This is a genomic window from Aliivibrio sp. S4MY1 (genome assembly GCF_028765545.1).
GTDB lineage: Bacteria > Pseudomonadota > Gammaproteobacteria > Enterobacterales > Vibrionaceae > Aliivibrio.
Window position 1 is genome coordinate 1 of sequence record NZ_JARACP010000010.1, and the last position, 57,671, is coordinate 57,671.

General features: G+C 38.9%; 53 protein-coding genes and 1 pseudogene (1 of these 54 running past the window's edge). 29 read left to right on the forward strand and 25 right to left on the reverse strand.

Annotated features, from left to right (window positions below):
- Nucleotides 1-205: 205 nt before the first annotated feature.
- Nucleotides 206-1,360, reverse strand: a complete 1,155-nt coding sequence (locus tag PVK71_RS12280) for a 2-octaprenyl-3-methyl-6-methoxy-1,4-benzoquinol hydroxylase (protein WP_274419281.1) — start codon at nucleotides 1,358-1,360, stop codon at nucleotides 206-208.
- A 252-nt stretch (nucleotides 1,361-1,612) separates the two neighbouring features.
- Here PVK71_RS12280 and miaB point away from each other — a divergent pair, with 252 nt between their 5' ends.
- From miaB to lnt, 5 genes are all read left to right on the forward strand, one after another.
- A complete protein-coding gene (gene miaB, locus PVK71_RS12285; RefSeq protein ID WP_130048787.1) occupies nucleotides 1,613-3,037 on the forward strand; it encodes a tRNA (N6-isopentenyl adenosine(37)-C2)-methylthiotransferase MiaB in 1,425 nt (474 codons plus the stop codon).
- Between the two features lie 144 nt (nucleotides 3,038-3,181).
- Nucleotides 3,182-4,255, forward strand: coding sequence for a PhoH family protein (locus PVK71_RS12290; protein ID WP_274419274.1), 1,074 nt, complete (start codon nucleotides 3,182-3,184; stop codon nucleotides 4,253-4,255).
- A gap of 16 nt (nucleotides 4,256-4,271) precedes the next feature.
- Nucleotides 4,272-4,733, forward strand: a complete 462-nt coding sequence (gene ybeY, locus PVK71_RS12295) for an rRNA maturation RNase YbeY (protein ID WP_130044782.1) — start codon at nucleotides 4,272-4,274, stop codon at nucleotides 4,731-4,733.
- Nucleotides 4,734-4,800: 67 nt separating this feature from the next.
- Nucleotides 4,801-5,679: a CNNM family magnesium/cobalt transport protein CorC gene (corC, locus tag PVK71_RS12300; RefSeq protein WP_274419273.1), complete on the forward strand. Its 879-nt coding sequence runs from the start codon at nucleotides 4,801-4,803 to the stop codon at nucleotides 5,677-5,679.
- Between the two features lie 95 nt (nucleotides 5,680-5,774).
- Nucleotides 5,775-7,280, forward strand: coding sequence for an apolipoprotein N-acyltransferase (gene lnt, locus PVK71_RS12305; protein ID WP_274419272.1), 1,506 nt, complete (start codon nucleotides 5,775-5,777; stop codon nucleotides 7,278-7,280).
- A gap of 67 nt (nucleotides 7,281-7,347) precedes the next feature.
- On the opposite strand, the gene PVK71_RS12310 is transcribed toward lnt, so the two are convergent.
- Nucleotides 7,348-7,830: a zinc ribbon-containing protein gene (locus PVK71_RS12310; RefSeq protein WP_130044779.1), complete on the reverse strand. Its 483-nt coding sequence runs from the start codon at nucleotides 7,828-7,830 to the stop codon at nucleotides 7,348-7,350.
- Between the two features lie 166 nt (nucleotides 7,831-7,996).
- Here PVK71_RS12310 and leuS point away from each other — a divergent pair, with 166 nt between their 5' ends.
- The 12 genes from leuS to lipA all read left to right on the forward strand — a co-directional run bounded on the left by leuS (nucleotide 7,997) and on the right by lipA (nucleotide 20,672).
- Nucleotides 7,997-10,573 (forward strand): leucine--tRNA ligase, encoded by a 2,577-nt coding sequence (gene leuS / locus PVK71_RS12315; protein ID WP_274419271.1) that lies wholly within the window; start codon nucleotides 7,997-7,999, stop codon nucleotides 10,571-10,573.
- A gap of 239 nt (nucleotides 10,574-10,812) precedes the next feature.
- Nucleotides 10,813-11,373: an LPS-assembly lipoprotein LptE gene (locus tag PVK71_RS12320; RefSeq protein WP_274419280.1), complete on the forward strand. Its 561-nt coding sequence runs from the start codon at nucleotides 10,813-10,815 to the stop codon at nucleotides 11,371-11,373.
- Between the two features lie 2 nt (nucleotides 11,374-11,375).
- Nucleotides 11,376-12,410 (forward strand): DNA polymerase III subunit delta, encoded by a 1,035-nt coding sequence (gene holA, locus PVK71_RS12325; RefSeq protein ID WP_274419270.1) that lies wholly within the window; start codon nucleotides 11,376-11,378, stop codon nucleotides 12,408-12,410.
- 56 nt (nucleotides 12,411-12,466) lie between these two features.
- On the forward strand, nucleotides 12,467-12,784 hold the full coding sequence (gene rsfS / locus PVK71_RS12330; RefSeq protein ID WP_165366864.1) for a ribosome silencing factor: 318 nt from the start codon (nucleotides 12,467-12,469) through the stop codon (nucleotides 12,782-12,784).
- Between the two features lie 4 nt (nucleotides 12,785-12,788).
- Nucleotides 12,789-13,259 (forward strand): 23S rRNA (pseudouridine(1915)-N(3))-methyltransferase RlmH, encoded by a 471-nt coding sequence (gene rlmH, locus PVK71_RS12335; RefSeq protein ID WP_060993527.1) that lies wholly within the window; start codon nucleotides 12,789-12,791, stop codon nucleotides 13,257-13,259.
- Between the two features lie 3 nt (nucleotides 13,260-13,262).
- Nucleotides 13,263-15,143 (forward strand): penicillin-binding protein 2, encoded by a 1,881-nt coding sequence (mrdA, locus tag PVK71_RS12340; RefSeq protein ID WP_443111719.1) that lies wholly within the window; start codon nucleotides 13,263-13,265, stop codon nucleotides 15,141-15,143.
- Nucleotides 15,143-16,264, forward strand: a complete 1,122-nt coding sequence (gene rodA / locus PVK71_RS12345) for a rod shape-determining protein RodA (protein WP_274419269.1) — start codon at nucleotides 15,143-15,145, stop codon at nucleotides 16,262-16,264. The genes mrdA and rodA overlap by 1 nt, the downstream gene beginning before the upstream one ends.
- Complete coding sequence (locus PVK71_RS12350) at nucleotides 16,264-17,070, forward strand: septal ring lytic transglycosylase RlpA family protein (protein ID WP_274419268.1); 807 nt, start codon at nucleotides 16,264-16,266, stop codon at nucleotides 17,068-17,070. The genes rodA and PVK71_RS12350 overlap by 1 nt, the downstream gene beginning before the upstream one ends.
- 261 nt (nucleotides 17,071-17,331) lie before the next feature.
- Nucleotides 17,332-18,507: a serine hydrolase gene (locus PVK71_RS12355; RefSeq protein WP_130044772.1), complete on the forward strand. Its 1,176-nt coding sequence runs from the start codon at nucleotides 17,332-17,334 to the stop codon at nucleotides 18,505-18,507.
- A 122-nt stretch (nucleotides 18,508-18,629) separates the two neighbouring features.
- Nucleotides 18,630-18,899, forward strand: a complete 270-nt coding sequence (gene ybeD / locus PVK71_RS12360; protein ID WP_130048771.1) for a DUF493 family protein YbeD — start codon at nucleotides 18,630-18,632, stop codon at nucleotides 18,897-18,899.
- Nucleotides 18,900-19,027: 128 nt separating this feature from the next.
- Nucleotides 19,028-19,714, forward strand: coding sequence for a lipoyl(octanoyl) transferase LipB (lipB, locus tag PVK71_RS12365; protein ID WP_207215693.1), 687 nt, complete (start codon nucleotides 19,028-19,030; stop codon nucleotides 19,712-19,714).
- Nucleotides 19,707-20,672, forward strand: a complete 966-nt coding sequence (gene lipA, locus PVK71_RS12370) for a lipoyl synthase (RefSeq protein WP_274419267.1) — start codon at nucleotides 19,707-19,709, stop codon at nucleotides 20,670-20,672. Before lipB ends, lipA begins: the two co-directional genes overlap by 8 nt.
- A gap of 145 nt (nucleotides 20,673-20,817) precedes the next feature.
- Here lipA and PVK71_RS12375 read toward each other — a convergent pair whose 3' ends face one another.
- From PVK71_RS12375 to PVK71_RS12395, 5 genes are all read right to left on the reverse strand, one after another.
- Nucleotides 20,818-22,074 (reverse strand): glutamate-5-semialdehyde dehydrogenase, encoded by a 1,257-nt coding sequence (locus tag PVK71_RS12375; protein ID WP_274419266.1) that lies wholly within the window; start codon nucleotides 22,072-22,074, stop codon nucleotides 20,818-20,820.
- A gap of 14 nt (nucleotides 22,075-22,088) precedes the next feature.
- Complete coding sequence (proB, locus tag PVK71_RS12380; RefSeq protein ID WP_274419265.1) at nucleotides 22,089-23,198, reverse strand: glutamate 5-kinase; 1,110 nt, start codon at nucleotides 23,196-23,198, stop codon at nucleotides 22,089-22,091.
- Nucleotides 23,199-23,365: 167 nt separating this feature from the next.
- On the reverse strand, nucleotides 23,366-24,610 hold the full coding sequence (frsA, locus tag PVK71_RS12385) for an esterase FrsA (RefSeq protein ID WP_274419264.1): 1,245 nt from the start codon (nucleotides 24,608-24,610) through the stop codon (nucleotides 23,366-23,368).
- 142 nt (nucleotides 24,611-24,752) lie between these two features.
- Complete coding sequence (gene gpt, locus PVK71_RS12390) at nucleotides 24,753-25,211, reverse strand: xanthine phosphoribosyltransferase (protein ID WP_274419263.1); 459 nt, start codon at nucleotides 25,209-25,211, stop codon at nucleotides 24,753-24,755.
- Between the two features lie 35 nt (nucleotides 25,212-25,246).
- Entirely contained in the window at nucleotides 25,247-26,539 is a 1,293-nt protein-coding gene (locus PVK71_RS12395) for an NCS2 family permease (RefSeq protein WP_274419262.1), read from the reverse strand.
- An 827-nt stretch (nucleotides 26,540-27,366) separates the two neighbouring features.
- Here PVK71_RS12395 and PVK71_RS12400 point away from each other — a divergent pair.
- Complete coding sequence (locus PVK71_RS12400) at nucleotides 27,367-28,821, forward strand: aminoacyl-histidine dipeptidase (RefSeq protein WP_274419261.1); 1,455 nt, start codon at nucleotides 27,367-27,369, stop codon at nucleotides 28,819-28,821.
- Nucleotides 28,822-28,892: 71 nt separating this feature from the next.
- On the opposite strand, the gene alr is transcribed toward PVK71_RS12400, so the two are convergent.
- The 11 genes from alr to bolA form a co-directional block, all read right to left on the reverse strand.
- Nucleotides 28,893-30,104, reverse strand: a complete 1,212-nt coding sequence (gene alr, locus PVK71_RS12405; RefSeq protein ID WP_274419260.1) for an alanine racemase — start codon at nucleotides 30,102-30,104, stop codon at nucleotides 28,893-28,895.
- 201 nt (nucleotides 30,105-30,305) lie between these two features.
- On the reverse strand, nucleotides 30,306-31,391 hold the full coding sequence (gene dinB, locus PVK71_RS12410) for a DNA polymerase IV (protein WP_274419259.1): 1,086 nt from the start codon (nucleotides 31,389-31,391) through the stop codon (nucleotides 30,306-30,308).
- Nucleotides 31,392-31,557: 166 nt separating this feature from the next.
- The gene (gene nqrM, locus PVK71_RS12415; RefSeq protein ID WP_130044761.1) at nucleotides 31,558-31,791 is read right to left on the reverse strand and encodes a (Na+)-NQR maturation NqrM; all 234 of its coding nucleotides are present in this window, start codon (nucleotides 31,789-31,791) and stop codon (nucleotides 31,558-31,560) included.
- Between the two features lie 11 nt (nucleotides 31,792-31,802).
- Nucleotides 31,803-32,792 (reverse strand): FAD:protein FMN transferase, encoded by a 990-nt coding sequence (locus PVK71_RS12420; protein WP_443111722.1) that lies wholly within the window; start codon nucleotides 32,790-32,792, stop codon nucleotides 31,803-31,805.
- A gap of 202 nt (nucleotides 32,793-32,994) precedes the next feature.
- A complete protein-coding gene (gene nqrF, locus PVK71_RS12425; protein WP_130048762.1) occupies nucleotides 32,995-34,221 on the reverse strand; it encodes an NADH:ubiquinone reductase (Na(+)-transporting) subunit F in 1,227 nt (408 codons plus the stop codon).
- 29 nt (nucleotides 34,222-34,250) lie between these two features.
- A complete protein-coding gene (gene nqrE, locus PVK71_RS12430; protein ID WP_061030474.1) occupies nucleotides 34,251-34,847 on the reverse strand; it encodes an NADH:ubiquinone reductase (Na(+)-transporting) subunit E in 597 nt (198 codons plus the stop codon).
- A gap of 7 nt (nucleotides 34,848-34,854) precedes the next feature.
- Complete coding sequence (locus PVK71_RS12435; RefSeq protein ID WP_130044758.1) at nucleotides 34,855-35,487, reverse strand: NADH:ubiquinone reductase (Na(+)-transporting) subunit D; 633 nt, start codon at nucleotides 35,485-35,487, stop codon at nucleotides 34,855-34,857.
- Nucleotides 35,487-36,254 carry a Na(+)-translocating NADH-quinone reductase subunit C gene (locus PVK71_RS12440; RefSeq protein WP_274419257.1) on the reverse strand — a complete coding sequence of 256 codons (768 nt, stop codon included), beginning with the start codon at nucleotides 36,252-36,254 and terminating at the stop codon, nucleotides 35,487-35,489. The genes PVK71_RS12435 and PVK71_RS12440 overlap by 1 nt, the downstream gene beginning before the upstream one ends.
- Nucleotides 36,244-37,488 (reverse strand): NADH:ubiquinone reductase (Na(+)-transporting) subunit B, encoded by a 1,245-nt coding sequence (locus tag PVK71_RS12445; RefSeq protein WP_130044756.1) that lies wholly within the window; start codon nucleotides 37,486-37,488, stop codon nucleotides 36,244-36,246. The genes PVK71_RS12440 and PVK71_RS12445 overlap by 11 nt, the downstream gene beginning before the upstream one ends.
- Nucleotides 37,489-37,491: 3 nt before the next feature.
- A complete protein-coding gene (locus tag PVK71_RS12450) occupies nucleotides 37,492-38,832 on the reverse strand; it encodes a Na(+)-translocating NADH-quinone reductase subunit A (protein ID WP_130048760.1) in 1,341 nt (446 codons plus the stop codon).
- Nucleotides 38,833-39,224: 392 nt separating this feature from the next.
- Nucleotides 39,225-39,539, reverse strand: coding sequence for a transcriptional regulator BolA (gene bolA, locus PVK71_RS12455; protein WP_274419256.1), 315 nt, complete (start codon nucleotides 39,537-39,539; stop codon nucleotides 39,225-39,227).
- Nucleotides 39,540-39,634: 95 nt separating this feature from the next.
- On the opposite strand from bolA, the gene PVK71_RS12460 reads away from it, so the two are divergent.
- From PVK71_RS12460 to PVK71_RS12490, 7 genes are all read left to right on the forward strand, one after another.
- On the forward strand, nucleotides 39,635-40,783 hold the full coding sequence (locus tag PVK71_RS12460) for a methyltransferase (protein ID WP_274419255.1): 1,149 nt from the start codon (nucleotides 39,635-39,637) through the stop codon (nucleotides 40,781-40,783).
- 15 nt (nucleotides 40,784-40,798) lie between these two features.
- Nucleotides 40,799-41,368 carry a YajG family lipoprotein gene (locus PVK71_RS12465; RefSeq protein ID WP_274419254.1) on the forward strand — a complete coding sequence of 190 codons (570 nt, stop codon included), beginning with the start codon at nucleotides 40,799-40,801 and terminating at the stop codon, nucleotides 41,366-41,368.
- Nucleotides 41,368-41,928 (forward strand): peptidylprolyl isomerase, encoded by a 561-nt coding sequence (locus PVK71_RS12470; protein WP_130044751.1) that lies wholly within the window; start codon nucleotides 41,368-41,370, stop codon nucleotides 41,926-41,928. The genes PVK71_RS12465 and PVK71_RS12470 overlap by 1 nt, the downstream gene beginning before the upstream one ends.
- Nucleotides 41,929-42,018: 90 nt before the next feature.
- Entirely contained in the window at nucleotides 42,019-43,362 is a 1,344-nt protein-coding gene (locus tag PVK71_RS12475; RefSeq protein ID WP_130044750.1) for an AmpG family muropeptide MFS transporter, read from the forward strand.
- A 284-nt stretch (nucleotides 43,363-43,646) separates the two neighbouring features.
- Nucleotides 43,647-44,471, forward strand: coding sequence for a nucleoside-specific channel-forming Tsx family protein (locus PVK71_RS12480; RefSeq protein ID WP_274419253.1), 825 nt, complete (start codon nucleotides 43,647-43,649; stop codon nucleotides 44,469-44,471).
- 107 nt (nucleotides 44,472-44,578) lie between these two features.
- Nucleotides 44,579-45,472, forward strand: a complete 894-nt coding sequence (panE, locus tag PVK71_RS12485) for a 2-dehydropantoate 2-reductase (RefSeq protein ID WP_274419252.1) — start codon at nucleotides 44,579-44,581, stop codon at nucleotides 45,470-45,472.
- Nucleotides 45,469-46,059, forward strand: a complete 591-nt coding sequence (locus PVK71_RS12490; protein WP_130044748.1) for a DJ-1 family glyoxalase III — start codon at nucleotides 45,469-45,471, stop codon at nucleotides 46,057-46,059. The genes panE and PVK71_RS12490 overlap by 4 nt, the downstream gene beginning before the upstream one ends.
- 62 nt (nucleotides 46,060-46,121) lie before the next feature.
- On the opposite strand, the gene thiI is transcribed toward PVK71_RS12490, so the two are convergent.
- The 3 genes from thiI to pomA form a co-directional block, all read right to left on the reverse strand.
- Complete coding sequence (gene thiI / locus PVK71_RS12495; protein ID WP_274419251.1) at nucleotides 46,122-47,570, reverse strand: tRNA uracil 4-sulfurtransferase ThiI; 1,449 nt, start codon at nucleotides 47,568-47,570, stop codon at nucleotides 46,122-46,124.
- A gap of 142 nt (nucleotides 47,571-47,712) precedes the next feature.
- Nucleotides 47,713-48,642 carry a flagellar motor protein MotB gene (locus PVK71_RS12500; RefSeq protein WP_274419250.1) on the reverse strand — a complete coding sequence of 310 codons (930 nt, stop codon included), beginning with the start codon at nucleotides 48,640-48,642 and terminating at the stop codon, nucleotides 47,713-47,715.
- A 15-nt stretch (nucleotides 48,643-48,657) separates the two neighbouring features.
- Nucleotides 48,658-49,422: a flagellar motor protein PomA gene (pomA, locus tag PVK71_RS12505; protein ID WP_130048749.1), complete on the reverse strand. Its 765-nt coding sequence runs from the start codon at nucleotides 49,420-49,422 to the stop codon at nucleotides 48,658-48,660.
- A 278-nt stretch (nucleotides 49,423-49,700) separates the two neighbouring features.
- On the opposite strand from pomA, the gene xseB reads away from it, so the two are divergent.
- From xseB to PVK71_RS12525, 4 genes are all read left to right on the forward strand, one after another.
- On the forward strand, nucleotides 49,701-49,943 hold the full coding sequence (xseB, locus tag PVK71_RS12510) for an exodeoxyribonuclease VII small subunit (RefSeq protein WP_130044743.1): 243 nt from the start codon (nucleotides 49,701-49,703) through the stop codon (nucleotides 49,941-49,943).
- Entirely contained in the window at nucleotides 49,936-50,832 is an 897-nt protein-coding gene (gene ispA / locus PVK71_RS12515; protein WP_274419278.1) for a (2E,6E)-farnesyl diphosphate synthase, read from the forward strand. Before xseB ends, ispA begins: the two co-directional genes overlap by 8 nt.
- 20 nt (nucleotides 50,833-50,852) lie before the next feature.
- Nucleotides 50,853-52,736, forward strand: a complete 1,884-nt coding sequence (gene dxs, locus PVK71_RS12520; RefSeq protein ID WP_274419249.1) for a 1-deoxy-D-xylulose-5-phosphate synthase — start codon at nucleotides 50,853-50,855, stop codon at nucleotides 52,734-52,736.
- Between the two features lie 216 nt (nucleotides 52,737-52,952).
- Entirely contained in the window at nucleotides 52,953-53,228 is a 276-nt protein-coding gene (locus tag PVK71_RS12525; RefSeq protein WP_274419248.1) for a hypothetical protein, read from the forward strand.
- Here PVK71_RS12525 and PVK71_RS12530 read toward each other — a convergent pair.
- From PVK71_RS12530 to thiL, 4 genes and pseudogenes are all read right to left on the reverse strand, one after another.
- Nucleotides 53,225-55,453: a LuxQ periplasmic sensor domain-containing protein gene (locus tag PVK71_RS12530; RefSeq protein WP_274419247.1), complete on the reverse strand. Its 2,229-nt coding sequence runs from the start codon at nucleotides 55,451-55,453 to the stop codon at nucleotides 53,225-53,227. The genes PVK71_RS12525 and PVK71_RS12530 overlap by 4 nt on opposite strands.
- Nucleotides 55,446-56,542: pseudogene (locus tag PVK71_RS12535) on the reverse strand (substrate-binding domain-containing protein). Before PVK71_RS12535 ends, PVK71_RS12530 begins: the two are co-directional and overlap by 8 nt.
- 30 nt (nucleotides 56,543-56,572) lie before the next feature.
- Nucleotides 56,573-57,076 carry a phosphatidylglycerophosphatase A gene (gene pgpA / locus PVK71_RS12540; protein WP_274419246.1) on the reverse strand — a complete coding sequence of 168 codons (504 nt, stop codon included), beginning with the start codon at nucleotides 57,074-57,076 and terminating at the stop codon, nucleotides 56,573-56,575.
- Between the two features lie 2 nt (nucleotides 57,077-57,078).
- Nucleotides 57,079-57,671: the 3' portion of a thiamine-phosphate kinase gene (thiL, locus tag PVK71_RS12545; protein ID WP_274419245.1), read on the reverse strand. The gene runs 400 nt beyond the window's last position; only the last 593 of its 993 coding nucleotides appear in the window; its start codon lies off the right edge, out of view; the stop codon is at nucleotides 57,079-57,081.

The window sequence follows — 57,671 nt, forward strand, 5'->3', positions numbered from 1 at the left end:
GAATCCAGGTATCCCAACCATTTTTAAGAAAGCTCATCATTAATTTGATGGGCTTTTTTTTCGTCTGTACTATTCCTCTTAAAATCTCTTCTCACATATCCATGTTCTTTTTATATCACGTAATAAAAAAGGGGGATCAAATGATCACCCTATCTTGTACAGATTCGCTTTACTCATCCCTAAGCTCTAGCCCTTGATATTATTTCTATAAACCTAACGCATATTTCAATGCTTGTGTTTTTAACACCCCAGATGAATCGGCTAACTTTAAACCCGCATTTCGTAAAAATTTAACTGGGGGTAAAGAATTACTGAATAAGGTATAAAATAGATCCATACTTGATTGCATCGCTAAATTGTCTATTTTTCGTCTTGATTCGTAAATACGTAACGCTTTATCTGTCTCTGTGCCTTTAGACTCTATTTCTTCCAATAACACCTTTACGTCTTTAAAGCCCAAATTCACACCCTGACCCGCTAAAGGATTAATAGTATGGGCCGCATCACCTAATAAAACACAACGATGTTCAACGTATTTTTGAGCATGTCGACGCGTTAAAGGAAAAGAACCATGTTGTTCTACAGTAAACTCCCCCAACTCTTGTGGAAAATGCGCTTTAATTTCTTTTTCTAACAGAATAGATGTCATAGAAGAGAGTTGTTTAATGCGCTGAGGCGAGTCATACCAAACTAAAGAGCCTTTATTTCCATGTAAAGGCAAGAATGAGCGAGGACCTGAAGGTGTAAACCACTGCCAAGTAATATCCTGTTGTGGTTTTTCTGTTTCAATATTGATCAACATGCAGTGCTGACGATAATCCCAAGCTGTAATGCCGATCTTTGCTTTCTGGCGGACATAAGAATTAGCACCATCTGCACCAATAACCCATTTAGTTTTAATTTTATTGCCATTATCCAGGGTTAGTTCATTGTGCTCACTAAAAAATTCAAGCTCGATGATTTTAGCCGGTGTAACAACCGTTAAATTGTCATAAGAAGAAAACTCTTGCCATAAACCTAATTGAATCAAACGATTTTCAACGATGAACCCCAGCTGTTCCATATTAAGGGTATCAGAATGAAAACGAGTTCGGCATTCAGGATGCTCCCAAGTTTCTAAACGCTTATAAGGGCAAACTCTTGTTTTCTTAATATGCTCCCATGCACCTAACTCATTAAGTAAATCAACGGATGATTGAGAAATAGCAGAAACACGTACATCCATTGATTGGCTATTATCAAAAGAATCCGGAGCTTTATGCTCAATGATAGCAACTTGATACCCTAATTTTGATAAACCAATAGCAGTCGCCGCTCCTACCATTCCACCACCAACAATGGTGTAATCATATTTTTTCATCATCCATAGACCTTATATGAGTCAATTATTTCCTTTATTCTACCGTGATTTTCACTTAATCAAAATCAATCAGATTGTGCGAATTAACCTTTCTAGCTCAATACGGCCTAATACCCATAAAATATTCAAGGGTGTCTACATCTAGTCATTAAGCGCGGAAAGCAGTACAATACGCGCCCTATCCGTTTTGATCGAGCTTGTCTCTCAAAACTGTACCGAATTCTAGTAATAAAATACGAGTGAAAAAGTTACATGACTAAGAAACTGCTAATCAAGACCTGGGGCTGCCAGATGAACGAATACGATTCATCTAAAATGGCCGATCTTTTAGGTGCCGCAAATGGTTATGAATTAACTGAAGATCCAAAAGAAGCGGATGTTCTGTTGTTAAATACCTGCTCAATTCGTGAAAAAGCTCAAGAAAAAGTTTTTCACCAATTAGGCCGTTGGAAACATTTAAAAGATAAAAAACCAGACTTAGTGATTGGTGTTGGTGGCTGTGTAGCAACTCAAGAAGGCGACCATATTCGTCAACGCGCTCCTTATGTTGATGTCATTTTTGGCCCTCAAACGCTTCACCGTTTACCAGAAATGATCAAACAGTCTCAATCAAATGAAAAACCAGTAATGGATATTTCATTCCCTGAGATTGAAAAGTTCGATAACCTTCCTGAGCCAAAAGCGGAAGGTGCATCAGCGTTTGTTTCTATCATGGAAGGCTGTTCAAAATACTGTACTTACTGCGTAGTTCCTTATACTCGCGGTGAAGAAGTTAGCCGTCCATTAGATGACGTATTATTTGAAATTGCACAACTGGCTGAACAAGGCGTACGTGAAGTAAACCTATTAGGTCAAAACGTAAATGCTTACCGTGGCCCAACGTATGACGGTGATATCTGTACGTTTGCTGAATTGCTACGTATGGTTGCTTCTATCGATGGCATCGACCGTATTCGCTTTACAACAAGTCACCCATTAGAGTTTGGTGATGATATTGTCGCGGTATATGAAGATACGCCGGAATTAGTAAGTTTCTTACACTTACCTGTTCAAAGTGGTTCTGATCGCATCCTAACAATGATGAAGCGTCCTCATACTGCTATTGAATACAAATCAATTATTCGTAAATTACGTAAAGCTCGCCCAGATATCTTAATTAGCTCTGATTTTATCGTCGCTTTCCCTGGTGAAACAGATAAAGACTTCCAAGATACAATGAAGCTAATTAAAGACGTTGATTTCGATATGAGCTACAGCTTTGTTTTCTCTGCTCGTCCTGGAACTCCTGCAGCTGATTATCCATGCGATATTCCTGAGCAAACAAAGAAAGATCGTTTAGCTGAACTACAACAACAAATTAACTTCCAATCGTCGCGTTACTCTCGTCTAATGCTAGACACTGTACAACGTGCACTTGTAGAAGGTCCGTCAAAACGTAACCCAATGGAATTACGTGCTCGTACTGAAAACAACCGCGTAGTTAACTTTATCGGTAGCCCTGATTTAATTGGTCAATTTGTTGATATTCACATTACTGAATCATTCACTAACTCTCTACGCGGTAACCTAGTGCGTACAGAAAAAGAAATGGGTTTACGCGTTGCGGTATCTCCAGCAGAGATGATGGAAAAAACACGCCGTGAAGATGATCTTGGTGTAGGTACTTTTACGCCATAATGTGACATCCTCAATAAAATCAAAAACTAAAAAGATGATTAAGGTTTCTTGATCATCTTTTTTCTTATTTAACCTTGAGATAATTTATACTTTACCCAATAAATAATAGATAAGCATTTGTAATTAGCATTCTGAGAGGCAATCTTGAGCATTAAAACAACCAAATTAGAGTTGACCTTAGAGCCAGCAGATAATCACCGTTTATCTAGCCTTTGCGGCCCATTTGATGACAATATCAAACACCTTGAACGCCGCTTGGGTGTCGAAATCAATTATCGAGGCAACGAATTCACCGTCGTTGGTAAACCTCATACTGTTTCAGCCACTATCGACATCCTCAAAGATCTATACGTCGATACTGCCCCTATAAAAAATCAATACCCTGATATTGAACCAGAACAAATTCATTTAGCGGTGAAAGAGTCGGGGATTTTAGAGCAAGCTAAAGAAGAAGTATCAACCATTCCTTACGGAAAAGAGATCTTCATAAAAACCAAGAAAGGCTTAATTAAGCCAAGAACTGAAAATCAAGCACAATATGTAACCAACATAGTCACCCACGATATTACTTTTGGTATTGGCCCTGCTGGTACAGGTAAAACCTATCTCGCTGTTGCCGCCGCCGTTGATGCTTTAGAACGCCAAGAAGTTCGTCGTATCCTGTTAACTCGACCAGCGGTTGAAGCCGGTGAAAAATTAGGATTTTTACCAGGTGATCTTAGCCAAAAGGTTGACCCGTATTTACGCCCTCTTTATGATGCGCTATTTGAAATGCTTGGCTTTGAGCGTGTTGAGAAACTTATTGAACGTAACGTTATTGAAGTAGCTCCACTTGCTTATATGCGTGGTAGAACCCTTAACGATGCCTTTATCATCCTTGATGAAAGTCAAAACACCACCGTAGAACAAATGAAAATGTTCTTAACCCGTATTGGCTTTAATTCACGAGCGGTTATCACAGGGGATGTAACCCAGATAGATTTACCTCGTGGGGCTAAATCTGGTCTTCGTCATGCCGTTGAAGTTCTTTCTGAAGTCGATGAAATCAGCTTTAATTTCTTTATTGCAGATGATGTTGTTCGCCACCCAGTTGTTGCTCGAATTGTAAATGCTTATGAAAAATGGGAAGCAAAAGATCAAAAAGAGCGTAAACTAGAAGAAATAGGCAGAAAGCAAGAGCGTGACGCTCGTATGGCTGACGCAGAAAATAATAAGTAACACAATCAGGTGAACAATGAGTATTGAACTCGATCTACAAATTGCATGTGAAAACGAAAGCGGCTTACCATCAGAAAAAGAACTGATGACGTGGTTAAATGCCGTTATTCCACAGTTTCAACCACAAGCTGAATTAACCATCCGTATTGTAGATGAAAAAGAAAGTCATGAATTAAATCACGAATATCGTGGTAAAGATAAGCCAACTAATGTACTTTCATTTCCGTTTGAAGCGCCTCCTGGTATTGAAATTGACCTACTTGGTGATTTAATTATTTGTCGCCAAGTTGTTGAGAGCGAAGCCATTGAACAAAATAAGCCATTATTAGCACATTGGGCTCATATGGTTGTACATGGTAGTCTGCATCTGCTAGGTTATGACCATATCGAAGATGATGAAGCTGAAGAGATGGAATCACTCGAAACCGAATTAATGCAAGGTATGGGATTTGAAGACCCATACATTGCTGAGAAATAACCACGGGATAATCCGTAGTTACTAATGTGCGCTATCCACATTGATAGCATTTACTTTAAAAGAAGCCATGAACGACGAAAATTCACAGAATACAGAAGGTCCGAGTAGAAAGTCCTTCTTAGGACGCCTTTCACAATTTTTCCAAGGAGAGCCTAAAGATCGCCAAGACCTAGTTGATGCATTTAGAGACTCTGAAGAAAATGAAGTTATCGACCATGACACCCGAGACATGCTTGAGGGTGTAATGGAAATAGCAGAAATGAGAGTAAGAGACATTATGTTACCTCGCTCTCAAATGGTTACGGTCGAGAAAACTCAAGACCTTGAATCACTGATAGCAACCATCATTGAAGCGTCTCACTCACGCTACCCAGTGATCAGTGAAGACAAAGACCATGTTGAAGGTATACTCCTTGCGAAGGACTTACTAAGATACTTAGGCTCTGACTGTGAAGCCTTTGAAATAGAGCAAGTTATTAGACCTGCTGTTGTAGTACCAGAAAGCAAACGTGTTGATAAGCTTTTAAAAGAGTTTAGAGAAGAACGTTACCACATGGCCATTGTAGTTGATGAGTTTGGTGGGGTTTCTGGTCTTGTTACTATCGAAGATATTCTTGAAGAAATCGTTGGTGACATTGAAGATGAATTTGATGACGAAGAAGAAAAAGACATTCGTCAGTTAAGTAAACATACCTTTGCGGTAAAAGCCTTAACTGAAATTGAAGACTTTAATGACGCGTTTTCAACTAACTTCAGCGACGAAGAAATAGATACTGTTGGCGGACTAGTATTAACTGGTTTCGGTCATTTACCAGAAAGTGGTGAAACGATTGAAATTTCAGGTTTTACATTCAAAGTCACTGCTGCTGACAACCGTCGAATTATTCAACTTCAAGTAACGATTCCTGATAAAGAATCGGAATATAAAGAACCTGAAGCAGAATAATGCAATCAGCCACTGACATCCTCAGTGGCTGAACTTTATCTAACTTATACAGACTAACTCTCTTTCGCTACCTACATTTATTTGAGTTATAGCCAATGCCTTTACTTTCTCACTACGCCACCCGTCTTCTTATTGCTCTGCTTTCAGGCGCAAGCGCTACCCTTGCTTTTGCTCCCTACTCTTTATGGCCTTTTGCTTTTATTGCCCCTTTACTTCTTTTATTGCTATTGCATAAACAAACAACAAAAAAAGCAACGTGGTTGGGTTTTGTTTGGGGTTTAGGTTACTTTGGTGCAGGTGTGAGTTGGGTTCATGTCAGTATCGACAACTTTGGTGGCATGCCAGTCGCTGCCAGCCTATTCTTAATGATAGGGTTAATCAGCTACCTTTCGTTATATCCCATGCTATTCTCGTTTCTTTTACAACGAATTTTTAGCAACCATAAGCTAACGAAATACTTATTGGCCGCTCCGGCGCTTTGGCTTGTCACCGATTGGCTACGTGGTTGGGTATTTACAGGATTCCCATGGTTATGGCTAGGTTACAGTCAAATAGATAGCCCACTGTCTGCTTGGGGCCCAATATTTGGTGTAGAAGGCATAACACTAATGATCCTGATTTCTGTGGGGGCAATGGTATACAGCCTTCTGGAAAAAAAATGGACTTTGCTTTTAATCCCAGCAGTCATCATTGCCAGCTCTTTTGCCACCAAACCATTTGATTGGGTTACACCTCAATCAGATAAAGCAACAAAAGTAGCGCTAATCCAAGGAAATGTTAACCAAGCAATTAAGTGGCTGCCTAGCGAACGCTGGCCTACTATTATGAAATATATGGATTTAACCCGTAAAAATTGGGATGCCGATGTTATCGTATGGCCTGAAGCCGCGATACCAGCACTGGAAATTGAAATCCCTAGTTTTCTACGTAATTTAGATAGTGCAGCATCAATGAACAACAGCACGGTAATCACTGGCATTGTCGGCCAAAGCCCTACCGGTAATTTCTACAACAATATTATTTCATTAGGCGTTAATGGAACAAATGGCTACGATTACACGCAGCAACCAAGGTACAGCAAACACCATTTACTTCCATTTGGTGAATTTGTTCCTTTTGAAAACTTATTACGCCCTATCGCACCAATCTTTAACCTGCCAATGTCATCATTCAGTCGTGGTGATTATATTCAACCCAACATGGAAGCCAGCGGCACACAATTAGCCCCTGCATTATGCTACGAAATCGTTTATGGCGAACAGGTCAGAGAAAACATTACACCACAAACTGATTATATTTTAACCCTATCTAATGATGCATGGTTTGGTACTTCTATTGGCCCACTGCAACACATGGAAATGGCTCAAATGCGAGCTTTAGAGATAGGAAAGCCTGTTATTCGCTCAACAAATAACGGCGTAACGGCAATCACAGATCATAAAGGCAATATAACGAAACAAATTCCTCAGTTCACTACCGCTGTATTGCGAGGCGAAGTAATACCAACCATAGGTACAACGCCATATCGTTACTGGGGTTCATGGCCTTTATACCTATTAGTCTTTTTATCTTTACTTCTTGCTTGGCGTAAAAGAATCTAATTGAGTTCTATCGGTCTGTATCTATTAATTGAGATACAGACCTTTCTGCTTTAGCCAATAAGCTCAGCTATGGCTTAAGAGATACTCGGGTAAACTCTTCATTCTCACAATGCGTACAAGGCTGAATAATTTGTGCGTGATTAAATTGCTCACGATGACCACACTTCTCGCAAACCAAAATACCAAGCCCTACGACTTCACCTGCCTGATAAACGCCCTGATGTGCTAAGTCATCAAACATCTCATGCCATTCAACTTGTGTTTTATCGGTTATTTCAAGCAAACCGTGCCAAATAGAATCAGAGATTAATCGATAAAAAGGAGAATCAGGGAATGTTGTTTTGCTCTTTTCGTAATTCTGAGCAAACTCCTTCATGTCTCGTTTTACATAACTTGAAATTAAAGCCAATTCATCTTTGGTCATATCAGAAGCAGCGTCCACCACTTCTTCGGATGATTTAGCCCAGTGTTCAAATTCTTCAGGGCTTCTTTCTAACACATTCATTACGCGCTCTAAGACGGCGTTATAACCTGTTTTTTGCTTAGACATAAGTCACCTCCAAGAATTCGCTAGATTTATATAGCGAAGAGTGAGTTAAAGGTTATCAGGTCGCTTGAGTATAAGCGCTCCATTAGTTATTCTATGCCGATCAAGTATTATCTGATCAAACCGATCTCACATTTTTTGTGATCCACTGACATAACTGGGTAAATCGATGCAAGAACAATATAATCCACAGGATCTTGAACAAAAGATCCAAAAACATTGGGACGACAACAAAACGTTTGTTGTGACTGAAGACGCAAGCAAAGAAAAATTCTATTGCCTCTCAATGTTCCCATACCCAAGTGGTCGTCTACACATGGGTCACGTTCGTAACTACACCATCGGTGATGTGGTTTCTCGCTATCAGCGCCTACAAGGCAAAAACGTAATGCAACCTATCGGTTGGGATGCGTTTGGTCTTCCTGCTGAAAATGCAGCGGTAAAAAATAAAACAGCGCCTGCACCGTGGACTTACGAAAACATCGAATACATGAAAAACCAGCTTAAACTATTAGGCTTTGGTTACGATTGGAACCGTGAATTTGCAACCTGTACGCCTGAGTACTACCGTTGGGAACAAGAGTTCTTCACTAAACTATACAACAAAGGTTTAGTTTACAAAAAAACGTCTTCTGTGAACTGGTGTCCAAATGACCAAACGGTTCTTGCAAACGAACAAGTTGAAGACGGTTGTTGTTGGCGTTGTGATACCCCTGTTGAACAAAAGAAAATTCCACAGTGGTTCATTAAAATCACAGAATACGCACAAGAGCTTCTTGATGACCTAGATAATCTTGATGGTTGGCCTGAAATGGTTAAAACCATGCAACGTAACTGGATTGGTCGTTCTGAAGGTGTAGAGTTATCTTTTGCTGTTAACGGCGAAGAAGCACCTTTAGAAGTATATACCACACGTCCAGATACGCTAATGGGTGTTACTTACGTTGGCATCGCAGCAGGTCATCCTCTTGCTGAAAAAGCGGCGGCAACTAACCCTGAGCTATTCGCTTTCACTGAAGAGTGTCGCAATACTAAAGTTGCCGAAGCTGAATTAGCAACGATGGAAAAGAAAGGTATGGATACTGGCCTACGTGCTATCCACCCTCTTAATGGTCGTGAAGTGCCAATCTATGTAGCAAACTTCGTATTAATGGATTACGGCACAGGTGCAGTAATGGCCGTTCCTGCTCACGATCAACGTGACTTCGAATTCGCAACTAAATACAATTTGGATATTATTCCAGTAATCAAGCCTGAAGATGGTTCTGATGTAGACGTTTCTGAAGCGGCTTACACTGAAAAAGGCGTTCTGTTTGATTCTGGTGAATTCGACGGCCTTGCTTTCCAAGAGGCATTTGATGCAATCGCTGCGAAACTAGAAGCAGAAGGTAAAGGCAAGAAAACAGTAAACTTCCGTCTACGTGACTGGGGTGTTTCTCGCCAACGTTACTGGGGTGCTCCAATCCCAATGGTAACAACTGAAGATGGTGAAGTTCACCCAGTACCAGCAGATCAACTACCAGTTATTCTTCCTGAAGATGTGGTAATGGATGGCGTGACTAGCCCTATCAAAGCTGATAAAGAATGGGCAAAAACGACATTCAACGGCGAACCAGCACTACGTGAAACAGACACCTTTGATACCTTCATGGAATCATCTTGGTACTATGCACGTTACTGTTCACCACAAGCTGACGATATTCTAGACCCAGAAAAAGCAAACTACTGGTTACCAGTAGACCAATACGTTGGTGGTATCGAACACGCATGTATGCACCTTCTTTACTCTCGCTTCTTCCATAAGCTTCTACGTGATGCGGGTTATGTAAATTCTGACGAACCATTCAAGCAGCTTTTATGTCAAGGTATGGTACTTGCAGATGCATTTAGCCACACCAATGAAAAAGGCACAAAAGAGTGGATCGCACCAACAGATGTAACGATTGAGCGTGACACAAAAGGTCGTATCGAGAAAGCAATCGACAACCAAGGCCGTAATGTTGAGCACTCAGGCATGATCAAAATGTCTAAGTCTAAAAACAACGGTATTGACCCTCAAGAGATGGTTGATAAGTTTGGTGCTGATACAGTACGTCTATTCATGATGTTTGCAGCACCTGCTGATATGACTCTAGAATGGCAAGAATCAGGCGTTGAAGGCGCAAGTCGTTTCCTTAAGCGTGTATGGAAATTAGTTCACGAGCACACAACAAAAGGCGCAACTGACGCGTTAGATGTTGCCGCTCTTTCTGGTGACCAAAAAGCACTACGCCGTGATGTTCACAAAACGATTGCAAAAGTAAGTGATGATATTGGCCGCCGTCAAACATTCAACACTGCGATTGCTGCAATCATGGAATTGATGAACAAGCTTAATAAAGCACCTCAAGGATCAGCACAAGATCGTGCCCTTCTTGATGAAGCGCTAAAAGCGGTTGTTGTTATGCTTTACCCTATGACACCACATGCAAGCTTTGCAATGTGGGACGCATTAGGTGAATCGAACATCGATACAGCAGCATGGCCAACATTTGACGAAAAAGCACTTGTTGAAGATGAAAAAACTATCGTTGTTATGATCAACGGTAAGTTACGTGCAAAACTGATCGTTGCTGCAGATGCAACTGAAGAGCAAGTTAAAGAGCTTGGTCTAAAAGATGAAAACGCAATCAAGTTCCTAGATGGTTTAACGATTCGTAAAGTAATCTATGTACCTGGTAAACTGTTAAATATCGTAGCTAACTAATATTAACCAGTTAGTACTATTTAAACGTAAAAAGTAATTTGAACCTTTTATCAGATTACTTTTCTATTTAAAGCATAAGCGGATAGCCGCTTATGCTTATTTAACTGCTTTATTTTGAAACGACAAATTAATTAGAACAGTTAAATAAGCATTCTTACACCACTTGAGGGAGTTACTCGGTGAAACGTCTTTTATCTCTATTTTCTCTTCGAACCACTATTGTTCTGACTCTTTCACTTATGGTTTCAGCCTGTGGATTCCACTTGCGCGGTAATTATTTATTACCAGAAGAACTGCATGAAGTTTCTCTGACCAGTTTTGACCAATACAGTGATTTAACCCGTAATGTGCAAAAACAATTAAGAATGAATGGGATCCGTCAGGTTGCACCAACAACCGTAACGCCTAGCTTAAATTTAATCAGTGAAAGTCTTGGTGAGCGTACTCTATCTCTTTATCAAAATAGCAGAGCAGCAGAAAAAGCGCTGACCTATACCGTTACTTATAGCGTACTTATCCCTGAACATGACATTAAAACGTATACGACATCAGTAAACCGTAACTACCTTGATAACCCATTAACTGCCTTAGCGAAATCGGTAGAACGTGACATGATCGAAGATGAAATGCGAACGCAGGCTGCTGAGCAAATTTTACGTCAAATGGCACGTTTAAAAGCAGACGACACACCAGTAGGCACAAGTGTTGAAACAGCAACGCTTGATGATAATACTGAAAGTAAAGTGACAACCAAAGAAGTCATTGAAACGATGGATACATCGACAGGAAATATTCAATAGTCATGAGAGTATTTCCCGAACAACTTGTTCAAAATCTTGAAAGAGGTTTACGTCAGAGCTACTTATTATTTGGCAATGAACCGCTTTTAAAACAAGAAAGCCTCGATGCCATTCGTCAAGCCGCAATAAAACAAGGGTTTGAAGAGAAGCACCAATTTACGCTAGATAAACAACTTGATTGGGAATTAATCTTTGATTGCACCCAAGCATTAAGCCTATTTTCATCTCGACAAATATTGGAACTCACCATTCCTGATACTGGCTTGACGACTGCACATACCAATAAAATAAAAGAATTGGTACCGGCACTTCACGATGATATTTTGCTAATTTTTCAAGGGCCAAGAGTCAACAAAGCACAAGAAAATACGCAATGGTTTAAAGCATTAACTCAACTTGGATTATTTGTTCCGTGTAATACACCTGATAATCAACAGTTACCACGCTTTATTCAACAACGCTGTAAAACATTGAAATTAAAACCCGATGCTGAAGCAGTACAAATGCTTGCTCAATGGCATGAAGGTAACTTATTAGCCCTTGCTCAAAGCTTAGATAAACTGGCGCTGCTATACCCAGACGGCTTATTAACCTTAATTCGTATTGAGGAAGCGTTAAATAGAAATAACCATTTCACTCCATTCCAATTGGTAGATACATTATTGCCAGGCCAAGCTAAACGTGCGCAACGTATTTTGCGTCAATTAGAAAGTGAAGGCATGGAAGTGGTCATTTTATTAAGAACCTTACAAAAAGAGCTCTTCTTATTACAGAATTTTCAACAAGCGATAACGCAGGGCGAAGCCATGTTTACGGTTTTTGACCGATATAAAGTCTGGCAAAATCGCCGTTCACTGTATCAATCCGCATTACAGCGACTACCCATGCCACAGATACAGCAGCTCATTCGCTCATTGGCGTTAATGGAAGTAGCAACAAAAACTGACTTTGATACCAATTGTTGGCCACAACTTAGCCAATTGACGTTAGATATGTGTAATATTCACATTTCAGTGACACCCAACTTATCTCATTGATTGAGTATCACTGATATACTCTTCCATAAATACTCCATTTCTTCTAGGTGATTACTTTGCAAGATAAAGAACTTCATGATTTTCTATTCAACCATGTTGACGATATGAAAGCCGAAAACATCATTACTCTTGATGTTCGCGATAAATCAAGCATTACTGATTTTATGATTGTCTGTACGGGTACCTCTAAACGCCACGTTAGTTCTATTGCTCTGAACGTATCAGATAAATCAAAAGAAATTGGTTTAATGCCTTATGGTATTGACGGTGAAGCGGAAGGTGAATGGGTGGTTGTTGATATGGGAAATGTCATGATCCACATTCTGCAACAAGAGCACCGTGAGCTATATCAACTAGAAAAGTTGTGGAGCTAGTTTAATGAAGCTTCAATTAATTGCTGTTGGTACAAAAATGCCGAAATGGGTAGAAGAAGGCTATAAAGAATACAGCCGTCGCTTCCCTAAAGACATGCCACTTGAGCTTGTTGAAATTACCGCTGGAAAACGTGGCAAAAATGCAGATATTGCTCGTATTCTTCAAAAAGAAGGCGAAGCCATGCTTGCGGCTGTCCCTAAAGGTAACCGTATTGTAACTCTTGATATTCCTGGTAAGCGTTGGGATACCGAGCAGTTAGCAGAACAACTTGAAGTTTGGAAGTTAGACGCTCGTGACGTATCCATCCTTATTGGTGGTCCAGAGGGGCTTTCTCCTGCCTGTAAAGCAGCAGCAGAGCAAAGTTGGTCTTTATCTCCACTGACGCTACCACACCCTCTTGTTCGAGTTGTAATGGCAGAAAGCTTATACCGAGCATGGAGCATTACAGCCAATCATCCTTACCACAGAGAATAAGAGTTGATTAAGCGCAAACGCACACAAATTCGTGATTACCACGCCGAAACGAGATTATTTGCATCACGTGCCATTGTCTCTTTTGCGGGGATCATTGTACTTATTGGTATCTTATTGACCAATTTATACAATATCCAAATTAATGAATTTCAAGATTATAAAACACGCTCAAATGATAATCGTATTAAAATCGTTCCTATCGCACCAAATCGAGGATTAATTTACGACCGTAATCATTTACCTCTTGCGGAAAACCGCCCTGTTTTTAATTTAGAAATCACCCCTGATAAAGTAAAAAATTTACCTTTATTGCTTACTGAGCTCCAAGGTATTTTACCGATTACTCAGGATAATATTGATGACTTTCAAAAAGAACGTCGTCGTACTCGTCGTTTCAGATCTGTACCAATTTTATCCCAGTTAACTCAGGAGCAAGTGTCCGTTTTTGCGGTTAATCAACACAAATTCTCTGGTGTTGAAGTTAAGGCGTATTTAAAACGCTTCTATCCTTATGGCAAAACCTTTACCCACGTCCTTGGCTATGTTGCTAAAATTAATGATCGAGATCTAGCCCGTTTAGCTCGTGAAGAAAAAGACGCAAATTATCAAGCTACGCGTGATATAGGTAAACTTGGTATTGAACGTTATTACGAAGATATCCTTCATGGAACCGCAGGTTATCAAGAAGTTGAAGTCAACAGCCGTGGTCGTATTGTTCGTACACTAAAATATGTACCACCAATTCCAGGAAAAGATATCGTCTTAAATCTAGACGTAGAGCTACAACAATTTGTTGAAAAACAACTTGATGGCCGACGCGGCTCAGCCATTGTACTAGAGCCGAAAACCAGTGCTGTATTAGCGATGGTCTCAAGCCCTAGTTATGATCCAAACTTATTTGTGCATGGTATTTCTAGTAAAAATTATAATTCATTATTAAATAACCCAGATCGCCCACTAGTAAACCGAAGTACTTTAGGTATTTATCCACCTGCTTCTACAGTAAAGCCATTTATTGCTGTTTCAGCATTACAAGAAAAAATAGTAACTACCGAAACGACTCGTAATGATCCAGGCTATTGGCGTATTCCTAATTCTAAAACCAAACTATTTAGAGACTGGAAACGCTGGGGGCATGGAACGGTTAACTTAAAGCAATCAATTGAAGAATCTGTAGATACTTTTTTCTATCAAATCTCTTTTGATATGGGGATCGATAAACTTTCAACGTGGATGATGAAGTTTGGGTTTGGTGATTACACCGGCATCGATATTCATGAAGAAAGTAAAGCCAACATGCCGACTCGCGATTGGAAAGTGGCACGCTTTAGAACCCCTTGGTATCAAGGCGATACAATTCCGGTAGGCATCGGTCAAGGATATTGGACAGCAACGCCAATGCAAATAGCTAAAGCTACAGCTGTACTTACCAATCACGGTAAAGTACAAGCACCTCATTTGCTAAAAGCAATTATTGATGGCCAGCATGAAATGCCTTTTGAACCTGAGCCGTATCCACCAATCTCTGGGGTAAAAGATAGCTATTGGCAATTAGCCATTGATGGCATGATTCTGGTTAATAATGGTCGAATGGGGACAGCAAGGCGTGCTTTTGCTGGAACGCCTTATGTGAGCGCAGGTAAATCAGGTACATCTCAGGTCTTTGGATTAAAAGAAGACCAAGAGTATAACGCCGACGAAATAGCTGAACACTTAAGAGATCACGCTTTATTTACCGGCTTTGCTCCAGCAAAAGATCCAAAAGTTATTGTATCTCTTGTTCTTGAAAATGGTGGTGGTGGTTCAAGTCAGGGTGGACCAATTGCAAGGAATGTATTTGATTATGTATTACTGCCAAAATCAGAAGAGGTGACTAAAAAGTAATGAGAGTTGATATTGCTTCAGGAAAGAATCGTGATTTTTTCCACCGTTTCCATTTAGATTTACCCCTATTAATGGGGATATTAACCCTTATGGCAGCAGCATTAATGATAATGTATAGCGCCAGTGGTAAAAGTCTATTAATGATGGATAAGCAAGCAATGCGAATGCTCTTGTCACTTGGAGTCATGCTGCTTTTAGCTCAAATATCGCCAAGAGCTTATGAAGCTGCAGCTCCCTATTTATTCACCCTTGGTATTATTTTATTACTTGGCGTGCTTTTTTTTGGTGAAGCCTCTAAAGGGGCACAGCGATGGCTTAATTTCGGCTTTGTTCGTTTTCAGCCCTCAGAACTTATTAAGCTAGCCGTTCCTTTAATGGTGGCTCGCTATATTGGTAATCAACCTCTTCCACCCACAATTAAAACACTGTTTTGCGCATTATTAATGGTGTTTATCCCAACGATCATGATTGCTAAACAACCTGATTTAGGTACATCAATTTTGATTGCCGCATCAGGTATTTTTGTTATTTTCTTGGCGGGAATTAGCTGGAAAATAATTTCAGCAGCCGCTATAGCCGTAGGTGCATTCATTCCTATTCTGTGGTTCTTTTTAATGCGACCTTATCAGAAAGTTCGAGTGCAAACCTTATTCAACCCAGAGTCCGATCCACTCGGTGCAGGGTATCACATTATCCAATCTAAAATTGCAATCGGTTCTGGTGGTTTAGTCGGTAAAGGGTGGCTTCACGGAACTCAGTCTCAATTGGAATTTATTCCTGAACGTCACACCGACTTTATTTTTGCTGTAATCGCTGAAGAATGGGGCTTGATTGGTGTTATCGCCCTTTTATCCATTTATTTATTCATCATTGGTCGCGGACTCTTTTTAGCAAGTAAAGCTCAAACAGCCTTTGGTCGAATGATGGGGGGCAGTGTTGTCTTAAGTTTCTTCGTCTATATTTTTGTTAATATTGGTATGGTAAGTGGTATTTTACCTGTCGTTGGCGTTCCACTTCCTTTAGTAAGTTATGGTGGTACTTCCATGGTTACTTTAATGGCCGGTTTCGGCATATTAATGTCAATCCATACTCATAGAAATGTTCACTCTAAGGTTAATTAATGCGTATTCTGTTACTTACTATCTCTCTTATATTAGTAGGTTGTGCTTCTGAGCCACCAGTAAATCAAGAAGATCCTAATGCCGGTCGTTATCAAATAGACAGTGATATTGCACCTGACTCGCCAATATCAGTTAAGCACATTGAAGATGCTCACCCTCGCTATGAGCCTAAAAGCCTTTCAGGAAATAAAGACTATACGTTACTAGGTAAAGATTATCCGATTGTAAAAAAACCAAAAGGCTTTACTCAAGAGGGCATAAGTTCTTGGTATGGTAAGAAATTCCACGGCCACAAAACCTCTAATGGAGAGGTATATGATATGTACTCAATGAGTGCAGCCCATAAAACACTGCCTATCCCAAGTTATGTCAAAGTGACGAACAAAGATAACGGCAAGACAGCGATTGTCAGAGTAAATGATAGAGGGCCATTTCATGACGGGCGTATTATTGATTTAAGTTTTGCCGCAGCCACAAAACTTGATGTGATTAAAACAGGAACAGCAAATGTAAAAATTGAATATGTTTCTGTTGAAAAACCAACCAACCCTCAAGATTGGCATGCCATCGATCCAAACCAATATCATATTCAAATGGTTGCTGTAAAAAATGAAGACAGCGCAAAAAAAGCAGCTTTACAATTACAAAAGCAATTTGATGCTCCCACCAACATAGTAAAATCGGATTCCGTATTTCGGGTTCGTTTAGGACCATTTCTTGATCGTGATCTTGCCGATAGTACCCTGTTAAAAGCAAAAAACAGTCGCTATTCATCTGCTTTTATTCTTCAAGAAGCAAAAAAATAATGAGCTTAAATGTCAGTGTTACGTAAATATTGTAACCAGATATCTACCCTCATTTACAATGCAAATATTAGTTGAACTAATCAAATGCACCATTGTCTTTATATAACAATAAGATAGCTTTTAATATAGTTTCATATCCCATGCATTTTATTAGCTATCTTTTCATATAAAATCAGTTATTTAATTACACATCTGGTCATGATATTCAAATCTGCTATTATGTATGCAGTTTCACTACCTCACAGTGCAAAAGTTATTATTATGAAAAAATCAGCGAAACAGTTAAAACGAATTATTTTATCCAGCTTTATTCTTGGCTCTAGTGTTGCAGTTGCTGCACCAGCCGTCATCCCAAACGCTCCGCAAATTGCTGCGAAGGGTTATGTACTGATGGATTATCACTCAGGCAAAGTTCTTGCTGAAAAGAACATGAATGAGCGAATGAACCCAGCAAGTTTAACTAAAATGATGACAAGTTATGTTATCGGCCAAGAAATCGAAAGTGGCAATATTTCGATGGATGACGATGTGGTTATCAGTAAAAATGCGTGGGCTAAAAACTTCCCTGGTTCTTCAAAAATGTTTATTGAAGTTGGCAGCACAGTTAAAGTTCGAGACCTAAACATGGGTATCATCGTTCAATCAGGTAATGATGCTTGTGTGGCTATGGCTGAACATGTAGCTGGTTCTGAAGATGCTTTTGTGGATCTAATGAACGCTTGGGGACGTACATTAAAACTTGAAAATACCCATTTTGGTAATGTGCACGGTCTAGATAGCGATGATCTATACTCTACGCCTTATGATATGGCATTAATCGGACAAGCATTAATCCGTGATGTACCAGAAGAATATCGTGTATATTCTGAAAAATCATTCACTTACAATGGAATTACCCAATACAACCGTAATGGTCTGTTATGGGATAAGAGCATGAATGTTGATGGTATTAAAACTGGCCACACTGACGGTGCCGGTTATAATCTGGTAAGCTCTGCTACCGAAGGGAAAATGCGTTTAGTTGCTGTAGTTATGGGCACTAAATCAAGCAATGCACGTAAAGCAGAAAGTAAAAAACTGCTTAATTACGGCTTCCGATTCTTCGAAACAGTGTCACCACACAAAGCAAACGAAACATTCGTAACTGAAAAAGTATGGATGGGTAGTACTGACGAAGTCGCTCTAGGTGTTGCTGAAGATACTTATGTAACGCTTCCTCGTGGTCAAGCGAAGAAAATGACAGCAAGCTTTGTATTAGAAAAAACGCTTGAAGCACCTATCTACAAAGGTGATGTTGTTGGTAAGCTTTTCTACCAAGTAGATGGTGAAGACATTGCTGAATACCCACTGTTGGCATTAAATGATGTTGAAGAAGGTGGTATCTTTAGTCGTCTTATCGATTACATCGTATTAATGTTCAAAGGTTGGTTAAGCTGATAACTGAGTAATCAATAAATAAAAGGTGGCTTTGGCCACCTTTTTTTATTTCTCTTGTTATCTGACTTAGGTCACAGTAAAATTCCTTCTTACTATTTATCCACTCTCGATTGGAGACGGTTATGCAAGAGCAATCAAAGCTAAAAGATCTTCTAGAATTCCCATGTAAATTTACTTATAAAGCCGTTGGCCTTGCTCATGAACAACTGCCTGAACTTGTTCTTGAGGTAATTCAACGTCATGCACCTGGCGATTATACTCCAGCAGTAAAACCAAGTGGCAAAGGTAACTACCACTCTGTATCAGTAAGCATTACTGCTACATCTATTGAGCAAGTAGAAACGCTATACAAAGAGTTAGCTGAGATTGAAATCGTTCGTATGGTTTTATAATCAGATACAGGGCATTTTTTAGAGATAAATAGTGCCCGCCTTCTGCTATTTTTGATATACCCCTACATTTCTTATCTATTCCTTCCTTTCTATCCTTGCTATCATTAACGCAAATTTTCAAATCAAGTGTGATCCTATTGAACAAGCGTCTCGTTGTTAAAAACCTTGGCCGACAAGATTATGAACCGGTATGGAAAGCAATGCATACTTTTACTGATGAGCGTGATGAAAATACATGCGACGAAGTGTGGTTGGTAGAACATAACCCTGTATTTACTCAAGGACAAGCTGGTAAAGAAGAGCACGTACTTGCTGCTGGAGACATTCCAATAGTAAAAAGTGATCGTGGTGGACAAGTCACCTATCATGGGCCAGGTCAACTAGTTGCTTATGTTCTGATCAACTTACGCCGTAAAAATACAGGCGTTCGTGAATTAGTAACGCATATTGAAAATACGGTAATAAATACGCTACAACAATTTGGTGTAGTGTCTGCAGCACGACCTGATGCTCCGGGCGTGTATGTTGATAATAAAAAGATATGCTCACTTGGATTACGCATTCGAAAAGGGTGTTCATTCCATGGATTAGCACTAAATGTAAATATGGACCTGTCTCCTTTCCTTCGTATTAACCCTTGTGGTTATGCTGGAATGGAAATGGCACAACTGCACGACTTATTAAAAGAAGATGATAAAGTAGAGAATAAAGCAGAACACGTTGAAGATGTTCATCCTCTACTGATTAAAGAATTAACAACATTACTTGATTACACAGATATCGAGTACTTAACGGAAAGCAGCGATCATGAGTAAGCCAATTCAAATGGAAAAAGGCGTGAAATACCGCGATGCCGATAAAATGGCTCTAATTCCAGTTAAAAATATGCCAACAGAAAAAACAGAAGTATTACGTAAACCAGATTGGATGAAGATCAAACTGCCATCAAGCAGTAAACGTATTGATGAGATTAAATCTGCAATGCGTAAAAACAATCTTCATTCTGTTTGTGAAGAAGCGTCTTGCCCTAACTTAGCAGAATGTTTTAACCACGGTACTGCGACCTTTATGATCTTAGGTGCTATTTGTACTCGCCGTTGTCCTTTCTGTGATGTTGCCCATGGTCGTCCTGTGGCTCCTGAAACTGAAGAACCAAAAAAATTAGCAAAAACAATACAAGATATGAAGTTGAAGTATGTGGTTATTACTTCAGTTGACCGTGACGACTTACGTGATGGCGGCGCACAACACTTTGCGGATTGTAACCGTGAAATCCGTGAACTAAATCCTGAAATCCGAATTGAAACTTTAGTACCTGATTTCCGTGGTCGTATGGATCGTGCATTAGAAGCAATGATCGATAACCCACCAGATGTTTTCAACCATAACTTAGAAACGGCTCCTCGTCTTTACCGTAAAGTACGCCCAGGCGCGAACTACCAATGGTCTCTTGATCTATTGAAGAAATTCAAAGAACAACATCCTGAAGTTCCGACAAAATCTGGTGTGATGATGGGATTAGGTGAAACGAAAGAAGAAATCGTTGAAGTCCTAAAAGATTTACGAGCTCATGGTGTGACAATGCTGACATTAGGTCAATACTTAGCACCAAGTCGCCACCACTTACCTGTTGAGCGCTACGTTCCACCAGCTGAGTTTGATGAGTTAAAAGAGATCGCGCTAGAGCTTGGATTTACTCACGCTGCTTGTGGGCCTTTTGTTCGCTCTTCTTACCATGCTGATCTTCAAGCTAAAGGCGAAGAAGTTAAGTAATTCAGGATTCAGGATTCAGGATTCAGGATTCAGGATTCAGGATTCAGGATTCAGGATTCAGGATTCAGGATTCAGGAAATGAAAAAAGGTTGACGTTTTGGCGTCAACCTTTTTATTTATTTGCTAGATGCTAATTGAAGAGTAATTAACTACGAATTAGGTAATCTGCTTTACCAACCCATTTATAGCTTGTTAGCTCTTCTAAGCCCATAGGACCACGTGCATGAAGCTTCTGAGTTGATACCGCAACTTCTGCACCTAAACCAAACTGAGCGCCATCAGTAAAGCGTGTTGATGCATTTACGTATACCGCAGCAGATCCAGCCGTATTAATAAACTTCTCAGCGGATTCAATGTTGTTAGTTAAGATGGTGTCTGAATGGCTCGCATTATGCTTTTGCATATGTGCTGCAGCCTCATTCACATCAGCCACCACTTTAACGCCCAATGTATAGCTGAGCCATTCTGTATCAAAATCACCTTCTTGTGCTTCACGTAATGATACGCCTTCAAAATCTTTTAATAATGCGTACGCTTTAGGCTCTGCAACTAACTCAACACGGCCTGCCATGTTATCGGCAAGTAGTGCTAAAAACTGTGGTGCTACCGCCTCATGAACCAATAGCGTATCTAACGCATTACACGCAGATGGACGTTGAGCTTTTGAATTATCAACAACTACTAAGGCTCTTTCTAAATCCGCGCTTTCATCAACAAACGCATGGCTAATACCAAATCCACCGATGATCACAGGAATAGAGCTGTTTTCTTTACACATTTTGTGTAAACCAGCGCCACCACGTGGAATAATCATATCAACATAATCATCCATCGTTAGAAGCTGTGATACTAACTCACGATCTGGTTTTTCAATGTATTGAACAGATGCTGCTGGTAACCCTGCTTTTTCTAAAGCAACTTGGATAACCTTAACTAACTCCATATTGGAGAAGAAAGTCTCTTTACCACCACGTAAAATACTGGCATTACCTGTTTTTAAACACAAAGAAGCGATATCAATCGTTACATTTGGGCGTGCTTCATAGATAACACCGATAACCCCAATTGGCACACGACGACGAGATAATGACATCCCATTTTCAAGGACTTTACTGTCAATTTCACTGCCAACAGGATCGTTTAAACTAATAACATTACGTACATCATTAGCAATACCAACTAAACGCTCTTCAGTGAGTAATAGACGATCTTGCATTGCATCTGAAATACCCGCTTCAACAGCAGCTTTAATATCTTTTGCGTTAGCAGCTAATATAGCGTCTTTATTTGCTTCTAGCTCATCGGCAATAATAGCAAGCGCCTTGTTCTTTTGTGCTGTTGGAGCAACAGCTAAGTCAAATGCAGCGGCTTTTGCTGCTTGACCCATAGTTGTTAAATTCACAATATATCCTTTTACTAAATCAGTACTAAATCATCACGATGGATAGCTACAGGGCCATATTCGTAGCCTAATACTGCGTAAATATCCTGACTGTGTTTTCCTAAAATCTTAGACAAATCATCACTCGAATAACGTGAAATACCACGAGCAATTAATTCGCCTTTTGTATTAACAATTTTGGCTACGCCACCACGAATAAAGTGACCAGAAACCTCAGTAATACCTTTACTTAATAAGCTACTGCCTTTTTGTTGAACCGCATTTACTGCGCCATCATCAATAACAATACTGCCTTTTGATGGAGGTCCAGCCAAGATCCAACGTTTACGGCTTTCTAAAGCACACTCAACAGGTAAGAACTTCGTACCTTGAGGCTTAGAGTTCACAACATCAGTAATTACATTTTCAGCACTACCTGCTGCGATAATTACTTCAATACCTGCTCGACGTGCCACATCAGCGGCTTGTAGCTTAGTTGCCATACCACCAGTACCTAACGTGGTACCACTGCCACCAGCAATCTTGCGCAGTGTTTCATCGATAGTATGAACTTCTTTAATCAGTTCTGCTTTTGGATCTTTACGTGGATCAGCCGTAAACAAACCTGATTGGTCTGTTAATAACAGTAATTTATCTGCTCCAGCTAAAATACCCACTAACGCAGAAAGATTATCGTTATCACCCACTTTAATTTCATTGGTTGCTACTGCGTCGTTTTCGTTAACAATAGGCACAATGTTATTTTTAAGTAGAGCAGTTAGCATATCTCGTGCATTTAAATAACGCTCACGGTCATCTAAATCTGCACGGGTAAGTAGCATTTGACCTACATCAACACCATAAATACCAAATAAACTCTGCCATGCTTGAATTAAGCAACTTTGACCAACAGCAGCCAGTAACTGCTTATTGGCCATGGTTTTGGGTAGCTCGGGATAGTTAAGATGCTCACGACCAGCGGCAATAGCCCCAGACGTAACAACAATAACCTGATGGCCAGCTTTTTTTAGCTGAACACATTGGCGAACTAACTCAACCATGTGTGCTCTGTCTAATTTTAATGTGCCACCTGTGAGTACACTTGTACCAAGTTTAACGACTATGGTTTGAGATTGTGTATTCAATTCCCTACTACCTATTTTACTTAATAAATGATGTGATTATTACGACGATAATCATCGTAATATAATTGGAATAACTGTAACTACTTTTAGCAAGCAAATCAGAACAGTACAAGCCTAAAATAGCATTTAATAACATTTCACTTTAATAAGATGGATAAAAAGTCAGATTATTGCTTCATCTCTTCTTTTATCCACTCAATCATCTGATTTAGTGCCTCTTCGTAGCCACTATGCAAGGTCTTACTTTTTAATTCAATCCCTTTGCCATATTGGCTAAATAAAGATGCCAACTTATTATCCGACTTTGGTGAAACAGGATCACCTTGTAATCCAATCGAAAGGATCGATACTGGTGTTTTTCTTCCTCCAGATAAAAAACCTTGATTCTTTAATGACCAAGCCTGCATTTGACTTGTGAGGCTATTGATATCAACAACTTGCTTTACTAGTCGAGAAGCCAATACATCCAAATACATCTTAGGCATTTTTTTCAAGGAAGCGGAATCTGATAATATATTATGAATTGGAGCGCCTAAGGCTACACAAGCCTTTAACCTGCTTGGTTCCAAAAAGGAGAGACGTAATGCAACATTACCTCCAAATCGAAAACCCATAACCGCAGCATGAAAACGGTCTACCCATGGGATATTTGGCAAATGGTTAAGCACAGCCTGGTGTAAACAACTAGAATCTTCAGTCAAAGGCCAATGAGAACTATGACCAAGCGATGGCATGTCTAGCGTTAACATTGCGATATTGTTTGGCGCTAGAAAATCACGATACAAACGCCACATGTCAGTTTGTAATGAATCCATCCCTCCACTGACAATCACTACAGGCAAGGGCTTTTCTGTGCTTGGCAGGTGCAAATAACAGGTGATTTTTCGTCCCTGATAAGGAACAAATATTTTCTCTACTCGATGAGACGATTCTTTTGCTGCCATCTCATACGCTTGATTGGCAAGAACCTGAGCTTGAGTTGCAAGATTATCCCCTTTTATATGCGGATATCCGGCAATACTAAAATAAAGACTGGCTTTAAAGAGCTCCTCCGCGGCTTCATTTCCTTTCAGATCAGCAGCTCTTTTTTGGTGATCCATTCCTGCGTGAATCCACTCATAAGCCCAATTACCAGAGTGATAGCCACTGACGGTATCTAACCATTCATCACGAGTTCTATGTTTGTTACTGTTCGCAATTCGAGCAAGCAGTAATTCTAACTCTATCGGCTCTACACCTTGCCAAATCCATTGAGGTCGACGCAACTCTCGATACCAACGACGATCATGAATATTAGAAGATATTTGCTCTGCACTGCTTGGAAGATAAGGAACAAGGCCTGAGGTTTCTAAGGCTTGTTTATTATTTTTAAATAATTTAACGGAGAGGTTTTCACTTTCAGGCTGAGTCATATATCAACTACCACTAATACAAAGGTTCATAGCCATTACTATATACTGAAAGAGAAATAAGAAATACGTAGAGTGTAATAAAATCAAATTCAAGGCAAAAAAAATGGTCCTATTTAAGGACCATTAATCAATTAACTTGCGATTATTTTTTCGCAATAGGATCAACGTATGTTACCGCCATATCCCATGGTTGTTCAATCCACGTATCTTGTGGGATATCTACAATGTAAGTATCCACTAAGTGCATTCCTGCAGGCTTAGCACATACAGTTACTAGTTTACCTTTAGGATACATTTCACGTAATTTAACCGCTGTATCACCGCTATCAACAAGATCATCAATGATGATAAAGCCTTCACCGTCACCTTCCATTGCTTTAACCACTGTCATGTCACGCTGATGATCATGGTCATAGCTTGAGATACATACCGTATCAACATAACGTATATTTAACTCACGAGCTAAGATAGCAGCAGGAACTAAACCACCACGGCTCACCGCCAAAATACCTTTCCATTGTTCCGCAGGAAGTAACTGCTCAGCAAGCTGGCGAGTATACATCTGCATGTTGTCCCAAGTGATTACAAATTTGTTAGCCATAATAGACAAAACCTCTAAAAAGCATAGACAACAGACTATGCCGTAAAAATAAATTTCAGCGTGAATAGTGCAGCAAGAACCCAAACACTGATGTGAACATCACGGCCTTTACCACTTAGCAATTTAATTGCCGCATAAGAGATAAAGCCTAAAGAAATGCCATCAGCAATAGAGAAGGTTAAAGGCATTAGTAAGCATACCACAACAACAGGGGCTGCTTCAGTAAGATCTCGCCAATCAATGCTAACAAGACCTGACATCATTAAAATTGCTACATAAAACAATGCACCAGCGGTTGCATAAGCTGGAACCATGCCTGCTAAAGGTGAGAAAAACAGTGCAAGAAGAAATAATACACCAACAACAACAGCAGTTAAGCCTGTTCGCCCCCCAGCAGCAACACCAGAAACACTTTCAATATAAGATGTTGTATTTGATGTGCCTAATAAAGCACCAACAGAAGTCGCTGTTGAGTCAGCTAATAATGCTTTATTTAAACGAGGGATATTTCCATCTTTATCCATGATGCCCGCTTTCTGAGACACACCAACTAAAGTCCCTGCTGTATCAAATAAATCAACAAACAAGAAAGCAAAAACAACAGTCAACATGCTCAGTTCGAACGCACTAGAAAAATCTAATTGTAAAAATGTTGGTGCGATACTTGGTGGCATTGACATGATGCCTGCGTATTGAACATCACCGAAAAGTAATGAGATAGCAGTAACAGCTAAAATAGCGATCATTACAGCAGCTTTATAACCACGATGAACCAATGCAATCGTTAAAAAGAAAGCCAATGCCCCCATTGCAGCAGGAAAACCGTTAATAGCTCCCATTGAAACTAAAGTTGCTGGATTATCAACAACGATACCTGAATTTTTTAATGCAATAAAAGCCAGGAATAAACCAATACCCGCAGAGATGCCCGTTCGTAAAGAAAGAGGGATTGAATTAATAATCAATTCTCTAATTTTAAACAAGCTTAATAATATAAATAGAACACCAGACATAAATACAGCCGCTAATGCAACCTGCCATGTATGCCCCATACCTAAAACAACGGTATAAGTAAAGAAAGCGTTTAGTCCCATTCCAGGAGCTTGCGCAATTGGGAAATTAGCAACAAATCCCATAATAAAACAACCGATTGCAGCAGCAATACAAGTTGCAACAAATACTGCACCTTTATCCATACCGGCATCAGCTAAAATAGCTGGATTAACAAAAATAACATAAGCCATAGTTAGGAAGGTGGTTAACCCTGCAATAATCTCAGTACGAACATTCGTACCGTTTTCTTTCAGTTTAAATAGTTTCTCAAGCATTTGAGTAATCCCTAAAGTTTTTATTGCAATCTAAACGTTTGCGTAATCGATTGGCTGAGGATTATAAAGAGGAATTATAGGAATTTCTAGCGATAGTTACCCTTTTACTATGTAAATAGTAAATAAAGTGAATGCCTTATTCTAATAATTAATTTTTTTTATTTAAAGTCAGTATCTTAAAATAGAGATGAGGGTTTTGAAGGGATTTAAGCAGAAAATTTAGATAAAAAAAACGCCACCCAAATGATTTGGCTGGCGGAGAATTAAGTCACCCTTAATGGGGTTAATTGAATTCCAATTATAGGGGTATTACTTTACTGTATAAAACCGAAGTTTTATTAGTAACCAAAGCAAGCTGGGTATACGAATTGACTTGTATAAACAGAGCGTTGATTCCAGAAACTTGAAGAACTTAAACAAAACATAACATCACCTTATCAATTGATAGTTTTTAACATTAAAATTGATCTCGGTTCCTTGGAGGCGATAAATCGGACTCATCCTTTGAGCATTTCTTTCTTGCTGTAACAGCAGATGAGTTAACTATACCACCATGAAATTTAATTACAACAAAAACATGACACAGCTCACACTTATTAAATTAACCCTCTCTTTAGTATCGAACGTTATGTAATTTTATTACTTTAATTTTTGCTATTAAAAAAAACTCTATTTCTCGCACTTTCTTCATGACTTCTGATAATGTATTTGCAATATCAAACAGAGTAATTAGCTAAATTCATAGGTATACTTGTTTTAATTAACAACCAATAACTCAAATGAATAGAGCATTTCTAAATAAATAATGCTTTCAAAAGGAGATCCTTGTGTCTGAGATCAGTCAACTAACCCCTCAACCACTTTGGCAGTTTTTCGATAAAATTTGTTCTATCCCTCACCCTTCTAAGCATGAAGAAGCGCTCGCTCAATACATTATTGATTGGGCAACAGGTGAAGGTTTAGATGTACGTCGTGATCCTACTGGTAATGTATTTATCAAAAAACCAGCGACCGCGGGTATGGAAGATCGTAAAGGGGTTGTACTTCAAGCGCATATCGACATGGTTCCACAGAAGAATGAAGATACCGCCCATGACTTTACAAAAGATCCGATTCAACCTTACATTGATGGTGAGTGGGTAACCGCTAAAGGAACTACTCTTGGCGCTGATAATGGTATGGGTATGGCTTCTTGCTTGGCTGTGCTTGCTTCAAAAGAGCTTAAACATGGTCCATTAGAAGTATTACTTACTATTGATGAAGAAGCGGGAATGACTGGTGCTTTCGGCCTAGAAGCTGGTTGGTTAGAAGGCGATATTCTTTTAAACACAGACTCTGAGCAAGAAGGCGAGATCTACATGGGCTGTGCTGGCGGCGCTGATGGTTCAATCAAATTGAATATCGAGCGTGAAGCATTACCTAGTGGTTATGTAACTCGTCAAATTACACTAAAAGGCTTAAAAGGTGGTCATTCAGGTTGTGATATTCACACTGGCCGTGGTAATGCAAACAAATTATTAGGTCGCTTCCTTGCTGGACACGCTGCTGAGCTTAATTTACGTCTTGTAGAATTCCGTGGCGGTAGCTTACGCAATGCTATTCCTCGCGAAGCATTTGCAACAGTAGCCGTACCCGCTGAAAACGAAGCGAAACTAGCTGAATTATTCACTTTTTATACTGAGTTATTAAAAGAAGAATTAGGCCGTGTTGAAACAGATATTGTTACACTCAATGAAGCTGCATCTACTGAAAATACATTAACGTCAGTAACTCAAGCATGCTTTATTGCTACTCTTAATGCATGTCCAAACGGCGTTATTCGTATGAGTGATGATATTGAAGGTGTTGTAGAAACGTCTTTAAATGTTGGTGTTATTACCACTGACGAAGATTCTATTACCATTCTATGCCTTATCCGTTCACTGATGGATTCAGGCCGTTGCATGGTTGAAGGTATGCTTTTATCTATTGCTGAACTAGCTGGTGCACAAGTTACTTTCTCAGGGACTTACCCTGGTTGGAAACCTGATGCTGATTCTGAAATCATGCATGTTTTCCGTGATGTTTATGAAGGTATTTACGGAAATAAACCAAATATTATGGTTATTCACGCAGGTCTTGAATGTGGTCTATTTAAAAAGCCTTACCCAGAAATGGATATGATTTCATTTGGTCCAACAATCAAGTTCCCTCACTCTCCAGATGAGAAAGTGAAAATTGACACCGTAGCTCTTTATTGGGAGCAAATGGTAGCTATCTTAGAAAATATCCCTAAGAAATAATTTATTACTTGTTAATAAAAAAAACGGTCAGCACATGCTGACCGTTTTTGTTTATACCAATAGAGCTGGTATTATAAATATACTTTCGGGTTGGTTGCACCCCAGATAACGTATAGCTCAGGCATACTACGGCTGCTAAATGCTTCCATTTCTTTAGTTTCAATCGTCTCTTCATTTTGAGAGCCAAAAAGAACCACTTCATCACCTGGTTGAACATCAGCAATATCGGTAACATCTACCATAGTGGTATTCATAGACGTCACACCCACTACATTTGCTTTCTGGCCATTAATTAATACATAGCCATTATTACCAATAGAGCGTACATAACCATCAGAATAACCTAATGGTAGGTTAGCTAGAATAGAATCACGTCCCAATACATAAGTACTGCTGTAACCAATAGTGCTGCCTTTTGGTAAGTAATTTAAAGATGCTACAGAGGTTTTAAAACGAACAATGCGCTGATACTCAGGATTACTTGGCATATCACCATAAAGTAGGCCACCAGGGCGAACCATATCTAAATGTGCTTCTGGTAGGTTAATTGTAGTGTAAGAGTTCGCTACGTGTAGAGTGATATTTTCACGATTTAACTGAGCTTCATCAATCAACCATTGGCTTTCTTGTTTGAATAAGTTCAGCTTTGTACGGATCTCTTCAACTGACTCATTTGGGAAGTGAGTCATAATGCCAACGATATTAACATGACCATTAAACGCAATATTTAACGCTTCTTTCTTACCTTGTAACTGAGTCAGATCTAAACCATTACGCCCCATACCACCAGCATTTAAAGCTAAGTGTACTGGAATAATAGTATTATTTTTTTTTGCTAATTTAGCAATGGTATTAGCTTGCTCACTTGAACCAATTAACTCTTCAATTTGGTATTCTAGACCTGATTGAATTTCATTTGGTGTTGCAGCGCGTACACGCATAATTTCGCCTTCGAAGCCTTTAGCTCGAACAATACGTGCTTCTTCATTACTAGTAATACCGATGCATTCAACGTTGCGATCAATCACTGATGCCATTAGGCCTTCAATGCCATTACCATAAGCATCTGCTTTCATAATTGCACACACTTTAGTCCCTTCTGATAAGGTCTGTTTTAGTGTATCAATATTATGTTGAAAAGCCTTCGTATCAATCTCTAACCATGCATTGGTTTGTTGAATTTTCTCTTGATTAGTTAACGTATCTAAAGAAAGTAAAGGAGCTGAATTCGCTACTGCAGGAAAAACCAAGCTTAACGCCAATGCACATTTTGTAAACTTCATAAACAACCGTTTCTATATAATAATTATCTTATAAATTTTGAAACGAGATTATATATTGCTTATTTTATCAGCTCTACAAAAAATAGCTTATGTTACATACAATTAAAAAGCTTGTAACAATAACGCTAGAAATAAAAACCTATCGCGCACGACTGATTCTCATTTTGCAAACATAATCATCATTATTGTTACAGTGCATTCTTAAATCAAACTTAATTGCTGAAAAACCTCTCTATCTTTAAGCATAACACTCACTCCTATCAGTCTAATTTCTCGATTCTTTTGCCTTTCTAACACTTCGATAAGTAACTCTTCAAAAAATGGTAAGGTAAGACTGGAATGAACATGCTCAATTGTTGTTTGTTGAAAATCAGCAAATTTAATTTTAATCCCCTGCTTAGCAATACCTAAAGAACCATTCGCTTTAAGTAAACGTTTTTCTAGCTCTGGGTATAATTTAGTCTGAATCACCGACCAACACTCTTCAAAAGAATGAATATTATGAGTAAACGTTCTCTCTACTCCTACTGATTTTCGATTCCGTTCAGTAATAACTTCTCTCTCATCAATCCCATGCGAGCGCTTCCAAAGTGAAGCCCCCATTTTTCCAAACCTTAACAATAACTCTCGTTGTTCGCAGCGTTGAACATCATTGCACGTATATAAACCAAATTGGTGTAGCCGCTCTAAACTCACCTTACCAACACCGGGAATTTTCTCTAACGGTAATCCCTTTATCTCACTCATTACTCTCTCTGGGGTGATAACATATTGCCCGTTGGGTTTATTAAGATCGGAAGCGATTTTAGCTAAAAACTTAAGTGGTGCAATCCCTGCAGAAGCAGTCAGTTGCAACTCATTAAAAATATCTTTTCTGATTTGTTCAGCTATAAGTGTGGCTGAGCCGTGTAATAGTGAGCAATCACTTACATCTAAATACGCTTCATCTAATGAAAGGGGTTCAATTTTATCTGTATAGCGCTTAAAGATACGGTGAATATGAAGAGAGACCTCTTTGTATACCTGCATTCGACCGGGTACAACGACTAAATTAGGACACAGTTTTAATGCTTTTCCCGTTGGCATTGCTGAGCGTATCCCAAATGTTCTTGCTTCATAATTACAAGTGCTTAGAACACCACGTTGCCTTTCGTGCCCACCGACAGCCAGTGGCACGTTTCGTAATAATGGGTTATCTCGCATTTCTACCGCTGCGTAAAAGCAATCCATATCTATATGGATTATTTTCCGACCTTTTTTCTCAGTATTTAACTGTGAGTTTTTCATATTTATGCTCACACAACACAACTGTATAAATAAACAGTTAAATGATAGCGCTGAATCATTTCAGATTCAAATAATTAATACCAATGTAACTATTTATATCTTTAAATAAAAAAACAGCACTCAAAGGCGCTGTTTTTATTTATAGATTACTCATCATTACGAAAAATTATGCGATGCGATCTTTTTCCCACGCCGCTAATTTTTCAGCTCGGATGGCTTCTTTGGCTTCACGTTTTTTACGTGCATCACACGGTTCAGGACAGTTACATACCTTATCGATACCAACAGCACCAAGACCGCCACAGCTGCCTTTAACGACTTTACGTTGTACAATATAGCCAATAGCCATTGCACCAATAACCGCTAAAAATACAAAAAAGGTAATTAGAAAAGTATTCATTATCTACTCACTTATTTCAAAAAAGGCTTAAAGGCTTCAGATGCGATTTCTTTAAAGCCATCTTGTGTCTTCACTATCATGAAAACAGGGATATTATGTTGTTTTGCGACTTCCATGCCTTTTTCTTCACCTAACACCATTAGGCCAGTTGCCAATCCATCAGCAGTCATCGACGATTTATCAAGCACTGTTACTGAGACAACTTTATTCGCTATTGGTTTACCCGTAATTGGATTGATAATATGGGAGTAACGAACACCCTCTTTTTCAAAGTATATACGATAATCACCTGAAGTCGCGACGGCGTGATGGCCAGGCTCTATAATTTCTTGAATTGCTCGTTCATCAACGGATGGCTTCTCTATTGCAATACGCCAAGCAACATTTTCTTTGTTATTGCCTTTAACACGCATTTCGCCGCCGACTTCAACCATGTAATTTGTGATGCCTAACTCTTCTAAGTAATTAGCAACAACGTCAACTCCCCAACCTTTCGCAATCGTTGATAAGTCTACATATAACTCAGGAATGTCTTTAGTTACTGTTGTTTCTGTCACATTAAGATGCTGAATCCCAACAATCGCACGACGAGCATTTAATTCTTCATCTGTAGGAACAACTTCTGGGCGAGCTTCTGGGCCAAATCCCCATAAATTAACAAGAGGTCCAACAGTAACGTCCAATGCTCCCATCGTTAATTGATTAAGACGCATTGCCTCTTTAATCACTGTTGCCGTATCTTTTGATACCGTAAATGGTGTAGAAGCCGTACTTTGATTAAAACGACTTAGCTCTGAGTCTTTACGATAAGTCGACATTTGATCATTAACTAATTCTAACTTTTTATCTACTTCTGTTTGAATTGCCTCAGCGGTAGGTAACCCATCTTGGTCTATAAACTTGATATTATAACTTGTACCCATGGTTGGTCCATTTAGGTATACCTGTTCACGTTGGTCACCACATCCAGAAAGTAGAACTAGAGCAAAGGATACCAAAATAGCTGTTTTTACTTTATTTACTAAATGAGTAAAACTGACAGTCACTGCCAACTCCTTAATTAAATATAGATAATGCAACAAGGCACAGGAATATAGATTTACAAAACCTATATCCCTGTACTTTGTCAGGTTATATAGAGACATTAATACGAAAAAAGGCTGACTCAGTGATGAGTCAGCCAATATTTTTTACTTTAATGGATTAACCACCAAAGTCATCTAGCAAGATGTTTTCATCTTCAACACCAAGATCTTTCAGCATGCCGATAACAGCAGCGTTCATCATTGGTGGACCACACATGTAGTATTCACAATCTTCAGGTGCTTCATGATCACGTAAGTAGTTTTCATAAAGAACGTTGTGGATAAAGCCTGTGTAACCATCCCAGTTATCTTCTGGCATTGGATCAGAAAGTGCACAGTGCCATACAAAGTTTTCGTTATCAGCCGCTAGGCCATCGAAATCTTCAACATAGAACATTTCACGCTTAGAACGTGCACCATACCAGTAAGACATCTTACGCTTAGATTTAAGGCGTAAAAGTTGGTCAAAGATATGAGAACGCATTGGCGCCATACCTGCACCACCACCGATGAATACCATTTCATTATCTGTGTCTTTAGCAAAGAACTCACCAAATGGACCAGAAATAGTACATTTGTCGCCTTCTTTAAGAGACCAGATGTATGATGACATCACACCAGGAGCTACATCAGGGTTATTTGGTGGCGGAGTTGCAATACGAACGTTAAGCTTGATAATGCCTTTCTCTTCTGGGTATGAAGCCATAGAGTAAGCGCGGATCGAATGCTCATTTACGATTGACTCATAACGGAATAAGTTAAACTTATCCCAATCGCCACGATATTCTTCAGGAATATCGAAATCTGAGTATTTAATGTGGTGTGGTTCAGCTTCAATTTGAATATAGCCACCAGCACGGAATGGAACTTCTTCACCATCAGGGATAGCAAGTGCTAATTCTTTGATGAAAGTCGCTTCGTTGTTATTAGAAATAACAGTACATTCCCACTTTTTAACACCAAAGATTTCTTCAGGAAGTTCAATTTCCATGTCAGTTTTCATTGCAACTTGACATGCTAGACGCTCACCTTCACGAGCCTCACCTTTTGAAATGTGATCAAGCTCTGTAGGTAGAATATCACCACCACCAGATTTCACTTTCACACGACACTGACCACAAGAGCCACCACCGCCACATGCAGATGATACGAAAATACCCGCGCTACCAAGAGCACTTAGTAATTTACCACCAGGCTGTGTAATGATTGCTTTATCAGCATCGCCGTTTACAGAGATAGTAATGTCACCTGATGGTACTAGCTTAGATTTAGCGAATAAAATCACTAACACTAAAGCCAATACAATAATGGTAAACATCGCTACACCAAGAATAATGCTTTGCATTTGTTATTCCTTATTATTGGGTGCTTACCCTACAGTTGAACACCAGAGAAAGACATAAAGCCTAACGCCATTAAACCTACTGTAATGAAAGTAATACCTAGGCCACGAAGACCTGGAGGTACATCTGAATATTTCATTTTTTCACGAATACCAGCAAGTGCTACGATAGCCAGCATCCAACCGATACCAGAACCAAAACCGTATACTACAGATTCAGCAAAGTTATAGTCACGCTGTACCATGAAAGATACACCACCGAAAATTGCACAGTTAACTGTGATTAACGGAAGGAAGATACCTAGCGCATTGTACAAAGGTGGGAAGAAGCGATCTAAGATCATTTCTAAGATTTGTACAAGTGCTGCGATAACACCGATGAAGGTAATAAAGCTAAGGAATGTTAAATCAACACCCGCTACAATCGCATTTTCTTTCAGTAAGTAAGTATAAACAAGGTTGTTCACAGGTACAGCAATTGTAAGTACAACAACTACTGCAACACCAAGACCAAACGATGTTTTTACTTTCTTAGACACAGCTAAGAAAGTACACATACCTAGGAAAAATGAAAGCGCCATGTTTTCGATGAAGATCGATTTAACAAGTAAACTAATATAATGTTCCATTTCGACCTTACTCCTTCGCTTCTACTTGTTCAGGTCGGATGATACGGATAGCCCAAATCATAAAACCAATTAAGAAGAATGCAGATGGTGCTAGAAGCATCATGCCGTTTGGTTGATACCAACCACCGTTAGAAACAAGTGGAAGAACCTCAACACCAAACAGTTTACCTGAACCTAAAAGCTCACGGAAAAATGCAACAGTCATCAATACAAAACCGTAACCAAGACCGTTACCAATACCATCGATAAATGATGGAAGTGGTGCAGACTTCATTGCGAACGCTTCAGCACGACCCATTACAATACAGTTTGTAATGATCAAGCTTACAAATACTGAAAGCTGTTTAGATATATCGTATAGATATGCTTTCAATACTTGGTCAACAACTATTACCAAAGAAGCAATGATCGCCATCTGAACGATGATACGAACGCTGTTTGGCATGTGGTTACGAATTAGCGAAACGAATAAGTTAGATAAAGCAGTAACAAATATTACCGCTAAAGTCATAACAAAAGCCGTTTCAAGTTTAGTAGTTACAGCTAGAGCCGAACATACACCAAGAACTTGAAGCGCGATCGGGTTGTTATCCAACACCGGCGCTAAAATGCTCTTTTTAATTTCTTTAGCATTAGCCATTAGTTCAGTTCTCCATTACGAACTTTAGTAAGGAAAGGACCGAAGCCATCATTACCTAACCAGAAGTCAAATGTGTGTTGAACACCATTAGCAGTTAGAGTTGCACCAGAAAGACCATCAACACCGTGTTCAGAACCTGCTGGAGCACCGCCTTTAACAATCTTAATTGCAGGGTTATGATTTGCATCATACAGTTTCTTACCTACAAATTGTGCACGCCACGTTGGGTTTTCTACTTCACCACCAAGTCCCGGAGTTTCCGCTTGGTCGTAGTAAGTAATACCAGCAACAGTGTTACCATCAGTCTCAACAGCAACAAATGCATACATCATTGACCATAAGCCAGTACCGTGAACAGGGATAATAACTTTAGACACGTTATCGCCATCTTTAACTAGGTAAACAACACCTACGTTAGCACGACGAATAATGTTTGCTTTATCTTGTTCAGCAGTTAACTTAATTGATTGTTTTGGATCTTTAGCCGCTTTACGTTGATCGTAAGTTGCTGCATCACCGTCAACAAAATCACCCGTTTTGAAATCAACAAGACGAGGCTCAATGTTTGCAGCGAACAACTCAGGAACTGAGCCTTCACCAGTAACACCAGCAACTTGAATGATTTTGCTTTGCTTATCTAGCACGGCATTAGCTTGCTGCTTAGGTTTAAGAACAACAGCAGCAGTTGATACGATGATTGAACACACTAAGCTCAAACCAATAACAACACCGAGTGTTTTTTTAATGCTATCGTTATTACTTGCCATAGCGTTTTAGTCTCCGTTTCACGTTACCTTCAACTACAAGGTTATCAAACAGTGGAGCAAATAGGTTTGCAAACAGAATAGCTAACATCATACCTTCTGGGTATGCAGGGTTAACTACACGGATCATTACAGCCATAGCACCAATTAAAATACCGTACCACCACTTACCTTTACTGGTAAACGATGCCGATACAGGGTCTGTAGCCATAAAGATCATACCAAACGCAAAACCACCTAAAACTAGGTGCCAATGCCAAGGCATGCTAAACATTGCGTTTGTATCAGAGCCGATCAGGTTAAACAGTGTTGACACTGCAACCATACCGATCATAACACCCGCAATAATACGCCAAGATGCAATACGCATATAAACGATCATTAGGCCACCAAGGATCAGAGCAAGAGTCGAAACCTCACCAATTGAACCCGGAATATTACCAATAAACGCATCCATCCAAGAGATAGTGTTGCCAGTAATTGTATTAACTAAACCACCTTGACCACCTTGCGCCCATTGACTAAGTGCTGTTGCACCAGAGAAGCCATCAGCTGCAGTCCAAACCGCATCACCTGAAATTTGAGCTGGGTATGCAAAGAATAAGAATGCACGACCCGCAAGTGCTGGGTTAAGGAAGTTACGACCAGTACCGCCAAAAATCTCTTTAGCAACAACAACACCGAAGGTAATACCTAACGCTGCTTGCCATAAAGGAAGTGTTGGTGGAACGATCAATGCGAACAGAATAGAAGTAACGAAGAAGCCTTCATTTACTTCATGCTTACGCACCATACAGAACAATACTTCCCAGAAGCCACCAACGATAAATACCGTTGCGTAGATAGGTAAGAAGTAAGTAGCACCCAGAAGCATGCTACTGCCCCAGCCAGCATCGGAACTTACGGTACCGCCTAACATTTCGGTTAGCCAGTAGTGCCAGTTTCCAGAGATAACTGCAGCTAGTTCAGCACCAGAATACATATGCTCAAGAGCAACGATTGCTTGGTGACCTGCGTTATACATGCCCCAGAATGTAGCTGGGAATACCGCAAACCACACCATGATCATGATACGCTTTAAATCAACGCTATCACGAACATGAGAACCACCTTTAGTTACTAAACCAGGTGTGTAGAAAAGTGTTGCTGTTGCTTCATATAAAGCAAACCACTTCTCATATTTACCGCCTGGTTCAAAATGATGTTCAACTTTTTCAAATAAATTTAAAAGGCTCATCAATTACCCTTCCTTCTCGATGGTATCCAAGATCTCACGAAGCATTGGACCATACTCATATTTACCAGGGCACACATATGTACATAGACCTAGATCATCTTCATCTAATTCTAATGCACCTAGACGTGCTGCACTGTCAACATCGCCAGCACAAAGATCACGTAATAACATTGTTGGTTCCATATCTAATGGCATTACACGCTCGTAACTACCGATTGGTACCATTGCACGATCACTACCGTTAGTAGTTGTCGTCATGTTAAATACTTGACCTGAGAATACATGGCTTAGGAAAGAACGAGTTACTGAGAACTTGTTTTTGCCAGGAACAGCCCAACCAAACAACTCTTTTTCACGTCCTTCACGAAGAACAGAAACTTGTTGATGGTAACGACCAAGATAAGCGTGAGGACCTGAAGCTTGAGTACCGTTAAGTACTGAGCCAGAGATAACACGTACTTCACCAGGCATCACTTCACTGTCAGTCAATTCAAGTAAGCTAGCACCAGTAATAGTACGAACTAAACGAGGATTATTTACTGCAGGACCAGCTAAAGATACGATTCTATCTGAGTAAATTTCACCCGTTAAGAAAAGTTGACCAAATGCGATCACATCTTGGTAGCCAATGCTCCATGCTACATTCTTTGTATCTACAGGATACAAGAAGTGCATGTGTGTACCTGCTAGACCAGCTGGATGCGGGCCATCGAATACATGTTCTTCAACATTCTTTTGAGAAGAGCGAGGTAAGCTACCGCCTTTTTTACATACATATACTTTCTCACCTGTTAATACAGATAATAAGTCTAAGCCTGCAACAAAAGCCTCTTCTTGTTGGTTAATGATCACTTCTGCATCAGCTGCTAAAGGATTAGTATCCATAGCAGTAACAAAGATAGCCTTTGTTTCAGAATCGATCGCTGGAACCTTGCTGAACGGACGAGTACGTAATGCAGTCCATGCACCAGAATCAACCAGTTGTGTTTTAATCGTTTCACGATCAAGAGACACTAGTTCATTCGCTGCATAGCTATTAAAAGTAACCTGCTCTTCGCCTTCAACTGCAATTACTACAGATTGAAGTACACGCTTCGCACCACGGTTAATTTCAATAACCTTACCACTTACTGGAGCAGTAAAAATAACGCCTGGATTCTTTTTATCAGCAAAAAGAACCTGACCTTTTTTTACTACATCTTCCACGCGGACATGCATCGTAGGACGCATACCAACGTACTCTTCGCCAAGCAAGGCGACTTTAGTGATGGATTTACCATCATTAATCACCTGAGTTGGAGCTCCTGCAATAGGAAGGTCCAAACCCTTTTTTATTGTAATCATACGCACTTGCACTAATTTTATGGGAAAAAAGATTCTATATAAGACACGACATTACTAATAGGTTTAATACTGTTAATTCGAAAATTGCAGCACGTAACATTTTAGTAATATGCTTTTTACATAAATACGAAAAAGCTGTTTTAAGGCCGAAGATTCTATCATTTTTTATGGTGAAAATGCCATGTTCAATCTCCAGATTCCTACTATTTTTTGCTATTCATTGTTAAAAGTCATTGAAACATGTTGCGTATTTTAGACCAAGTGCACAATTCTTGTTCAAAATCAAAAAATACCACCTAAGTAGTATCCATTTCGATAAATAGCCACTTTTTAACATACCGCATCATGATGTATTTATTTTATGTTAAAAAATAAACATTTCATTTTCAAATTTAACCTTTACCACCACCCACGCAATCAGGAGATGTTGGCACTCGCTCATTATCTAGTACTTCCCACTCAGCTTCTGTATAAGTGTGAATTGCTAATGCATGGATATGGTTTGCAAGCTCATCAGCCAAAATGGTATTAATCATACGATGGCGTGCTAATAATCGCTTACCATCGAATTCATCACTTACTGCAATGACTTTAAAATGGCTTTCAGATCCCTCTGGTACATTATGCATAAAGCTCTCATTTAAGACTTTTAGATAAGAAGGAGAGAGTTCTGAGCGTAATTTTTGTTCAATTTGATGCTGAATCATATAATTCCTTTCTTTATTTGAATTCTTCTGTTTCCACTTTATACACCATTTGCGACAATAGCTAGAAGCCTTCCCTATTTGAAGATTGAATCATTATGAAAACAGAACTGTGTCTACTTGACCGAAGCCTAAATTTACAACGTTACCCTAAACGTGCTCAAGAACTACTGCAAGCATGGGATGCTGGTGATGAATACCTAATTAAGCATGTTGAGGAAGAATTAAAGTTAGAAGAGGGAAAAAATATCCTCATCTTAAACGATAACTTTGGTGCTTTATCTTGTTGGTTCTCTGAAAAACACAACGTAACCATGATGACTGACTCTTTTGTCTCTCAGCGTGGTACATTAAAAAACCTTCAACGTAATCAATGTAACCGTGTTCAGTTAATCACTTCAACTGAAGAAATGCCTCAAGGCTTTGATCTTGTTCTCATGCAAATTCCAAAAAATAATCGCATGTTAACTTGGCAACTTCAGAAACTTCGTCAATCTATGAGTGCTGACTGCCCTATTATCGCTGTAAATAAAGCAAAGGAAATCCACAATTCGACTCTTGAGTTATTTGAAGATTTCTTGGGTGAAACAAAAACTTCTTTAGCTTGGAAGAAGCACCGTCTAGTATTTTCAAATGCAAACGCAACTAACCCTGCAACCATTGCAGAAGCGGTATGCTGGAGTGTAGATAATGAAGATATTGATCTATTAAACTACCCAAATGTGTATTCTGGAGAGCGTTTAGATCAAGGTGCTCGTTTTATGCTTGAGCATATCCCGGTTGATCCTGAGTTACGTCATATTATTGATTTGGGTTGTGGTAATGGCGTTCTTAGCGTTAAAGCTGCTCGACTAAACCCAGAAGCTCGTATTACCTGTGTTGATGAGAGCTTTATGGCCGTTGAATCTGCTCGTCGCAACTTAGAAGTAAACTTAGGTAAAGAACGTCAATTCCAATTTATCGCTAATAACTGTTTGGATGGATTTAAAAAACACAGTAGCTACCTAGTTTTATGTAACCCTCCATTCCATCAAGGACAAGCCATTACTGATCATATTGCGTGGCAAATGTTCTGTGATGCTAAGCACATCTTATGCAAAGAAGGGAAATTATTAGTTATTGGAAACCGTCATCTTGATTATGATGATAAATTATGTCGATTATTCGGTGAAGACAACGTCACCACTATTGCTAGTAATTCAAAATTCGTTATTTTAGAAGCCGTTAAAGCTGAAAAATCAAAATAAAAAAAGGATATTCTAATGAAAAAGGCCATTATTGCCATTTCTGCTCTATTTTTAGCTGCATGTTCTGCTCCTTCAGAGCCTCAATTGGATATAAAACCAGTGGCATCAAGCAATGCACATCAGATCGTTGAAAATGTAAAATTAACTCTGGATAGCAGTGATTTACGTACTGCGCAATACGTTGCTGTGATTGATAATGGACGCCAAAATGTTCAGCCAATTCATGCAAAACAAAACCTACGTGTTACGCTTGAAGATGCTCTCTCTACTCAATTAAAAAATCAGGGATTTATCGTTACTGTTGATAGCGATAACACATTACGTTTAGACATCATTGAAGCATTAGTTAGTGTTCAACACTCATTACTGAGCAATGAAATGAAGACACAAGTAAAGCTTCAAATCACAGCAGAAACACCAAGAGGAAAGTTTGTAAAAACCTACAACGGCGTTTCTGAAAAAGCTGGCTCTATGAGTGCAGATAACCAAGATATCGAGCAAGTATTAAATGATCTTCTGAATGCAGTATTAGACAAAATTGCCGTTGACGAAGAACTACAAACTTACATCAAAGGTAACTTTTAATGGTTAAAATGATTTCAAAAGCAGCTGTCATTGTCGCTGCTCTTATGACGAGTCAAGCTGCACTTGCTGAATCAGTGAAGTTTGATACTACGTTAGGCAGTTTCACTGTAGAGCTGAATTCAGAAAAAGCCCCTATTTCTGTGGCTAACTTTCTTCGTTATGTTGAGGACGGCAGCTATGTCGGTACTCAATTTCACCGTGTGATCCCAGGGTTTATGGCTCAAGGCGGTGGTTTTGATAAAGACATGCTAAAAAAAGCAAGTTACGGTCCAATCAAGAATGAAGGCAATAACGGGTTAAGTAACGATACTGCAACTATTGCAATGGCTCGTACCAATAACCCAGACTCTGCAACTCGCCAATTCTATATTAATCTAAATAACAACGGTTTTTTAAACGCAAACCAACGTCCACCGGGTTATGCTGTTTTTGGTAAAGTTACGCAAGGTTTTGAAGTAATTCAAGAAATGGCGACAAAACCAACAAAAGCATTGCCAAATGGTATGCGTGATATCCCAGTTGAGCCAATTATCATAACTAAAGCAACATTAATTAAGTAATTTAGTTATTATTGATTCTGTTTCATTATCAAAGCAGCTTACGAGCTGCTTTGTTTTTTCTCATATAAATATAAAAACAAGGAGCGTTTCATGTCTCAATCCATGCAATGGAAATCAGCGATTAAAAGCTACATGGATAAACGTCTACTTTGGGTCTTCATGCTTGGCTGCTCTAGCGGTTTTCCTTGGGTATTAATTGGCTCAAACATGTCGGGTTGGTTAAAAGACGCAGGGCTTACTCGCGCCGCAATTGGCTACTTCGGCTCTGTCTTTGCTGTTTATGCCATAAACTTCATGTGGGCACCTTTAGTTGACCGCGTAAAACTTCCTTTTATCGGTAATAAACTAGGGCAACGCCGTAGTTGGATTTTTCTTTGTCAAGCTATCGTACTATTTTGTACCTTACAAATTGCAGGCCTAGATCCATCAAATAATTTAATGCTAGCCTCAATGTTTGCTTTGGCGATTGCAACCGCTTCTGCTACTCAAGATGTTGCTATTGACGCTTTCCGTATCGATACCTTCCCTAAATCAGAATCAACCAAGATGCCACAAGCCTCTGCAATGGCCGTCATTGGTTGGTGGACAGGTTATTCACTTCCAGGTTATTTAGCCTTTGTTAATGCGGATAGCATAGGTTGGAATGGTGTTTATTATGGAATGGCTGGGATCGTCGGGTTATTGATGGTATTTACTTTACTCGTTGGCGAGCCAAAAACTAAACGTGATGAACTGCAACATGAAGCAGAAGAACGCCATAATAAGCTCGTGGGTTCTAAAGTCGCAGCTTGGTTTACGGTAACCGTTATTGAACCGTTCTATGATTTCTTTAATCGTAATGGCGTAAAAACAGCTTGTACTCTATTACTGTTTGTTTTCCTTTTTAAAATTGGAGAAGCCTTCTTAGGCAGAATGTCGATTACCTTCTACAAAGAAATTGGATTCAGTAATGAACAAATTGGTTATTACTCAAAATTAATTGGTTGGGGAGCTACCGTCTTCTTTACCCTATTAGGCAGTTTGATCAACGTTCGATTTGGCGTAATTAAAGGATTAATGATCGGCGGTATTGCTATGGCTGCAAGTAATCTAATGTTTGCTCTCATTGCGAATGTGGGTCCTAATGAGCATTTATTCTTAGCCACTATTATTGTTGATAATTTTACAACGGCTTTCTCTACGGTTGCCTTTGTTTCTTTCTTAACCATATTAACTGGTGAAGCGTTCTCAGCAACCCAGTATGCTCTACTTGCTTCATTAGGTAATTTAGGTCGAACTACCTTAGCGTCATTCAGTGGAGAATTAGCTGACTACTTAAATAGTTGGCCATTATTCTTTATATTGACAGCGGTAATGGTGATCCCAAGCTTAGTTATGCTGCTTATGCTTAAAGGGCATTTCAAAGCCCTACTTGATAAAGCTCAAGGTTCTTAAACGCTCAATCTAGATAACATCTCCACGATCAAAGCCTCTATATCTCGGAGGCTTTTTTTGTTTGTGTTCACAATTATCTGTCAGAATAATGTCAACTGGGTGATGTAGATCACTTTAATATCCAAGTCGAATTTATAAACACGATCAAGATCTACATACAACATTAGAGTTACATTGGTTGCATTTAAAAAAGTGAACTTTATCGATATCATGTACACATCTTAAAAACAGTACTCAACCTACTGACTTATTATTCTAGTAATACTAACTATAGAGATGCCATTATGCGTAAATCCCTTTTAGCTCTATCTGTTCTTGCTACCCTTTCTGCCCCTACCTTTGCTGCTGATTACAGCGATGGTGACATTCACAAGAATGATTTTAAGTTCATGCAATTTAACTTAATGGGCGCATTCAATGAAAAACCTGGTGATTCTAACCATGATTATCTAGAAATGGAATTTGGCGGACGCTCTGGTATCTTTGATCTTTACGGTTATGTTGATGTATTTAATTTAACAAGCAACCCGGGAAGCGACAAAGCAAACTCTCAAGCTAAAATGTTCATGAAATTTGCACCGCGTATGTCTATCGATGGTTTAACAGGTAAAGACCTATCTTTCGGACCTGTTCAAGAACTATATGTAGCATCAGAAATGACTTGGGATGGTGTCAACACAATAGCTCCTGATGAGAATGGTGAAAATGGTACATTTGGTGTAAACCAACAAAAAATTGGTTTAGGTTCTGACATTATGGTTCCATGGTTCGGAAAAATGGGATTAAACCTATACGGAAACTATGATTCAAACCTTAAAGATTGGAATGGTTTCCAAATTTCAACAAACTGGTTTAAACCATTCTATAACTTTGATAACGGCTCATTTATCTCTTACCAAGGTTACATTGACTGGCAGTTTGGTATGAAAGAAGAATATAGTTCAGCAAGTAATGGTGGTGCTATGTACAATGGTATCTACTGGCACTCAAACCAATTTGCTGTTGGCTATGGTCTGAAGTTATATAAAGATATTTACGGTATCAAAGATACTGACTCATTTGAATCATCAGGTGTTGGCCATTACGTAGCGGTTACTTACAAATTCTAATCTAATTTAGATCTTTAATTTTACTAAGGCGCTCACCATGAGCGCCTTTGTTTTTTCTAATAAACCTATTACACTTCTCTCATTATTTATTCTATCTGGATTTATCTGTGAATATCACTGTTCTTGGTCCTGGCGCAGTAGGTTCCTTATGGGCATGCTACCTTCAAAAAGCAGGACACAATGTCTCTTTATGGACAAGAAATTCCATTCCTTCTGAGCTTCCTCTTTATTTAAATGCAAAAGAAAATTCTTCACACTCTTTTTCCTGCAATAATAAAGAATCACTCTCTCAGTGTGATCTGCTTTTTATTACAGTAAAAGCCTGGCAAGTTGAAAGCGCATTGCTTCCTTTACTTCCGTTACTCTCAAAAGACACCATATTATTGTTTATGCATAATGGTATGGGAGCAATTGATGTGATAAAAGACCAAATTAGCCATCACCCTATTTTACAAGCCACCACAACACATGGCGCATTAAAAGAAAGCTCACACAAAGTAAAACACACTGGAGTGGGCCATACTGTTATCGGTCCGTACAACGCGTCAGGGGCTCAGTGTCAATTTCTTCAAGAAGTACTAGACCATAGCTTACCAAGTATTGAATGGAACCCTAACATTGAAATAGCACTCTGGAAAAAGCTTGCCATTAACTGTGCGATTAATCCACTAACTGCAATTCATCGATGTCAAAATGGGGGGTTATCTCAATCTGATATTCATCAAGATGTCGTTCAAGTATGCTGTGAAGTACAGCAAGTATTACAACAAGAAGAAGTCATCCTATCTCAGTCAGAACTGCTTTTAACCGTTAATCAGGTCATTTCTGCAACCGCTGAAAACTACTCATCGATGAACAGAGATTGCTTTTATCAACGAAAAACTGAAATTGATTTTATTACCGGGTTCTTATTACAAAAAGCAAAACAACATGGAATATCAGCATCAACCAACCAAACGTTATATAATCAAATAAAACAATTAGAAGAGAACTTCCTATGACAGCAAAAATTCTCGTATGCCTTGCCCCTGGAACCGAAGAGCTAGAAGCAATTACGGTTATCGATATTCTAGAACGTGCTAAATTTGATGTAACGATTGCCAGCACCGCTTTTGATGGATCATTAACCATGAAAGCTGCTCAACGTGTCACTCTGACTGCTGATGTGAAATTAGTGGAAGTCGCTGATGAAGAGTTTGACTGTATTGTCCTTCCTGGTGGCCTAAAAGGTGCAGAAAATTTCAGAGACAGCACTCTTTTGATCGAAATGCTAAAACAACAAAAATACGATGGTAAATGGGTTGCGGCTATTTGTGCTGCTCCAGCTGTCGTGCTTCAACATCATAATTTATATCCAGATGCACGCATGACTTGTTACCCAGCCTTTATGGAAGCCATCCCTGAGGAGAACCGTCGAATCAAACGTGTTTTTACTGATGTATTAAATCATTTAATTACAAGCCAAGGTCCTGGCTCTGCTCTTGAGTTTGCTATGGAGATCGTAACATTATTAGGTGGAAAAGAGCTAACTGTAAAATTAGCTGCAGATCTAGTGACTCTACCAAACTTAAATTATCATCAAATCTAGCACCAATAAAAAAAGGGAGCTGATTACTCAACTCCCTTTTCAATATCAGTAATAATTACACGCTATGGACGGTAAACTTTTACGTTTTTGTAGCCATTTTCAATTAATAATAAAGCTTGAAGACGACTCATCACACCGCGCTCACAGTATAATAAGTACTCTTTAGATTGGTCTAAATCACCAAACTTAGTCGCTAATTTAAAGAAAGGAATATGAGCAATTTCAATACCATCTAGTGCTAGAGGTTTCTCATCTTCTTCTTCTGCGCTACGAATATCAAGAACAACAACATCAGAGCCTAGCTCAGATACCATCTCAACTTCTGTTGCTTGCTCTTGGCTTTCTTTTTCGATATCACGAATATCCATTACTCGCGCATTATAAACGGCTTGCTCAAGAACAGAGAAATCAAACTTCGCTTCTTCTTTCTCTAATTTCTCTTTCACCGCTTTTACTGTTGGTTTCTTAGAAATCACACCACAGTATTCTGGCATTGTTTTCGCAAAATCTTCAGTACCGATTTCACGAGCTAAATCAATAATGTCTTCTTTATCCCAGTTAATTAAAGGACGTAGAATCAATGAATCGGTTACATTATCAATATGACGTAAGTTCGTTAGTGTTTGGCTAGATACTTGACCTAATGCTTCACCAGTAACTAAACCTTCTATGCCAAATTTCTCAGCGACCATACCGCCCGCACGCATAAACATACGTTTTAAGATAACACCCATTTGGCCATCATCAACTTTCTCTAAGATCTCAGCAACCACTGGATCAAAATCGACAGAGATAAATTTAACTTTTGCTGATGAACCGTATTTTTTCCACAAGAAATGAGAAACTTGTTTTACGCCAATCTCGTGAGCTGGACCACCTAAGTTAAAGAATAAGTAGTGAACTTTTGAGCCACGTTTGATGTGTAAGTAACTTGAAACACCCGAGTCAAAACCACCAGAAATTAAACTTAATACATCCTCTTGTGTACCAAGAGGGAAGCCGCCTAAACCTTTATGGCGAGCAATCACTAAGTTCAGTTTTTCATTCTCAACTTCAAACTTAACCGTTACTTCAGGGTTCTTTAATCGTACTTTTGCTGATTCAACCGCTTGATTTAAACCGCCACCAACATAACGCTCTAATTCAATAGAAGTAAATTCATGTGTACCACGGCGTTTAGCACGCACACAGAACGTTTTACCTTCAATGATCTCACGATTCATCTCTAAACATTGTTCATAGATATCGTGCATATCCGCAAAAGCACTCTGTTTAACTTCTAGTACATGGTGAATGCCTGGAGTATGAGTAACAGCCGTAAGTACTTCATTACGGTATGTACCATCAAGACCTGAAACTTCAATGTAATCACGACGGTTAATCACTTCAACGCCTTTTGTTTCGCGTTTAATGATGCTGCGTAAATTCGTTTCAAGAATACGAATAAAACGCTTACGTACTGAATCACTTTTTACAAAAACTTCTGGGTGTGGCTTAACGATAAACTTCATATATAGGCTTCACTGATGTGGAATAACAATCAAAAGGTTAGACTAAATGGATTTAAGACCTAATCTAAGGCGCAAGATTATACCGAAAAAAAAGGTGAGTTGCTAATTCAACTCACCTTTCCATTTTTTGTTTCTTTATATTTTACTGCTGAGTACTAGGTACTTCATCACTCTCATGCGCTTTACCTTGCATGATACTAATTTCAACTCGACGGTTACGAGCTCGCTGAGCTGCCGTTTTATTTGGTACAAGAGGCTCTGTTGACGCCATGCCTCGAACACGTAAACGGTCGCTTTCAAAGCCCTTCACTCGCTCCATTTCATGAGCAACAGAAACCGCACGCTGCGCAGATAAATCCCAATTAGAACGGTATAATTCCGAATCTAATGGTTGATTATCAGTGTGTCCAGACACTCTAATAATCCCAGGGACATCCTTAACTAACTCACCAATTTGACGGATAAGAGGACGAAATTGAGGCTGTAAGAATGCAGAACCCGCAGGGAATGCGCCCTTTTCACGAATTCGAATCACTAATTGCTGACCCAAATTCTCAACTTCTAACGCACCATCATCAATTTCACGTTCTAGTGCTTTTTTGATGGTTTCTTCTAACTCTTGTTGTGTTTGGCTTTGGCTTTCTGACTCTGACTCACTTTGAGAATTAGTCTGCGTTGAGGTAGACGATGACTCTCCTCCTGTTTGCTTACCTGCATCACGTTTTGTACCACCAGCACGATCAGACTCGCCATCATGAAAATCCAATGTCTTCTGAGGGATATCTATCGTTTGTTGCATGATCACTTCAATCGGTGTTGGCTCAGGGCGACCAGGTCGAAACTCTTGCGCAATAACACTGGTTCCTTTAGGTATATCTTTTACTTCAAGTACGTTTTGAACACCAAATGCAAACTTCATCGAACCTGCTATTTGCTTAAATTTCAATACATCCATTTCAGAAAAAGAAAGTAACAGTACGAAGAAACACATTAATAGCGTTGCTAAGTCAGCAAATGTTGCCATCCATAAAGGGGCACCAGGAGGACATTTACACTTATCTTCATCTTCCATTGCTAGCTCCTAGTTTTATTCTTCGCCAATATCAACAACACGCTTCTTCTCGTTTAAGTAATTACGTAGGTAACTATCAATAACACGAGGGTTCTGACCATCTTGAATAGCTAAAATACCATCAAGAATTAAACGTCGATTTAATTTCTCTTGTTCTTTACGTAATTCTAATTTATGCGCAATAGGGAATGCGATCATATTTGAGATAACAGAACCATATAATGTTGTTAAAAGTGCAACGGCCATTGCTGGACCAATCGATTTAGGATCGTCCATGTTTGATAACATACCTACCAAACCGATAAGCGTACCAATCATACCCATTGCCGGCGCCACATCGCCAAACGCGTTAAATACACCAACCCCACGCTCATGACGTTCGTTAGTCAACGCGATGTCTTTTTGTAATGTTGCTTTAACTACTTCAGCATCGTGTCCATCAACCAATAAGTCGATGCCTTTTTGCATGAATGAATTACTGATCTCTTTTTCTTCTAATGCTAAAAAACCGCCTTTACGAGCAGCATCGGCCATTTCAACGATCGTCACAATTAAATCAACTGGCTCGTCCGTTTTAAACATAAATGCTTTTGCGGCAATTTTACCTGCGCCAAAAAATTGGCCTACGGTAAACTTCATCAATACAACGAAGACAGAACCACCCATTACAATCAGTACCGATGTTGTATCCATAAAGATGGCTAAGCCACCGGCCAGTACCATTGCCATGATAATAAATGCAAAGCTACCAACTAAACCTATTAACGTTGCTAAATCCACAGAGCGCTCCCCTATCTTGCTGCTTGTGTTTATTTATAATGTGCTAAGCAAAAAACAAGCCATAAAAATCACCCATTTTTTTGCCGCTTATCTCTTATCGACCGAACGTATCAATGGTTTAATTTTTTTATTAAAAAAGACAACACCACCAATGGATTGCTTGAAATTTAACCCCTAACGCGTAAATTCTACTTTAATGTATCACTTTCTTACCACTTCAATTGACCCTTTACGTACTCTGAGTTACCTTTCTTGGATCATTTTAAGAGTGAATCATTATGGCTGTAAAAAAACCTGAAAATTTATCGTTTGAAGCGGCAATTGAAGAACTGGATTCTGTCGTTAACCAATTAGAGGGCGGAGATCTGCCTCTTGAAGATGCTCTGAAGAAGTTTGAGCGTGGTATTGCCCTAGCTCGTGCGGGACAAGAAAAGCTGACTCAAGCTGAGCAACGTGTCGATATTCTTCTTCAAGCTGATGATAATGCTGAACTAACCCCTTTTGATACTAATGATGATTGATTCACTAAAACAACAATTACCTATTTATCAACAACGTAACATTGAACAATTGCATCAATGGCTTGATAAAATTGAAATTCAACAGCAACCTCTAACTGAAGCGATGAAATACGCATTACTTCTTGGAGGTAAACGCGCTCGTCCTTATCTTGTCTATATCACGGCAAAAATGTTAGGTGTACCGACTGAACACACTGATGCAGCAGCGGCAGCAGTTGAATGCATACACTCATACTCTTTAATTCATGATGATTTACCAGCAATGGATAATGACGATTTACGCCGAGGTCATGCTACTTGTCATATAAAGTTTGATGAAGCTACCGCTATTCTTGCCGGTGATGCCTTACAAACCTTAGCGTTTGAAATTCTAGCTAATGGTTCATTGACCGCAGATGCTGAATCTTCTCGAATTGATATGATCCGCGTGTTAGCAAAAGCCTCTGGAGCTTCTGGTATGTGCATGGGGCAATCTCTTGATTTACAGGCTGAAGGGAAGAAAGTTAACTTGTCTTCTTTAGAGCAGATTCACGCTCATAAAACGGGAGCATTAATAAAAAGTGCCGTTCAACTTGGTGCATTATGTGCTGGGGATAAGGGCAAAGCAATTCTCCCTCAACTTGAAACGTATGCCGACGCTATCGGTTTAGCTTTTCAAGTTCAAGATGATATCCTAGATATTACTAGCGATACTGAAACTCTCGGAAAACCTCAAGGTTCTGATCTAGAATTAGAGAAAAGTACTTACCCTGCCTTACTTGGCCTTGATGGCGCTCAACAGAAAGCAGAGCAATTGTACCAAACCGCAATTGAAGCATTGAATGATATCCCTTATAACACGGATGCAATGCAAGCGTTCGCCCAATACGTCATTGAGCGTAAAAACTAAAACAGATAAGCGCTAATATTATGTCACTAGATATTTCAAAATACCCGATTCTGGCTTTGGCAAATACACCAGATGAATTACGCTCTTTACCTAGAGAAAGCCTGCCTGCTTTATGTGATGAGCTACGTACTTACCTATTAAATTCAGTCAGTAAAACAAGCGGACACTTAGCGTCTGGTCTTGGTGTTGTTGAGTTAACCGTTGCTTTGCATTACGTGTATAACACGCCTTTTGATCAGCTTATTTGGGATGTTGGACATCAAGCTTATCCTCATAAAATATTAACCGGTCGCCGTGAACAGTTATCTACTATTCGCCAAAAAGACGGATTACACCCATTTCCATGGCGCGGTGAGAGTGAATACGACGTATTGTCTGTAGGACATTCATCTACCTCAATTAGTGCCGCTTTAGGTTTAGCTATTTGTGCTGAAAAAGAACAAGAGAACCGTAAGGTCGTTAGTGTTATTGGTGATGGTGCAATTACCGCAGGCATGGCATTTGAAGCCTTAAACCACGCAGGTGATATTCACCCAGATATGTTAGTTGTCTTAAATGACAATGAGATGTCAATTTCTGAAAACGTAGGTGCATTGAACAACCAATTAGCACGAGTACTTTCAGGAAGCCTATATACATCAATTCGTGAAGGTGGCAAAAAAGTACTTTCTGGTACCCCAACGATTAAAGAGTTATTAAAGCGCACGGAAGAACACTTAAAAGGCATGGTTGTACCTGGCACCATGTTTGAAGAACTAGGTTTTAATTACATTGGTCCTGTTGATGGACATGATGTCAACGAGCTTGTTCATACCTTAAAGAATATGCGTAATTTAAAAGGACCGCAGTTCTTACACATCATGACCAAGAAAGGAAAAGGCTACGAGCCTGCTGAAAAAGATCCTATCAGCTACCATGGTGTTCCAAAATTTGACCCAAAAGACAGCTCATTACCTAAATCGTCTGGCGGCAAACCAACATTCTCAAACATCTTTGGTGATTTCCTTTGCGATATGGCTAAAGAAGACAATAAGTTAATGGCTATCACGCCTGCTATGCGCGAAGGATCTGGCATGGTTCGCTTCTCTAAAGAATACCCAAGCCAATATTTTGATGCCGCTATTGCAGAACAACATGCAGTGACACTTGCCAGTGGTATGGCTATTGCCGGTTACAATCCGATTGTTGCTATCTACTCAACGTTTTTACAACGTGGCTATGACCAGTTAATTCATGACGTTGCGATTATGGATTTACCCGTGATGTTTGCGATTGACCGTGCAGGTCTCGTGGGCGCAGATGGTCAGACTCACCAAGGCGCTTTTGATATCAGCTTTATGCGCTGTATTCCAAATATGGTTATCATGACGCCAAGCGATGAAAATGAATGCCGTCAAATGCTATACACTGGCCATAAGCATACTGGACCAAGTGCAGTTCGTTACCCAAGAGGCAGCGCAACTGGTGTTGATGTTGATAAAACAATGCAAGCACTAGAAATTGGTAAAGGCCGCCTACTTCGTGAAACTAAAATCATGGAAAAAGGAGAGCGTGTTGCTATTTTAAACTTTGGCACTTTCTTAGAAAATAGCCTTGTGGCAGCTGAGAAGTTAGATGCTACTGTTGCAGACATGCGCTTTGCAAAACCACTCGATGAAGCCCTACTATGCGAATTAGTAACGAGTCATGATGTATTAGTTACTATTGAAGAAAATGCAATTTCAGGTGGTGCAGGTTCGGGTGTGATTGAATTCTTGATGAAGAACCGCTTAATTAAACCAGTTCTACAATTAGGTTTACCTGATGAGTTCATTGCTCAAGGTACGCAAGAAGAAATGCACACCGAACTTGGATTAGATGCGCAAGGTATTGAAAAACAGATCAGAGACTATCTGGATCTCTAAGTAATCCTTATCTAATTTTCAGTAATACATAAAAAATGCCACAACTCTGTGGCATTTTTTATATCTAGCTAAACAGCAATTTAGTCTAATTTACCTACTTTCGGCAAAAACTGAGCAATGCAATATACTTTCTTAGACATAAGATTTCCTTGTGTTATTGACTGTCGTTCGTTTATCTTTCATTATCACCCAACGATTAATTGTATGGTCAACATAATGAAATCAGACGTAGATAAAATGCTTAGTAAACACCAACAACTTACGCACAGTGTTGATGTAAAAGTTACATCCCATACTCAGCGTGATATTGGAGATTGGATACAGCATACCATTATGATTGAAAACTGTAATGTCCCATTCAAATTTAACCGAACAAAACCCTACCAATCTCTCAAAGGGGCAAAAGTAAATATCACTTATTACCCAAGCGTAGAAATACTAGCGGGTTTTGAAATAGAAATAATGAAAGTAGTTCGAATTAAACGCAGCTAATTTCTACACTGGAGCTTATAAAAAACTAAAGCATCTAAAATAGACTTTTCTTTTATTGGCTTCGTAATTACATAATTAGCTCCAGCCATTAAGAACTCCTCATTAGACTCTTTTAATACATCAGCCGTATACGCATAAATAGGTGTATTCAATTTTAATACATCACGAATATATTTTGTTGCCTCAATACCACTCATCCCTGGCATCTGATTATCCATAAGAATAAGATCAAACGATCTCTCTAAGAGTTGATTAATACCATTCTGAGCAGAAATTTGCCAATCCACACTTAAACCATATTTTTGACAATAAGCCTTAGCGATATAAGCATTAGATTTATTATCTTCAATCAAAAGTACATTTAAACCTGTTGGCAACAAAGATTCGTAAGTACTACCTTGACTCTCAATGTTTGCATCTACGGTTTTAATAACAGCAACAGGGACTTGTACATAAAAAACAGAGCCTCCACCAGATTTGCTTTGGACACTAATTTTTCCATTCAATAAATTCAACAACTGCTTTACAATGGCTAATCCTAACCCACTACCACCAACTCGTCTTATTTCTGTTGATTCCGCTTGAATGAAGGGCTCAAATATTAACGCTTGTTCCTTTCGGTCCATACCTATTCCGGTATCTGCCACATCAATATAAAGGATAATTTGGTCATTCTTTGTTTTTAAAGAAAGCGTCAATTTAACATTACCAAATTCAGTAAACTTAACAGCATTACTTAATAAGTTGAATAATATTTGAGTTAGCCTCACCTGATCTGAATTGATTAATGCATTTTCATCTATTTTATTATGGATAATAAAATAGATTCCCTTCTCACAACAAAGAGGAGTATATATTGCGTTAATTGTTTCTAATACGTCACTCAATTTAAATGGTTCGCACGATATATTGAGTTTATCTTGTTCTATTTGAGAAAAGTCAAGCACATCATTTAACACAGCAAGAAGGTGCTCACCTCCCTGGTGAAGAATTGCTACTTGTTTTCTTTGTTCAACGGTTAAATCACTTTGTTTTAATAAACTAGAGATCCCAAGGATACCATTTAAAGGTGTCCGTATCTCATGACTCATTCGAGCCAAGAAATCTGATTTTACTTGTGTGGACTTTTCAGCAGCGGCTTGAGCCTTATAACTTTCTTCTTTTGCTTCAATTAATTCAATAAAGGTTTCTTCTAATTTATGCCCGATATTATCAAATTCAAGAATTCCACTACCTTGATATTGAGTATCCGAATTTTTTTTTGATACATCATCTGCATATTTTAGCAATGAGTTAAGTGCTAATACTATTTTATGCTCAAAAAGACCTCTAATTAATACAGCGATAGCGATAAGAACAAAAAATGATAATACAACACTATAAATAAACCTCTGTTCTAATAGTTCTATATTTTCTTTGTTTTTTAAAGTTAATATAGATAATTTTCCATTAAGAGATTTAATATTAATGCCAGTAACATTTACAATTCTATTTTTTAAGTGCAATGTTTCGTCACTAATTATATTTTCAATTTCACTATATTCTTTCGTTCCATATTTCAAACTTGAAGCTATAACATTATTATCATTGACGATTAAAACTTCCTGAGTATTACTTATTTTTTTTAAATCATGAACAAAAGAAATGTTATTATTTAATATTGCTGCATTATATAAATAACCTCTCACTCTACCTGTAGAGGAGGTGACAACTGGTGTTTTTCTTATTAAAAGGTGTGCTTGAGGTGCAGCTTTATCAATCATCATATAATACCAAGTATTAATATGAATATTTTTATCTAATATCTCCTGAAGATCTTGCTCGTCTAAACCAAGAAAAAGATTATTACCATCATTCCAATAAAGCATGTTATCAACTTCAATGAAACGAAAATCAGGTGAGTTATATGGTGATTTGGCTTCTATATCCGAGAAATAATGCTCAAGACTTCGAATACGATCTGTATTATTACCATCTTGTAAGCCAAGACTACCAGCATCCGTATCTTGCCTTATTTGCAATATAGCTAAACGATGATTTAAAAAATTAGTCACTAAACTAGAGGTTTGCTGAAGATTTCGCTTCACCTCTTCGTTAATCGTATTAATACTAAGCTGGTAGGTATGGATAGTTATACCGACTGTTAAAATAGAAAATATAACGAAAATAGCTCGAAAGATAAGATCTGCTAACGATGCTTTTTTCAAAACATTTTCTTTATTCATGCTCTAAATCTACTCCTGAGTAGCGAAAAGCTCTTTGCTTTAAGCTTTCTAACTCTTCTAAACTTGTTTCAGATGTTACCACTTCAAAATCACCAGAATATACTGTCGGTACTTGCTTACCTTCAAGGTCTAGCTTAATAGCTTCAGCCATTGCAATACCTATGTCATCATTCATTCTCATAACTGTAGCGTCTAATTTACCCTGTTCGATAGCAGCTAACTCTAACGATCCACCACCCCAGCCATTAAGTACTGGTTGAACATTCGTGATTTCATCTAATACATCTAGTGCTCCAAGAGCAATATCAGTAGAAGAAGCATAAATAAAATCAACATCAGGATTACTAGTTACCATACTTTGAGCTGCGTCATAGGCCTTTCTTTTGTTGCTTCTGTATAAAATGAAGATGTTAATGTGTACTTATTATTATCCATTGATTGAACAAATACATCACCTCTAGCAGTACTTAAATAGCCATAAGAATAATATAACATCCCATATTTAGCACCATTAGGAAACTTAGTTTGAAAATATTTTGCTAACAAACGAGTACCTATAACATGATCAAAACCGGCATATAATAATGGCTGAGTGTCACGCCATGCTTTTACGGGTGTTGTGATATTTTGCAGAATAATTTTGGTTTCAGGATTCTGTAATGCATGTTCAATAAATTTACGATGACGAGTAGTACTAAGAGTAAAAATAAGATAATCCGATTTTTTCTCAATCGCATTATATAAAGAGCGACTCTGCTCTTTAAAGTCTACATTCAAGCGGGTTGATACTGGCATTAATTCATAATCGATACTTAATGCTTGTAAGCGAGCCTCAAAAGCAATTAAGTTACGCTTCCAATAGTCAGAAGCTTGCTCTCCAGGATAAACAAATGAAATTTTAACAGGTTTATCTTGTTGTACAGAAAGTGGAATGGGCGCTTCCTTTACGGTATCAGCCAGTGATGATGTTAGCGCTTTTTCTTTAGGATATTTTGTTAGATACTCATTATACCCCCAGTAACCAACCAAAACCGGATCTGAAAATACTGATTTTGAATAGCTTAAAAACGTCGTCAATGCGAGTAACATTGAACAATATTTTACTCTGAATTTAACCATTTATAACCAACCAGAATATTTACCAATTAACCAAAGGCTAATTAGAGCCATAAATCCAGCGACAATATCATCTAGCATGATGCCAAAGCCGCCATGAACTTTGTTATCTAGCCATCCAATTGGCCAAGGTTTTACCATGTCGAAAAATCGAAATAAAATAAACCCTGTTAGTAACCATTTCCAGTCAGTTACCGATATATTTAAGTAAGGAACAATACTCATTGTTATCCAAAGACCAACGAACTCATCCCATACAATTGAACCGTGATCGTGCACCTTCATATCTGATGAAGTGATATCACAAATTTTAATTCCTATTACCGCAGAAATAATAATAGCGGCTACAAATAGAGAAAAAGGCAATTGTGCTAACAATAGATAAAATGGGATTGCAGCTAGAGTTCCCATGGTTCCAGGGATAACTGGCACTAAACCACTACCAAACCCTGTAGCCAGAAGATGCCACGGATTTTTCAAACTAATTAATGCTAAAGGATTTGTCATGATTAATTCCTAAAATGATCGTAGCCATAAAGAACCCAATCTAATAAGGTGGTGTCTTTACGTAATTTCACATTATTCTGCAAGGTGGTAAATGGACCTTTCGCGATTTCACCAATTATACTAACATCTTGATTTAAAAGAAAAGATATTTGTTGAATTGCTTCTCTATTCTCTTTTGGTGCAGTGAAACAAAGTTCATACTCTTCTCCACTTACTAATGCCATTTTCAAACACTTATCAATATCATGAGAATAAAATGTCATAAGCTCATTACTAATTGGTAAAGCATTTACCTGTATTTGAGCGGATACATTTGACTGTTTAAGTATATGACCTAAATCTGAAATAAGCCCATCAGAAATATCTAATGCAGAGTGGCAGAGATGGCGAATTTTTTGTGCTAATTGAATTTTGGGGTTTGAATAATAATGTCTACGTTCTAGTTCTTGTTCCAGCTCTGTTTTTATTTGCTTCTTTTTATCGAGCAATATATCAAGACCAGCAGCACTGTCTCCTATAAATCCAGTAACGTAAATATCATCTCCTACCTTTGCACCTTTACGAGTTAACGCCTCTCCCCTTGGTACAAGACCTT

Coding starts and splice junctions, on each gene's coding strand:
- nqrM (WP_130044761.1), bottom strand. CDS start 31,791: ATGAATACTTTTCTAATTACCTTTTTTGTATTTTTAGCGGTTATTGGT.
- PVK71_RS12480 (WP_274419253.1), top strand. CDS start 43,647: ATGCGTAAATCCCTTTTAGCTCTATCTGTTCTTGCTACCCTTTCTGCC.
- PVK71_RS12470 (WP_130044751.1), top strand. CDS start 41,368: ATGGTTAAAATGATTTCAAAAGCAGCTGTCATTGTCGCTGCTCTTATG.
- ispA (WP_274419278.1), top strand. CDS start 49,936: ATGATTGATTCACTAAAACAACAATTACCTATTTATCAACAACGTAAC.
- thiI (WP_274419251.1), bottom strand. CDS start 47,570: ATGAAGTTTATCGTTAAGCCACACCCAGAAGTTTTTGTAAAAAGTGAT.
- PVK71_RS12355 (WP_130044772.1), top strand. CDS start 17,332: ATGAAAAAATCAGCGAAACAGTTAAAACGAATTATTTTATCCAGCTTT.
- leuS (WP_274419271.1), top strand. CDS start 7,997: ATGCAAGAACAATATAATCCACAGGATCTTGAACAAAAGATCCAAAAA.
- PVK71_RS12320 (WP_274419280.1), top strand. CDS start 10,813: ATGGTTTCAGCCTGTGGATTCCACTTGCGCGGTAATTATTTATTACCA.
- PVK71_RS12475 (WP_130044750.1), top strand. CDS start 42,019: ATGTCTCAATCCATGCAATGGAAATCAGCGATTAAAAGCTACATGGAT.
- nqrE (WP_061030474.1), bottom strand. CDS start 34,847: ATGGAACATTATATTAGTTTACTTGTTAAATCGATCTTCATCGAAAAC.
- pgpA (WP_274419246.1), bottom strand. CDS start 57,076: ATGACAAATCCTTTAGCATTAATTAGTTTGAAAAATCCGTGGCATCTT.
- PVK71_RS12395 (WP_274419262.1), bottom strand. CDS start 26,539: ATGCTTGAGAAACTATTTAAACTGAAAGAAAACGGTACGAATGTTCGT.
- PVK71_RS12440 (WP_274419257.1), bottom strand. CDS start 36,254: ATGGCAAGTAATAACGATAGCATTAAAAAAACACTCGGTGTTGTTATT.
- gpt (WP_274419263.1), bottom strand. CDS start 25,211: ATGGCTAACAAATTTGTAATCACTTGGGACAACATGCAGATGTATACT.
- rodA (WP_274419269.1), top strand. CDS start 15,143: ATGAGAGTTGATATTGCTTCAGGAAAGAATCGTGATTTTTTCCACCGT.
- PVK71_RS12310 (WP_130044779.1), bottom strand. CDS start 7,830: ATGTCTAAGCAAAAAACAGGTTATAACGCCGTCTTAGAGCGCGTAATG.
- PVK71_RS12500 (WP_274419250.1), bottom strand. CDS start 48,642: ATGGAAGATGAAGATAAGTGTAAATGTCCTCCTGGTGCCCCTTTATGG.
- ybeY (WP_130044782.1), top strand. CDS start 4,272: ATGAGTATTGAACTCGATCTACAAATTGCATGTGAAAACGAAAGCGGC.
- PVK71_RS12465 (WP_274419254.1), top strand. CDS start 40,799: ATGAAAAAGGCCATTATTGCCATTTCTGCTCTATTTTTAGCTGCATGT.
- xseB (WP_130044743.1), top strand. CDS start 49,701: ATGGCTGTAAAAAAACCTGAAAATTTATCGTTTGAAGCGGCAATTGAA.
- PVK71_RS12450 (WP_130048760.1), bottom strand. CDS start 38,832: ATGATTACAATAAAAAAGGGTTTGGACCTTCCTATTGCAGGAGCTCCA.
- frsA (WP_274419264.1), bottom strand. CDS start 24,610: ATGACTCAGCCTGAAAGTGAAAACCTCTCCGTTAAATTATTTAAAAAT.
- corC (WP_274419273.1), top strand. CDS start 4,801: ATGAACGACGAAAATTCACAGAATACAGAAGGTCCGAGTAGAAAGTCC.
- dinB (WP_274419259.1), bottom strand. CDS start 31,391: ATGAAAAACTCACAGTTAAATACTGAGAAAAAAGGTCGGAAAATAATC.
- PVK71_RS12460 (WP_274419255.1), top strand. CDS start 39,635: ATGAAAACAGAACTGTGTCTACTTGACCGAAGCCTAAATTTACAACGT.
- PVK71_RS12490 (WP_130044748.1), top strand. CDS start 45,469: ATGACAGCAAAAATTCTCGTATGCCTTGCCCCTGGAACCGAAGAGCTA.
- nqrF (WP_130048762.1), bottom strand. CDS start 34,221: ATGCAAAGCATTATTCTTGGTGTAGCGATGTTTACCATTATTGTATTG.
- PVK71_RS12350 (WP_274419268.1), top strand. CDS start 16,264: ATGCGTATTCTGTTACTTACTATCTCTCTTATATTAGTAGGTTGTGCT.
- PVK71_RS12280 (WP_274419281.1), bottom strand. CDS start 1,360: ATGAAAAAATATGATTACACCATTGTTGGTGGTGGAATGGTAGGAGCG.
- lipA (WP_274419267.1), top strand. CDS start 19,707: ATGAGTAAGCCAATTCAAATGGAAAAAGGCGTGAAATACCGCGATGCC.
- PVK71_RS12435 (WP_130044758.1), bottom strand. CDS start 35,487: ATGGCTAATGCTAAAGAAATTAAAAAGAGCATTTTAGCGCCGGTGTTG.
- PVK71_RS12530 (WP_274419247.1), bottom strand. CDS start 55,453: ATGAATAAAGAAAATGTTTTGAAAAAAGCATCGTTAGCAGATCTTATC.
- rlmH (WP_060993527.1), top strand. CDS start 12,789: ATGAAGCTTCAATTAATTGCTGTTGGTACAAAAATGCCGAAATGGGTA.
- ybeD (WP_130048771.1), top strand. CDS start 18,630: ATGCAAGAGCAATCAAAGCTAAAAGATCTTCTAGAATTCCCATGTAAA.
- miaB (WP_130048787.1), top strand. CDS start 1,613: ATGACTAAGAAACTGCTAATCAAGACCTGGGGCTGCCAGATGAACGAA.
- holA (WP_274419270.1), top strand. CDS start 11,376: ATGAGAGTATTTCCCGAACAACTTGTTCAAAATCTTGAAAGAGGTTTA.
- bolA (WP_274419256.1), bottom strand. CDS start 39,539: ATGATTCAGCATCAAATTGAACAAAAATTACGCTCAGAACTCTCTCCT.
- alr (WP_274419260.1), bottom strand. CDS start 30,104: ATGAAGTTTACAAAATGTGCATTGGCGTTAAGCTTGGTTTTTCCTGCA.
- dxs (WP_274419249.1), top strand. CDS start 50,853: ATGTCACTAGATATTTCAAAATACCCGATTCTGGCTTTGGCAAATACA.
- PVK71_RS12445 (WP_130044756.1), bottom strand. CDS start 37,488: ATGAGCCTTTTAAATTTATTTGAAAAAGTTGAACATCATTTTGAACCA.
- PVK71_RS12525 (WP_274419248.1), top strand. CDS start 52,953: ATGAAATCAGACGTAGATAAAATGCTTAGTAAACACCAACAACTTACG.
- lnt (WP_274419272.1), top strand. CDS start 5,775: ATGCCTTTACTTTCTCACTACGCCACCCGTCTTCTTATTGCTCTGCTT.